Genomic DNA, 56898 nt, shown 5'->3' on the forward strand with positions numbered 1-56898 from the left:
CGTCGGAGTACGCCGCCCCGGGACGGGCCGGCGCGAACGGGTTCGCGTCCGCCGGGGGCAGGAACGTGCGGTTCATCCGGTGGGTCGCCATCGGCACCCACTCCCCGGTGAGCACGTCCAGGCGCATGAGCGGCGCCGTCACCGGCCGGGCCACCCCGTCCGCGCCCACCACGTCCGCGAACCGGTCCGGCAACGGCCGCGGATCATCCAACCGCCGCGTCGCCCCACCCGACACAAACGGCTCCGAGTCATCGAAATAGATCAGCTCACGCCCATCCGCCAGGCGCGTGACCGTCTTGCGCACCGCCGGCCCGGTCATCGGACGTCCCCGGAGCCCCGAGAGTCCCCGGCGACCTCGAGCGCGATGCCGTGCTCCCGGGCGGCGGCCCGCGTGGCCGCGTCGGGCTCGCGGTCGGTCACGAGGACGGCGATCTCCTGGAGCGGGCAGAAGGCCCGCAGCCCCAGGACACCCCACTTGGAGGAGTCGATGACGGCGACGGGGGTGCGGGCGCTGGCCACCATCGCCGCGTTCGTGGCCGCCTCGGACAGGTTGGGGGTCATCAGCCCGATCTCCGGGTCGAAGCCGTGGGCGCCGAGGAAGGCCCACTCCACCCGCACGGTGCGCAGGACGTCGACGGCGACCGGGCCGACGAGGGCGTCCGACCGCGTGCGCTCGCCGCCGGTGAGGATGGTGGTGGGCGCCGGCCTGGACTGCCCGCGCGCCCGCTCCGCGGCCTCGTGCAGCACCTGGGCGGCGGGCAGGGAGTTGGTGATGACGGTCAGCGTGCCGAGGTGCGGCAGCTCGACCAGGGCGCGGGCGACCGCGAGGGCCGTCGTGCCGCCGCTGAGCGCCGCGGAGTCCCCCGGGCGGATGTGCGCGGCGGCGAGCGCGCCGATCGCCGCCTTCTCCGCCGTGCGGCGACCGGCCTTGGCCTGGAACAGCGGCTCCTGCGCCGCGCCGGCCGCGGCGACGGCCCCGCCGTGCACGCGGTCCACGAGCCCGCGCGCGACCAGGTCGGTGATGTCGCGGCGCACGGTCATCTCCGACACGCCCAGCGCGTCCACGACCTCGGCCACGCGCACCCCGCCCGTGCTGGCGACCCGGCCGAGCACGTACTCCTGGCGCTGGCGAGCGAGCAGGGGGACGGCGACGTCGTCGTGGGGCACGTCGCCATCCTGGCATTCCGAACAGAAACGAACAAGGCCAAACAAGACGACGACCCGTGCCGGTCGAGGGCGAAGGTCGTGCGCACCTGTCAGGATGGTCCGGTGCCCTGCCCGCCGCTCACCGAGACCGTCCACCGTCGCGCGCCCGGCGCCGAGGGGGTGGTCGGAACCCATGTATCTACCCGAACGCGTCGGTGACCAGGTCCGCATCGGCGTCGCGCTCCAGGTCCCGGCGCCCTACGCGACGCTGATCCAGGCGACCCGCGCGCGGCTGGGCGACCCGATGGCCAAGGTCGTCCCGCCGCACGTGACGCTCCTGCCGCCCACCGTCGTCGAGCCGGACCGCCTCGGGGACGTCGCGGCGCACCTCGCCGAGGTGGCCGCCGGGCATCCCGCCTTCGTGATGTCCCTGGAGGGCACCGGCTCCTTCCGTCCGGTCAGCCCGGTCGTCTTCGTCAAGGTCGTCCAGGGCGGGGACAGCTGCGCCGTGCTGGAGCAGGCCGTGCGCACCGGCGTGCTCGCCCAGGACCTGCGCTTCCCGTACCACCCGCACGTCACCATCGCGCACGAGCTCGACGACGCCACGCTCGACGTCGCGGAGGAGGCGATGGCCGACTTCCGGGCGACGTACGCCGCGGGCAGCATGCGGCTGTACGAGCACGGTGACGACGGCATGTGGCGCACGATCGCGCGCATGCCGCTGACGGGCCCCGTGCCGGCGCACCGGTAGGAGCATGCCGCCGGCACGCCGGAGTGGGTCCCCGCCGCTACCGTGAGCAGCATGGCGAAGACAGGCGCCGTCGACGACGCCGCGGGAGCCCGGGACGCCCCGGTAGCCGCTGACGGTGCGGCGCTCCCCGGCGGGGCGGGGGCCCCGGGCAGGGCGGCAGCCCGCGGCGGGGCAGGGGCACATGACGCTGCAGAAGCGCGCGACGCCTCAGCACGTCGTGAGGACGCCGGAGCTCGCGACGCCGCGGCACGCCGTGACGACGCCGGAGCCCGCGACGATGCGGGAGCTCGCGCCACCGGCGGCGTCGTGGCCCGCGCCAGGCGCGCCTTCACCCGCCTGCAGGACACCCGGGCCGGGCGGGCCGTCGCCCGGTACGTGATCGCCCAGGGCGGCCTGCTGGCCGGGGGCATCAGCTACGCCGCCCTGTTCTCCATCTTCGCCGGCCTGGCGATCGCCTACACGATCTTCATGGCCGTGCTGGGCGACAACGCCCTGCTGCGCGCCAGGGTCCTCGCGGCGGTCGAGGCGTTCATCCCGGGCGTCATCGACAACGGCTCCGGCAACGGGCTGGTCAGGCCCGAGGACCTGGTGCTCGACACGGCGCTCACCCCCGCCAGCGTCATCGCGGCGCTCGTGCTGCTCTGGTCCGCGCTGCGGGTCATGAACGCGCTCAAGGGCTCGATCCGCGCCATGTTCGGCATCGTCGCGCCGCCCGAGCACGTCGTCCTCGCCAAGGTGCGCGACCTCGCGGGCTTCGTCGGCCTGGCGCTCGGCGTGCTCGTCACGGCGGCGCTGACCCTGGTGGCCGGCGCCGTCGGCGGGGCCGTTCTGGGCGCCCTCGGCGTCCACGGCGGGCCGGGCCGCGTCGCCGTGACGGCGCTGGGCCTTCTCGTGGCCCTCGTGGTCGACACGGCGGTCTTCCTCCTGCTCTTCCGGGTCACCGCCGGCGTGCGGCCGCCGCGGAGGGAGCTCGTCGAGGGCGCGCTGCTGGGGGCGGTGGCCTCCGGTGCGCTCCGGCTGCTCGGCGCCAGCCTGGTGGGGTCTCTGGGGCGCAACCCGCTCCTCGCCTCCTTCGCGGCGGTCGTCTCCCTGCTGCTGTGGGTCAACATCCTGGCTCGCATCACCCTCGTCGCGGCCGCCTGGACCGCCAACCCGCCGGCCCCCCGCAAGGCCGAGGCGCCCGAGGAGGTGCACCTGGACGAGCAGCCGAACTACGTCACCGAGTCCGAGCCCGACACCAAGGAGTGGCCGTACCAGCCGGTGACCGGGACGGTCGTCCCCGACGAGACGCTGCGCCCGGGGTACGTGCCGCCGCAGCCCGAGCGACCGGGCCGCGAGGGCCCGCTCGGCGCGTGGCGGCGCGCGCGGATCGGGCGGCTCGAGCGCCGGGTGGCCCGGGCGCGGGAGCGGTACGCGGCCGCCGGGCGCCAGGCGCCCGGCAACGGGCGCCGACCGGGCTGACCGATTCCCGACGACGCCCGGCCGGACGGCCCTAGGGTGGCTCGCATGCCAGACGACGTCCTTCTTCCCGCTCCAGGCGGCCCCGAGCTGTACGCGATCATCCCGGCCGGTGGGGCCGGGACTCGGCTGTGGCCCCTCTCGCGGCGCAGCGCGCCGAAGTTCCTCCTCGACCTGACCGGCGCCGGGCGCACCCTCCTGCAGCAGACCGTCGACCGGCTGCGCCCCCTCACCGGCGACGGCGGCGTCACCGTCGTCACCGGCGCCGCCCACGCGAGCGCGGTCCGCGCCCAGCTCGGCCCCGGCGGCGCCGACGTGCTGGAGGAGCCCGCCCCGCGCGACTCCATGGCCGCGATCGGCCTGGCCGCCGCCCTGCTCGCGCGCCGGCACGGCGACGTCGTGGTCGGCTCCTTCGCCGCCGACCACGTGATCCAGGACGCCCCGGCATTCGAGCGCGCGGTCCGCGAGGCCGTCGCCGTCGCCCGGTCCGGCTTCGTGGCGACCATCGGCATCGAGGCCGACGAGCCCTCCACCGCCTTCGGGTACATCCACGCCGGCGATCTCGTGGCGGCCCCCGGGGCGACGACGGCGCGGCACGTGCGCGGCTTCACCGAGAAGCCCGACGCCGCCACCGCCGCCGCGTACCTCGCCACGGGCGAGTACCGCTGGAACGCCGGCATGTTCGTCGTCCGCGCGGAGGTCCTCCTGGAGCATCTCGCCGCCCAGCGCCCGGCCCTGCACGCCGGACTGGTCGAGATCGCCGACGCGTGGGACACCGACGCGCGCGACGCCGTGCTGGGCCGGGTGTGGCCCGGCCTGGAGAAGATCGCCATCGACCACGCCATCGCCGAGCCCGTCGCCGCCCAGGGCGGCGTCGTCGTCGTGCCCGCCGCCATGGGCTGGGACGACGTCGGCGACTTCGCCAGCCTGGCCCGTCTCGTGCCGCCCGCCGACGGCGGGGACGGCGTCCGCGTCCTGGGCGACCCCGCCCGGGTGCTGACCGTCGGGTCCGACGGCTCCCTGGTGGCGCCGGGCGCCGGCCGCGCGGTCGCCGTGCTGGGGATCCCGGGCGCCGTCGTCGTCGACACGCCGGACGGGCTGCTCGTGACCACGCTGGCCCACGCCCAGCAGGTCAAGGCCGTGGTCGACGGGCTCGGCCGCGCCGGGCTCGACCAGCTCCTGTGACGGCGGCCGCCGGCGAGATGTCCGCGGGGTGAGCGTGGGGTGAACACGCGGACGTGTCCGACCCCCGCGCGCGGGGTTAAGGTCGAGCCTGTGCAGTCCCCTCCGGTCTCTACCGAGCCCGACGTCGCCCGGCGCATCACCGAGCTCGTCGCGTCGATCGAGCCCGAGCTCGTCGAGGTCCGCCGCCGGCTGCACGCCCACCCCGAGCCCGCCCGCATGGAGCACGGCGCCACGGAGTTCCTCGCGCAGCGGCTGCGCCGCGCGGGCCTCGAGCCGCGGCTGCTCGAAGGCACCGGCCTCGCCGTCAACATCGGCGCGGACCCCCGCTCGCGGGGCAGGCGCCGCATCGCGCTGCGGGCCGATCTCGACGCGCTGCCCCTCACGGAGACCTCCGGCCTGCGGTTCTCCTCCACGCGCGAGGGCCTCGCGCACGCCTGCGGCCACGACATCCACACGGCGGCCCTCCTCGGCGCGGCCCTCACCCTCAAGGCCCTCGACGACGCCGGAGAGCTGCCCTCCGGCGTGCGCTGCATCTTCCAGCCGGCCGAGGAGGTCCAGCCCGGCGGCGCGGAGGCGGTCATCACGCAGGGGGCGCTGGACGGCGTGGAGCAGATCTACGCGCTGCACTGCGACCCCAAGGTGGACGTCGGCCAGCTGGGCTCGCGCATCGGGGCCATCACGGCGGCCTCCGACAACGTCACCGTCACCGTCTCCTCCAGCGGCGGGCACACCTCCCGCCCGCACCTGACCGGCGACGTCGTCTTCGCCCTCGGCCAGCTCATCACCCAGCTGCCGGCCGTGCTCGGGCGGCGGCTCGACCCGCGGGCCGGCGTCAACCTCACCTGGGGCGCCGTCCACGCCGGCCGCGCCACCAACGCCATCCCGTCGTCGGGGACCCTGGCGGGCACCCTGCGCTGCCTCGACGGCCGCGTGTGGCAGCGGGCGGCGAAGATCGTCCAGGACTCGGTCGAGCAGATCCTGGCGCCGTACGGCGTCGACGTGTCCCTGAGCTACGTGCGCGGGGTCCCGCCGGTCGTCAACGAGGAACGGGCCGTGCGCACCATCGACGCCGCGATCAAGGACATCATCGGCCCCGACGCCGTGATCCTCACCGACCAGTCCCTGGGCGGGGAGGACTTCGCCTGGTACCTCACGAAGGTGCCGGGCGCCCTGGTGCGGCTCGGCACCCGGACGCCCGGGGGCCCCTCGTACGACCTGCACCGCGGGGACATCGTCTTCGACGAGCGCTCCATCGGTATCGGCGCGCGGGTGCTGGCGCGCACCGCCGTCCTCGCGGGCAACGGCAAGGCGATCACCACCCAGGAGGGGGAGGCGGCCACGTTCCGGCTGCCGCCGATCGGTAACGGGTTGATCCCGCCCCCGCTCCCCGCCCCCTGAGGGCGCGACGGCGCCGAAAGAGCCCGCCACCCAAAACCGGACTTATCAGGTCCGGACGTCGCGGACGTGTACCAGATGGGGATCAAATCGGTAACGCTTTCCGCGGCCGTCTCACGGTGTGGCCTCGGGCGCTCCGGCGGGCCGCTAGGGTCGGACGTGATATCCGACACCGGACCCCGTGGCGCGGTGCTCTGAGAGCACACCCCGCACCGCAGGCCGCCGGCCACACACATGCAGGAGAAACGCGTGAAGAAGAGCATCTACGCGACGGCGCTCGCGGCCTCGGCCGTCCTGGCGCTCGCCGCCTGTGGCGCCGCACCCGAGGACACGAAGACCTCCGGGTCGGCAGCGTCCGGCAGCGCGTCGGCCGACTTCAAGGCCTGCATGGTCTCCGACGCCGGCGGCTTCGACGACAAGTCCTTCAACCAGTCCGGCGCCGAGGGCCTGGACGCGGCGGTCAAGGAGCTCGGCATCCAGGAGGCGAAGGCCCAGTCGCAGTCCGACGCCGACTTCGCCCCGAACGTCGACTCCATGGTCCAGCAGGGCTGCAACCTCACCATCGGCGTCGGCTTCCTCCTCGAGGACGCCATCCAGGCCGCCGCCGACGCCAACCCGGACGCGAACTTCGCGCTCATCGACTCCGCGTTCAGCGGGCCGGACTTCAAGCCGGTCGAGCTCAAGAACGCCAAGCCGATCCTCTTCAACACGGCCGAGGCGTCCTACCTCGCGGGCTACCTCGCCGCGGGCATGAGCCAGACCGGCACCGTCGCGACCTTCGGCGGCATGCAGATCCCGTCGGTCAGCATCTTCATGGACGGCTTCGCGGACGGCGTCGCCAAGTACAACGAGGACAACGGCGGCGACGTCCAGCTCCTCGGCTGGGACAAGGCGGCCCAGAACGGCTCCTTCTCGGGCGACTTCGACAACCAGGCGCAGGGCCAGACCCTCACCGAGGGGTTCATCGCCCAGGGCGCCGACATCATCATGCCGGTGGCCGGCCCCGTGGGCCTGGGCGCCGCGGCCGCGGCCGAGTCCGCCAACAAGGGCGGCGGCGACGTCAAGATCGTCGGCGTGGACAAGGACTGGTACGAGTCCAACCCGGAGTTCGGCAGCCTGTACCTCACCTCGGTCGTCAAGGAGATCGGCCAGGCCGTCACCGACACGGTCACGGAGGCGGCGGACGGCAAGTTCTCCGCGGAGCCCTACGTCGGCACGCTCGACAACAAGGGCGTGGGCCTGGCCCCGTTCCACGATTTCGACGCCAAGGTCCCCCAGGAGCTCAAGGACAAGGTGACCGAGCTTCAGAAGCAGATCGTCTCCGGCGACATCAAGGTCGAGACGCCCAACGCTCCCTGACCCGGCGCCGGCACCGTGACGGCCCGGCCCCGGGCCGGGCCGTCACGGTGACCGCTGCAGTACTGTCCCCACAGCAAGACGCACCACCCGACCCGCGCGCGTCCCGCGCGCTCGCACCAGGGAGATCGCACCCGTGAAGCTGGAACTGAGGGGGATCACCAAGGTCTTCGGGTCCCTGGTGGCCAACGACCACATCGATCTCGTGGTCGAGCCCGGCGAGATCCACGCCCTCCTGGGGGAGAACGGCGCCGGCAAGTCCACGCTGATGAACACCCTTTACGGGCTGTACACCCCGGACGACGGCCAGATCCTCATCGATGACGCCCCGGTGACGTTCGGCGGCCCGGGCGACGCCGTCGCGGCGGGCATCGGCATGGTCCACCAGCACTTCATGCTCATCCCCGTCTTCACCGTCGCCGAGTCCGTGGTCCTGGGCTACGAGCCCACCGGCGCCGCCGGCCTCATCGACGTCGCGGAGGCGCGCCGGCGCGTCAGGGAGATCTCCGACCGGTTCGGCTTCGACGTCGACCCGGACGCGCGCATCGAGGACCTCCCGGTCGGGGCCCAGCAGCGGGTGGAGATCATCAAGGCGCTCTCCCGCGACGCGACGGTCCTCATCCTGGACGAGCCCACCGCCGTGCTCACCCCGCAGGAGACCGACGAGCTCATCACGATCATGCGCCAGCTCAAGGCCAACGGGACCTCCATCGTCTTCATCACCCACAAGCTGCGCGAGGTCCGGGCGGTCGCCGACAAGATCACCGTGATCCGGCGCGGCAAGGTCGTGGGCGAGGCCAGCCCCACCTCCACCGAGACCGAGCTCGCGTCCATGATGGTCGGGCGCTCCGTCAGCCTCGGGGTGGAGAAGGCGCCCGCGGAGGTGGGCGACGAGACCTTCAAGGTCACGGACCTGACCGTGCTCGACGAGGCCGGCAAGACCGCCGTCGACCACCTCACCTTCTCGGTGCGCCGCGGCGAGATCCTCGCCATCGCCGGCGTCCAGGGCAACGGCCAGACCGAGCTCACCGAGTCCATCCTCGGCCTGACCGAGCCGGTGTCCGGCTCCATCACCCTGGACGGCAACGAGCTGGTGGGCCGGCAGGTCAAGGACCGGCTGGGCGCGGGGGTGGGGTACGTGCCCGAGGACCGCTCCACCGACGGCATCATCGCGAGCTTCTCCGTGGCCGAGAACCTCGTCCTCGACCTCTACGACGCCGAGCCCTTCGCGTCCGGCGTCGCCATGAGCCCGGCCGTGGTCCGGCGCAGCGCCGAGGAGCGCGTCAAGGAGTTCGACATCCGGCTCACCTCGGTCGACGACCCGATCTCCACGCTCTCGGGCGGCAACCAGCAGAAGGTCGTCATCGCCCGCGAGATGTCCCGCCCCCTGCGGCTCCTCGTCGCGTCCCAGCCCACGCGCGGCCTCGACGTCGGGTCCATCGAGTTCATGCACAACCGCATCGTCACCGAGCGGGACACCGGCACCCCCGTGGTGATCGTCTCCACCGAGCTGGACGAGGTCCTCGCCCTCGCCGACCGCATCGCGGTGATGTACCGCGGGCGCATGGTCGGCATCGTCGACGCCGGCACCGACCGGGACGTCCTCGGGCTGATGATGGCCGGCGTCCCGCTGGAGGAGGCCCAGACCCAGGCGGCCGAGCACCGCACGGCGCTCGCGGCCGCAGACCAGGAAGGATCGTAAGTGAGCGACGCCGAGGAGAACGACACCCTGAGGGGCCGGGCGCACCCCGGCGACCTCGTCGCGGAGTCCGCCGAGGTCGAGGTCGCGCGCCGCCAGGAGGCGCCCCAGCCCACGCGGTCCGCCCTGTTCCTGCGCGACCTGCTCTCGAGCAGCTGGCTCGTGTCGGTGCTCGCCGTCGTCGTGGCCCTGGTGATCGGCGGCGTGCTCATCGCCCTGGCCGACCCCGACGTCCAGGCCACCGCCGCGTACCTGTTCGCCCGCCCCTCGGACTTCCTCGGCGCCGTGTGGAACGCCGTGTCGAGCGCGTACGTGGCCCTGTTCCGCGGCGCGATCTTCGACTTCCAGGCCGCGAGCGTCGCCCGGGCGATCCGCCCGCTGACCGAGACCCTCGTGTTCTCCGTGCCGCTCGTCCTGGCCGGCCTGGGGATCGCCGTCGGCTTCCGCGCGGGCCTGTTCAACATCGGCGGCCAGGGGCAGATCATCCTCGGCGGCATCTTCGCCGCGTTCATCGGCTTCGCCTTCGACCTGCCGGTCGTCCTGCACGTCGTCCTCGCGGTGATCGGCGCCGCGCTCGGCGGGGCGATCTGGGCGGGGATCGCCGGCGTGCTGAAGGCCCGGACCGGGGCCAACGAGGTGATCGTCACGATCATGCTCAACAACATCGCGGTGTACCTCATCGCGTACCTGCTGCAGACGCAGGCGTTCAAGCTTCCCGGGTCGCCCTTCCCGAAGTCCCCGCCGATCCCGGCCGACTCGGCCGCCTACCCGCTCCTGCTCGGCGGCAGCTTCCGCCTGCACGCCGGGTTCCTCGTCGCCATCGCCGCGACCGTGTTCGTGTGGTGGCTGCTCGAGCGCTCGACGTTCGGCTTCGAGCTGCGGGCCGCGGGCGCGAACCCGTCGGCCGCCCGCACCGCCGGCATCTCCGTGAACAAGGTGACCGTCATGACGATGGTGGTCGCGGGTGCGCTGTGTGGGCTCGCCGGCTCCGCGCAGGTCCTCGGCACCGAGAAGGTCCTCACGGGTGGCGTGGCGGCCAGCTACGGCTTCGACGCCATCACGGTCGCCCTGCTCGGGCGGTCGCGGCCGCTCGGCACGTTCCTCGCCGGACTGCTCTTCGGGGCGCTGAAGGCCGGCGGGTTCCTCATGCAGTCGACCACCTCGACCCCCATCGACATCATCCTGGTGGTGCAGTCGATCATCGTGCTCCTGATCGCGGCGCCCCCGCTGGTCCGCGCGATCTTCCGGCTGCCCACTCCCGGGACGCGCCGGCGCAGGTCGGTCGCCCCGGCCGTGAAGGAGGCTGCGGCATGAGCGTCGCGACCACGACCACCGCCCGCCCCCGCGAGGTGGCCGAGACCGTCCTGCGGCCGATCAGCTGGCGCTGGCCCGTCATCTACGGCGTGCTCGCCCTGGCGGCGCTCGTATTCTTCACCATCCTGCCCTCGGGCGGGGACACGGCGTTCCAGCTCTCCCGGGCCAGCGACCTCGTCGCGATCCCGAACTTCTCGCTGCCCTCCACGGCCACGAACTGGGTGCTCGGCGTCCTCATGCTCGGGCTGGCCGGGCTGGTCACCTGGGCGACGGCGAGGCGCCGCCGCATCGGCGTGTGGGTGCCGATCGTCTTCGGCATCGCCTTCGTGCTGGCCTTCCTCACCTGGGTCGGCGCCGGCCGATCCACCGTCATCCCCATCACGACGCTGCTCCAGGGGGCGCTCGCCCTGTCCGTCCCGCTCGTCTTCGGCGCCATGTGCGGCATCCTCTGCGAGCGCTCGGGCATCGTGAACATCGCCATCGAGGGCCAGCTCCTCGGCGGCGCGTTCCTCGCCGCCGTCGTCGGCTCCCTCACGTCCAGCGCCTACCTCGGCATGATCGCCGCCCCGATCGCCGGCGCGCTGGTGGGGGTGCTGCTCGTCTTCTTCGCGGTGCGGTACTGGGTGGACCAGATCATCATCGGCGTCGTCCTCAACGTCCTCGTCGTGGGCCTGACGAGCTTCTTCTACTCCACGGTCCTGACCGAGAACGCCGAGCTGCTCAACGCCCGCCAGCGGCTGCCCACGCTGCCGATCCCGGTGCTCTCGGAGATCCCGGTGATCGGGCCGGTGCTGTTCAACCAGACCCTGCTCGTCTACCTGATGTACGCCGTCGTCGTGCTGCTCCAGATCTTCCTGTTCCGCAGCCGCTGGGGCCTGCGTGTGCGCGCCGTGGGCGAGCACCCCAAGGCCGCGGACACGGTGGGCATCAAGGTCAACCGCACCCGCGTGCGCAACACGATCCTCGGCGGCGCCGTGGCGGGCCTGGGCGGCGCGTTCTTCACCGTGGGGTCCGGGCTGGCGTTCGGCAAGGAGATGTCGGCCGGGCAGGGCTACATCGCGCTGGCCGCGATGATCCTGGGCAAGTGGAACCCCACCGGAGCGGTCGCCGCGGCGCTGCTGTTCGGCTTCTCGAAGAACCTCGGCAACGTGCTCTCCACGATCGGTTCTCCGGTGCCGTCGGAGTTCCTGCTGATGCTGCCCTACGTCGTGACGATCTTCGCCGTCGCGGGCCTGGTGGGCCGGGTGCGCGCGCCCGCCGCCGAGAACATCCCGTACATCAAGTGACCCCCACGTCACCCGGCCCGAGGAGGCCCATGCCGTCGATCGACGAGGACACCTGGCTGTCGCTGCGCGCGCTGGCCACCGAGGCCATGGCGCGGGCGTACGCGCCGTACTCGGGGTATCCCGTCGGCGCCGCGGCGCTGGTCGACGACGGTCGCGCGGTCTCGGGGTGCAACGTGGAGAACGCCGCCTTCGGCGTGACGCTGTGCGCGGAGTGCGGGCTCGTCTCCGAGCTCGTGCGCACCGGCGGGGGCCGGCTCGTCGCCTTCACCTGCGTGGACCGCGACGGGAACGTCATCGTCCCGTGCGGGCGGTGCCGCCAGCTCCTGTGGGAGCACGGCGGGCCGACGCTCGCCGTGCGGACGCCCAGCGGCGTGCACCCCATGTCCGACGTCCTGCCCGAGGCCTTCGGCCCGGGCCACCTGGCCCGGGAGGCCTGACCCATGACCGAGTCCTTCGACGCCGTCGACGTCATCCGCACGAAGCGGGACGGCGGTGCCCTCTCGCCGGAGCAGATCGACTGGGTCGTCGATGCCTACACCCGCGGTGTGGTGGCCGAGGAGCAGATGAGCGCCCTGGCCATGGCGATCTTCCTCAACGGCATGGACCGCGGCGAGATCGTGCGGTGGACCCAGGCCATGATCCGCTCCGGCGAGCGGATGGACTTCTCGGCCCTCGCCCGCCCGACGGCGGACAAGCACTCGACCGGGGGCGTGGGGGACAAGATCACCCTCCCGCTGGCGCCGCTCGTGGCCGTTTTCGGCGTCGCCGTGCCGCAGCTCTCCGGCCGTGGGCTCGGCCACACCGGCGGCACGCTGGACAAGCTCGAGTCCGTCCCGGGGTGGCGCGCGGCGCTGAGCAACGCCGAGATCCTCGGCCAGCTCGACGAGGTCGGCGCGGTGATCTGCGCCGCCGGCTCGGGCCTGGCGCCGGCCGACAAGAAGCTCTACGCGCTGCGGGACACCACCGCGACGGTCGAGGCCATCCCGCTCATCGCCAGCTCGATCATGAGCAAGAAGATCGCCGAGGGCACCGACTCGCTCGTCCTGGACGTCAAGGTCGGCTCGGGCGCGTTCATGAAGGACCTGGCCCGCGCCGGCGAGCTCGCCCGCACCATGGTCGCGCTGGGCGCCGACGCCGGCGTGCGCACCGTCGCGCTGCTCACCGACATGTCCACGCCGCTCGGGCTCACCGTCGGCAACGCCCTCGAGGTGCGCGAGTCGGTCGAGGTCCTCGCCGGCGGGGGACCGGGCGACGTCGTCGACCTCACCCTCGCGCTGGCCCGGGAGATGCTCGACGCCGCGGGCCGGCCGGACGCCGACGCGGAGGCCGCGCTGCGGGACGGGCGCGCCATGGACGTCTGGCGCCAGATGATCGCCGCCCAGGGCGGGGACCCCGACGCCGACCTGCCGGTGGCCCGCCACCAGGAGCAGGTGCTGGCGGAGTCCGACGGCGTGCTGACCGGGCTGGACGCCTACGCGGTCGGCGTGGCCTCGTGGCGGCTGGGGGCCGGTCGCGCCCGCAAGGAGGACCCGGTGCAGGCGGTCGCCGGCATCGAGCTGCATGCCAAGCCGGGGGACCGGGTGCGCCGCGGCGAGCCCCTGATGACCCTGCACACCGACACGCCCGAACGCTTCGCCCGCGCCAAGGAGGCGCTCGACGGCGGCGTCGTGGTCGACGCCCAGGCGGAGGGCTCGGCGCCGGGGCGGCGCGGGATCGTGCTCGACCGGGTCGCCGGCTGACCGCGGTGACGGCATCCTGGGGCGGGTGACCACCCCGCCTCCCCAGCCCCCGCCCCGAGGGGGCGGAACCCACCGGGGCTGGCGCCGGCTGTCGCTGGGCGCCGTCCTGGGCGCCCTCGCCCGCCCGCTCGTCCCGCCGCAGTCCGTCCGGGCCGGCTCCGCCGCGACCCCGGCGGGCCACGCGGCAACCCTGGCCGGCCCCGCGGCGAACCCGGCGCGCCTCGCGGGGACCGCCGGGGGCGCCACGGCGCCGCACATCCCGCCGGAGCGGGCGCGCGGCGTGCCCGTCACGCTCGGGGGCGCGCCGGCCCGTCAACGGGACGCCACCACGTGCGGCCCCGCCGTCCTCCTCATGCTCGCCGCCACCGGCGACCCCGTCCTCGCCACCTGGCTGGAGGAGGGCGCGCTCCCGGCGGGCCTGCCCCCGCACCGCGTCCCGCCCGAGATCCCACCGGCCCTCGTCGGCGCCGAGAGCGCGGCGGCCGACCGCCTCGACGCGGCGCAGCAGCACCTGCAGGCCCGCACGTGCGCGCGCGGCCTCGGGCCCGTGCCGTGGCCCCGCCGCCTGGGCACCCCGCCGTGGACGGCCGCGCGCGAGGCCCGCTTCCCCGGCGTGCGCTACCGCTCGGTCCCGCTCGACGACGCCTCGCCCGCCGCCGCGACCCTGCTGGCCCGCGTGCACGCCGCGACCGCCGCGGGCGTGCCCGTCCCGCTGTACGCGGGCGGCGACCTGGGCCGGGGCCTGGCCACCGCCGTGCCCCGCCACGTGGTCCTGGCGGTGCCGCCCCCGCCCGGCGGGGCCCACCGCGGCACGGACCCCGCCGGTCCGCCGGTGCTGCACCTGTACGACCCGGCGAGCGCGCGCGTCTACGCCGTCCCGCTCGCCGCGCTGCTCGGCCGGCGCGAGCCGCTGCCGGCCCTGGGGGGCTGGACCCACGTCTGCTGGGTGCTCCTGCCGACGGGGTGGCCGCCGGCCGCGGGCGCCGCCTGAGGGGCGCGCCGGTCTTGCGCCCCGCACGGGCGGGAGGCACGCTGGCGGTCAAGCAGCCCGACCGCCGAGGAGGAGCCATGAGCACGCAGCGCCCGGATCCCGCCGCAGCGGAGACGGCAGTCGAGCTCGACCCCGCCATCCTGGGGGAGGAGCACGTGATCGACGACGACGTCGCGGCCGAGCCCGAGGAGTACGAGCCCGAGCTCGAGCTGGCGGAGCCGACGCGCGAGGCCAGCCCGGCCGACGTCGCCGAGCAGCTGGCCGAGGTCACGGGCGACGAGGACGACGAGGTCGTCGCGGTGGACGACGAGGAGCTCTGACCTCCCGGGCCCTTCGCCGGGCCAGGCCCCGGCCCCCGCGTACTACGGTGGTGTGCCGGGCCCGGACGGGCCCGCGAGCGGCGCCGGGGTCGTGCCTCGCGCCGCCATCGATCTGGAGGAAGAGGACCCATGAGCCCCACCCGTTCCGAGGTCGCCCGCATGGTCGACCACACGCTGCTCAAGCCGGAGTCCACCGCGGCCGACGTCGCCGCACTGGTCGCCGAGGCGCGGGAGCTGGGGGCCTACTCGGTGTGCGTCTCCCCGAACCAGCTGCCGCTGACCGACACCGGTGACGTGCTCGTGGCGACCGTGTGCGGGTTCCCCTCCGGCGCGCACCACGCCGACGTCAAGGCCGCCGAGGCGGCCCGCTCCGCGGCCGACGGGGCCGACGAGGTCGACATGGTCATCAACCTCGCCCTCGCGACGACCGGGCAGTACGACGCCGTGCACGACGAGATCGCCGCCGTGCGCGCCGCCGCGCCCGCCCCGGTGGTCCTCAAGGTCATCATCGAGTCCGCGGTCCTGAGCGACGAGCAGATCGTGGCCGTGTGCCAGGCGGCCGAGGCCGCCGGCGCGGACTTCGTCAAGACGTCCACCGGGTTCCACCCCGCCGGCGGGGCGAGCGCCCACGCCGTGGAGCTCATGGCCAGGACCGTGGGCGGGCGCCTGGGCGTGAAGGCGTCCGGCGGGATCCGCACCACCGAGGCCGCGCTGGAGATGATCGGGGCGGGCGCCACCCGGCTCGGGCTGTCCGGCACCGCCGCGGTCCTGGGTGGGCTCAGCGACTGACCTGCCGGCGGCCGGCCGGCCGGCGGCGGGCCTGCCGCCGGCGGGCCCACCTGCCCGCGGCCGGCGGGCGTCAGAGCCCGACGGCGGCCGCCACGTCCGAGCGCAGGCGCGCCAGCCGGTCCGCCGCGGCGGACCGGGTGGCGGCGACGTCGCCCGGGTCGGCCACCGGGACGACGACCTCCAGGTACGCCTTGAGCTTGGGCTCGGTCCCGGAGGGCCGGACGATCACCCGGTCCCCGGCCGCGGTCAGGTACACGAGCGCGTTGGTGGCCGGCAGCTCGTCCGAGCCCTCCGCGAGGTCGGACGCCGTCACCACGGGCGAGCCGGCCAGGCTCGCGGGGGCGGCCGCCCGCAGGCGCTCCATGGCGGCGGTGATGAGGTCGGGGTCCTCCACCCGCACCGACAGCTGGCTGGTGGCGTGCAGCCCGTGGCGGACGGCGAGGGCGTCGAGCGCGTCGATGACGCTCATGTTGGCGTCGCGCAGCTGGGCCACGAGGTAGGCGAGGCGCACCGAGGCGGAGATGCCGTCCTTGTCCCGGACCGCGGCCGGGTCGACGCAGTAGCCGATGGCCTCCTCGTAGCCGAAGACGAGGCCCTCGGTGCGGGCGATCCACTTGAAGCCGGTCAGTGTGGTGCGGTGCTCGAGGCCGTGCGAGCGGGCGATCTTGGCGAGCAGGCGGGAGGAGACCACCGAGCTCGCGAGCACGCCGCGGTCGGCCATCGCGGCGGCGGCGCCGGTCTGGTCGCCCAGCAGGGAGCCGATCTCGTCGCCGGTGAGCTGGCGCCACCCGCCGGCGGCGGCCGGGTCGGGCACGGCCATCGAGCACCGGTCGGCGTCCGGGTCGTTGGCGAGGACGACGTCCGCGCCGAGCCTGCGCGCGAGGGTGATCGCGAGGTCGAGCGCGCCCGGCTCCTCCGGGTTGGGGAACGCGACGGTGGGGAAGTCGGGGTCCGGCTCCGCCTGCTCAGGGACGACGTGCACGGTGGTGAAGCCGGTGCGCCGCAGGGCCTCGACCGCCGTGGCGCCGCCCACCCCGTGCATGGGGGTGTAGACGATCCGCAGGTTGCGGCTGTGCTGGGCGGGGATCAGGGACGCGACGCGGCGGAGGTAGGCCTCGCGGACCTCCTCGCCGAGCACCTCCCAGCCGTCGGCGGCGAGCGGGACCTGCGCGGCCGGGCCCACCGCGGCGATCTGCGCACCGATCTGCGCGTCGAAGGGCGGCACGATCTGGGCGCCCTGCCCCCCGCCGGCGACGACGCGGCCGCCGAGGTAGACCTTGTAGCCGTTGTCCCGGGGCGGGTTGTGGGACGCGGTGACCATGACGCCGGCGTCGGTGGCGAGGTGACGCACCGCGAAGGCGAGGACCGGGGTGGGCAGCGGCGCGGGCAGCAGGCGCGCGCGGCCACCGGCGGCGGTGACGACCGCGGCGGTGTCCCGGGCGAACTGGGCGGAGCCGTGGCGGGCGTCGTAGCCGATCGCCACCGTGAACCCGGGGCCGACCTGGTCGGTGAGGAACGCGCAGAGACCCGCCGCCGCGCGGATGACGACCGCCCGGTTCATGCGGTGCGGCCCCGCCCCGAGCTCGCCGCGCAGGCCCGCGGTGCCGAACTCGAGCGGACCGGCGAAGCGGTCGTCGAGGTCGGCCTGGGCGGCGGCGCGCGCCGCGGCGCCGTTCGCCGCGCGGTCGCCGGCCGCCCCACTGTCGCCGGCCGCCCGTGCGAGCAGCGCCGCCAGCTCGGCCCGCGCGGCGGGGTCGGGGTCGGCGTCGATCCAGGCGCGGACCGTGTCGGCGGTGACGTTCATGCTGTTCTCCTCATGGCCCCGGGCCGGTGAGTGCGGGCTGCTCAGAGCAGGTGGACGATGTCGGCGAGGAGGCGCGAGATGCGCGGGCCGGCCAGCCGGCCCGCCTCGAGCACCTCCTCGTGGGCGAGGGGAACCGGGGAGATCCCGGCCGCGGGGTTGGTCACCAGGGAGATCCCGAGGACCTCGAGGCCGGCGTGCCGGGCCGCGATGGCCTCCAGGGCGGTGGACATGCCCACGAGGTGCCCCCCGATCCGGCGGGCCATCTGCACCTCCGCGGGCGTCTCGTAGTGCGGCCCCGGGAACTGCACGTACACGCCCTCGGGCAGGGACGGGTCGACCTGGCGCGCGACGTCGCGCAGCCGGGAGGAGTACAGGTCCGTCAGGTCCACGAACGTGGCGCCCTCCAGCGGGGAGACGGCCGTGAGGTTGATGTGGTCGCTGATGAGCACGGGGGTGCCGGCGGGCCACCCCTCCTCGAGGCCGCCGCAGCCGTTGGTGAGCACGACGGTGCGGGCCCCGGCCGCGGCGGCGACGCGCACGCCGTGGGCCACCCGGCGCACACCGCGCCCCTCGTAGTAGTGCGTGCGGGCCCCGATGACCAGCGCGTGCTTGTCCGTGCCCTCGACCCGCACGGACGTGAGCGTGCCGCCGTGCCCGACGGCGGCCGGTGCGGAGAAGCCCGGCAGGTCCGTCGCCGGGATCTCCGCGACCGTCTCGCCCAGCAGCGCGGCCGCGCCGCCCCAGCCGGAGCCGAGCACCAGCGCGACGTCGTGGCGCTCGACCCCGGTGCGGGCGGCGAGCAGGGCGGCCGCCTCGTGTGCGACGGCGGACGGGTCGGTGGCGGGGTCGTCGAGGTCGAGGGCGTCGTGCGGGGTGGCGGTCACGGCCCTGACGCTACCGCTAGTCCGCGCCGTCGACGTCGCGCCGCCGACGCCGGGGTCCGCGCCGGGAGCCGGTCGGGCCCGCGCCGCGGCACCGGACCGCGCGGCGGCCCGCAGTTGGGCACAATGGCACTCCGTGAGCACCTCTACGACTCCCGTCCCCCCGCCCGCCACCGAGGTGACCGGCGTCGCGGCCGCCACGCCCCAGGACGGCCGCCGCCGCGCGCCGGAGGTCGGCGCCGGCGCGTCGCCCGTCCGCGAGGGCTCCCGCGTCGTCATCATCGGCGGCGGGCCCGGCGGGTACGAGGCCGCCCTCGTCGGCCGCCAGCTCGGGGCCGAGGTCCACGTCGTCGAGCGCCAGGGCATGGGCGGCTCCGCCGTCCTGACCGACGTGGTCCCGTCCAAGACGCTCATCGCGACCGCCGAGTGGCTCACCGTCACGGAGCAGGCCGGCGAGCTGGGGATCGGCGCCGACGGCGGCCCCGACGGTGACCCGGGCGCGCTGCGCGCCGACATGGACGTCGTCGACCGGCGCGTCATGATGCTGGCGCGGAAGCAGTCGAAGGACATCCGCACCCGCCTGGAGCGCGAGGGCATCGAGATCTTGCCCGGGACCGGGCGGCTCGCGGCGGACATCAGCCCGCGCGGCGGCCGCCTCGTCCACGTCGACGGCGCCGACGGCACGAGCTCCGTGCTCGAGGCCGACATCATCCTGGTCGCGACGGGAGCCACGCCCCGGGTCCTGCCGACGGCGCAGCCCGACGGCGAGCGCATCCTGACCTGGGCGCAGATGTACAACCTCACCGAGATCCCAGAGCACCTCGTCGTGATCGGCTCCGGTGTCACGGGGGCCGAGTTCGCCGGCGCGTACAACGCCCTGGGCGCCCAGGTCACGCTGGTCTCCAGCCGCGACCGGGTGCTGCCGGGCGAGGACGAGAACGCCGCCGAGCTCATCGAGGGCGTCTTCCGCCGCCGCGGCATGCAGGTGCTCTCCCGCTCCCGGGCCGCGGGCGTGCGCCGGGCCGGCGACGGCATCGAGGTCACGCTCGAGGACGGGCGCGTGGTGGCCGGCTCCCACTGCCTCGTGGCGGTCGGCGGCGTCCCGGCGACGTCGGGGATGGGGCTCGAGGAGGCCGGCGTCCACGTCAAGCCCTCCGGGCACATCGAGGTCGACCGCGTCTCGCGCACCCGCGCCCCCCGCGTGTACGCCGCGGGGGACTGCACCGGCGTCCTGCCCCTCGCCTCCGTCGCGGCGATGCAGGGCCGCATCGCCATGTGGCACTCGCTCGGCGACGCCGTCGCGCCGCTGGACCTGCACACGGTGGCGGCGAACATCTTCACCGCCCCGGAGATCGCCACGATCGGCGTGACCCAGAAGGACATCGAGTCCGGCGCGGTCGACGGGGCCATCACCCGCCTGCCGCTGACCCGGAACCCGCGGGCGAAGATGCTCGGCGTCAAGGAGGGCTTCATCAAGCTCTTCTCCGACCGGTCCACCGGCACGGTGATCGGCGGCGTCATCGTCGCCCCGCGCGCGAGCGAGCTGATCTACCCCATCACCATCGCCGTGGCGCAGCGACTGACCGTGGACCAGCTGGCGAACGTCTTCACGATCTATCCCTCGCTCACCGGGTCGATCGCCGAGGCGGCCCGGACCCTGCACCGGGCCTGAGGGCCGCGCCCGGGGGCGCCCGGCGGGGCCGCGCCGGCTGACGCTAGGGTCGGGGGCATGACCGAGACGTCAGTGCCGCCGAGGCCGCCGCGCTCCTCCCTGCCCGACCTGACCGGCGCGGACGTCGTGGACCTGACGGCCGCGCTGTGCGACATCCCGTCCGTCTCCGGGGACGAGGGGCCCCTCGCCGACGCCATCGAGGCGGCGCTGGCCGGGCTGGCGCACCTGGAGGTGCTGCGCGACGGTGACGCCGTCGTCGCCCGCACCAACCTGGGGCGCGAGCGGCGGGTGGTCATCGCCGGGCACATCGACACCGTGCCGATCAAGGACAACGTGCCCACCTGGCGCCGCGAGGGCCCCGACGGCACCGAGGAGCTGTGGGGCCGCGGGACGGTGGACATGAAGGGCGGCGTCGCCGTGGCCCTCCATCTCGCGGCGGCCCTGGACGACCCGCTCTGGGACGTCACCTGGGTCTTCTACGACCACGAGGAGGTCACCTCGGACCTCAACGGGTTGGGACGGCTCGTGCGGGTCCACCCCGACTGGGTGACCGGCGACCTCGCCGTCCTGGGCGAGCCCACCGCCGGGGGGATCGAGGGCGGCTGCAACGGCACGCTGCGCGCCGAGGTGCGCACGCACGGGCGCACGGCCCACTCCGCGCGCGGCTGGCGCGGGGTCAACGCCGTCCACGCCGCCGGGGAGATCCTCGCCCGCCTCGGCGCCTACACCGCCGCCGACGTCGACGTCGACGGGCTGGTCTACCGCGAGGGCCTCAACGCGGTGGGCATCCGCGGCGGCATCGCCACGAACATGATCCCCGACGAGTGCGTCGTCACCGTGAACTACCGCTTCGCCCCCTCGCGCACCACCGCCGAGGCCGAGGCGCACGTGCGGGAGGTCTTCGACGGCTTCGACGTGCGGATCACCGACCTCGCCGGCGGGGCCCGGCCCGGCCTCGACGACGCGCTCGTCGCCGGCTTCGTCGCGGCGGTCACCGCGGTCACCGGCGGGGCGCCGGGCCCCAAGTACGGCTGGACCGACGTGGCGCGCTTCGCCGAGCTGGGGATCCCCGCCGTGAACTTCGGGCCCGGTGACCCGATGCTGGCCCACGCCGACGACGAGCGCTGCGCCGCCGACCAGATCCGGACGTGCGCGGACGCCCTGCGTGGCTGGCTCGCCCCGGCAGGTTAGGGCGAGGAAGATGTCCATATGACACGCGAGGTTCACAACAACCGCGAGCGGAACGGGTACCGCCGCGGCCCCGTGCTGCTGCGCGGCGACCAGATCCCCCAGGAGACGACGGACGCCCGGCTGCTCGCGCCCGAGCAGGACACGAGCTGGCTCCACCAGGACCCGTGGCGGGTGCTGCGCATCCAGGCCGAGTTCGTCGAGGGCTTCGGGGCGCTGGCCGAGGTGGGACCGGCGATCTCCGTCTTCGGCTCGGCGCGCATCAGCCCCGGCACCGCGGAGTACGCCCTCGCCGAGGAGGTCGGGGCCCGGCTCGTGGCCGCCGGCTTCGCCGTCGTCACGGGCGGCGGCCCGGGGATCATGGAGGCCGCGAACAAGGGCGCCGCGGAGGCGGGCGGCCTGTCCGTCGGGCTCGGCATCGAGCTGCCCTTCGAGCAGGGCATGAACGCCTGGGTCGACCTCGGCGTGAACTTCCGCTACTTCTTCGCCCGCAAGATGATGTTCGTCAAGTACTCCCAGGGGTTCGTCGTGCTGCCGGGGGGCTTCGGCACCATGGACGAGCTCTTCGAGGCGCTCACCCTGGTCCAGACGCAGAAGGTCTCCTCCTTCCCCATCGTGCTGGTGGGGAAGGAGTTCTGGGGCGGCCTGGTCAGCTGGATCAAGACCAGCATGCTCGAGCACGGCGCCATCAACCCCGCGGACGTCGAGCTCCTGCCCGTGGTGGACACCGCCGAGGAGGCGGTGAACCTGGTGCGCTCCCGCGTCGAGGTGCTCGCGAAGGAGCGTCGCGCGCAGGCCGCCGCCGCAGCCGAGGCCGGCGGCGCGCCGGAGTGACTAGACTCGTCACCAGCGACTATCCGTCCGAAGGCGGATCCGCGTAGCTCGCGGGTGGTCGAAGATCTACGGAATGAGGGGTGCACCACATGGCCGCGATGAAGCCGAGGACCGGAGACGGGCCGCTCGAGGTGACCAAGGAGGGTAGGGGCATCGTCATGCGCGTCCCGCTCGAGGGTGGGGGTCGACTGGTCGTCGAGCTCACCCCGGCCGAGGCAGGCGAGCTGAGCCAGGCGCTCAGCGCCGTGGCCAGCTGAGCACGAGCAACTGAAGGAACGGCCGGTCAGCCTCGCTGGCCGGCCGTTCCTCCGTCCGGCGCCCGCGCGGCGCCGCCCTGCACCCGGCGCCGCCGGGCGCCGCCCGCCACGTCCCACCGGGGGTCTTCGCCTTGCCCGTCTCAGCCGTGCTGCCCGAGATCGTCCTGCTGGACGAGCGCCTCACGCCCCCCGGCGACGGCGGCAGGTGGCCGACGTTCGCGCCGCAGGTGCTCGCCGTGCCGGTCGCGCCCGCGCCCGAGGGGGAGGACGAGGTCCAGCCCCGGGGCGGGGTCGCGGACACCGCGGCGCTCTACGGCATCGACCTCATGCACGAGGCGGAGCGGCAGGAGCTCACCGGCCGGGCCGGCGGGAGCGCGGTGGTCCACCTGCCCCGCGTGCTGCCCGGCGCCGCGCAGGTGCCGTGGGCCGCGCTGCCCCCGACCCTCGTGCTGCTCGGCATCGGCGACGGCGGTCCCCGCGCGCTGCGCCAGGCCGGCCTGGCCCTGGGGCGCGCCACGGCCGGGCTGGGCACCGCGATGATGGTGGGGGAGCGACTGGCCCCGGCGGTGCTCCGGGCCCTGGCCGAGGGGTTCCTCCTGTCCGGCTATCGCATGCCCCGCACCGGCCGCACCCCGGCGCCCGGGAAGCCGGCGCCCGAGCGGCTCGTGATCCTGTGCGCCGCCGGGGACGCCGCCGCGTCCGCCGTCGCCGCCGCCCGCGCCGGGGTGCGGGCCACGCTCCTCACCCGGGTCCTGGCCGCCACGCCGTCGAGCACCAAGAACCCCGCCTGGGTCGCCGAGCAGGCCGGGGAGCTGGTCGCCGCGGCCGCCCCGGCCGCGGGCACGCTGAGCGTGGACGTGCACGACGAGGCCTGGCTGCGCCGGCAGGGCATGGAGGGCATCCTCGCCGTCGGCGGCGGGTCGGCGACCCCGCCGCGCCTGGTCACCGTCGCGTGGACGCCGGCCCGCGCCACCGCCGCGACCCGCACGGTCGCCCTCGTCGGCAAGGGCATCACCTTCGACACCGGCGGCATCTCCCTCAAGCCCCGCGCGGCCATGATCCCGATGAAGACCGACATGGCGGGCTCGGCCACCGTGCTCGCGACCGTCCTGGCGGCCGCCGAGCTCGGCCTGTCGCACCGGGTCGTCGCGGTCCTGCCCCTCGCCGAGAACGCGATGGGCGGCCGCTCGTACCGGCCCGGCGACGTCGTGCGCACGTTCGACGGCACCACCGTCGAGATCTCCAACACCGACGCCGAGGGCCGCGTGGTCCTCGCCGACGCCCTGGGCTGGGCCGTCGCCGCCCTCGGGCCGGACGTGGTCATCGACGTCGCCACGCTCACCGGCGCCGCCACCATGGGGCTCGGCCGGACCCGCGCCGCCCTCTTCGCCACCGACGACGACCTGGCCGCGGCCCTGCTCGCCGCGGGCGAGGACGCCGACGAGCGGGCCTGGCGCATGCCGCTGGTGGACGAGTACCGGGCGGCGCTGCACTCCGACATCGCCGACGTCGCCCACACGAGCACGGACAGCCGCGTGGGCGCCGGCGCGATCACCGCGGCCCTGTTCCTCCAGCGTTTCGTCGGCCAGGTGCCCTGGGCGCACCTGGACATCGCCGGCGCCGGGCGCACCGGCGGCAAGCAGGGCGAGCTGGCGGCCGGGTCGCCCACCGGTTACGGGGCCCGCCTGCTCCTGCGCTACCTCGAGACGCTGCCCTGAGGGTCAGCGCCGGACGGCGACGAGCAGGCCGTCACCCGTCGGCAGCAGCGCGCTGACCAGGCGGTCGTCGTCGCGCACCCGCTTGCCGAGCTCGCGGGCCGCGACGGTCGCGTCGTCCCGGCGGGCGGGGTCCGCGACCCGGTCGTGCCACAGCGCGGCGTTCACCGCGAGGATCCCGCCGGGCCGCAGCAGGCTCACGGCCTGGTCGACGTCCTCGTGCGCCTCGGCGGGGTCGCCGTCGACGAGCACGAGGTCGTAGGCGGCGTCCGCGAGGCGCGGCAGCACGTCGAGCGCGTGACCCGCGATCAGCCGCGTCCGCGCGGGCCGCACCCCCGCCGCCGCGAACGCCGCCCTTGCGGCGTGCTGGTGCTCGGACTCGACGTCGATCGTGGTGAGGACCCCGCCGGGGGCCATGCCGCCCAGGAGCCACAGGCCGCTCACCCCGGTGCCCGTGCCGATCTCCGCGACCGAACGCGCGCGGCTCGCGGCGGCCAGCACGCGCAGCGCCGCACCGGTCCCCGGCGGGACGGGGACGACACCGAGCTCCTCCGCCCGCAGCCGGGCATCGGTGGTGGCGGCGTCCTCGGCGACGAACTCTTCGGTGTAGGCCCAGGAGAGGGCCTTGTCGGCAGTGATGGTTGTCCTCCGGACTGTGTGGGCGGCGTCGGCCGCCGGGTGAGACGGCCAGCAGCCGCGGGGCGGGACTGACCTGATGCTACCGGGGCACGGAGCCTTCCCAGGCGGCGTACAGGTTCGGTCCCTAGGATGGTCTTCCATCCATACCGCACGGGAACGGGACATGCTCGACAACGACCGCTCGACCAGCCCGACGGGGCCCACGGTCACGCCCGAGGACGTCTGGTCGCCGCCGTCGTGGGAGCAGATCGTCGCCGAGCACTCGCCGCGGGTGTACCGGCTCGCCTACCGCCTCACCGGCAACAAGGCCGACGCCGAGGACCTCACCCAGGAGACGTTCGTGCGGGTGTTCCGCTCGCTGCACTCGTACAAGCCCGGCAACTTCGAGGGCTGGCTCCACCGCATCACGACGAACCTCTTCCTCGACCAGGCCCGCCGCCGCTCCCGCCTGCGGCTGGACCCCATCGGCGAGGCGACCGAGCGCCTGCCCGCCGCCCGGGACACCGAGGAGCCCGAGCGCGGCTTCGAGCACGCCCACCTCGACCTCGACGTCCAGGCGGCGCTGGACGCCCTGCCGCCCCGGTACCGCGCCGCCGTCGTGCTGTGCGACATCGAGGGCCTCTCCTACGAGGAGATCGCGGCGACGCTCGACATCAAGATGGGCACGGTCAGGTCCCGCATCCACCGCGCCCGCGCGATGCTGCGCGACCAGCTCGGGCACCGCCGTCCCGCGGGCGCGGCGGCGGCCACCGCACGCCCGGCGGCCGTGCGCCCGGCTCGCCGCCCGGCGCCGGCGGGCGGTCCCGGCAGGTCTACCCCCGCGCTGCCCGGAGCCGCGGGATGAGCCACCTCGGCGACGACGTCAGCGCGCTGGTCGACGGCCAGCTCCCGCCCGAGCGGGCGGAGGAGGCGCTCGCGCACCTCGTCACCTGCGAGGAGTGCGCCGCGGAGGTGGCGAACGAGCGGGCCTACCGCCAGCGCCTGTCCCAGGCCTGGGACGTCGCCCCGAGCGTGGAGCTGACGAACCGGCTCATGCGCATGGCCCAGGAGCCGGCGCTGCCCCCGCACGGCGGCCACGGACCCGCCCGGGGGTTCTCGCACGGGCGCGCGAGGGGCTTCGCGCACGGGCGCGCCCGGCGCCGCCTTGTGGCGCGCACGAGCGTCGCGGTCGCCGGGGCGGCCGGCGTGGTGGGCGCACTCGTCGTCGTCGGGACGCTGGTCGAGCGCACGGGCGACCCGTCGGCCATGCTCGCCCAGGCGTCCGGGGCGGGGGAGGGGCGCACCGAGCTGGTGGTCTCGGCCGACACCCTCGGGCGTGACGTCTCCGAGGGCGCCCTCTCGCCCCGCACCACCGACGCGGCCCTGGCCTGGCTGGAGGCCAACGGCTGGAGCGCGCCCGCGGCGCTGCCCACGGATCTCCACATCAACCACGTCGGCACCGTCCACACCCCGGAGGGGGAGGAGCTGCTCGGGATGGAGATGGTCGGCGACGGCCACCAGATCCGGGTCGTGGAGCAGCGGGGCGTGCTCGAGGCCGCCTCGGTGGCGGCGCTGCCCACCGTCGACGCCGGCGACTTCGACCTCTACGAGCTGCCCGGGCCCGGCACCGCCGTCGTGCTGCAGGCCCACGACGTCACGGTCCTCGTGAGCTCGCCCGCCGAGGACGACCTCGTCCTGCGGGTGGCCGAGACCTTCCCCGGCACGCCGCCCGGCTCGGGGGTCGGTGACCGCCTGGACCGGGGCTGGCAGACTCTGCTCGGCTGGACGGACCTGATCGTCCAGGCGCCGTGAGGCCCCGCGGGAGCCGCCCGACCAGGACCACCACCATGCCGCAGGGAGCCTCATGAGCCACGACGACGCCGATCCGGCGCGGCAGCCGCACCCCGAGCGGCGGGGCGGCGCGCCCGGTGCCCGCGAGCCGGCTGCCCCGGTTGCGCCGGCTGCCCCGGTTGCGCCCGCTGCCCCCGGTGCCCCCGCCGCCCCGCGCCAGGCCGCGAACGCCGGCCCCTGGCGGCGGCCCGCGTACGAGTACCCGCCGCCGCCCGCGCCCCGGCCGGAGGGGTTCCACCAGGTCGGCGGCACGAGCAGCGCCCGCGCGACGCCGGAGCCGGCCGGTGCCGGCGACCCCGCGCGGCGTCGCCTCTGGGGCGCCCGCGGACGTGGGGCGGAGGACCGGACGGTGCCGGACGCGCCGGCGTTCCCGCCGCCGTTCCTCCCGCCGACGCCCGCCGGGGCGCCGTACCCGTCGTACCCGCCCGCGGCCTCCTACCCCGCCGGGGACACCCAGACCCTGCCGGCCGGGCCGTACCGTGCGCCGGATCGCCTCGGCCCGTCCGAGCCGCACAATGGCCAGGCCGAGCCGCACCGAGGACTGTCCGAGACCTACGGGGGGCCGTCCGAGACTCACGGGCGGCCGTCTGGTAACGATCAGCCGCCCCAGGCCCAGCGCGCGCCGTCCGGGTACCCCGGTCAGTTCGCCTACCCGGGGTCGTCCGAGAGCTACCCGGGCGGGGCGCCCGGTCCCGACCAGCCCGCGCACGCGCGACCCGGTCCCGACCAGCCCGCGCGACCCGGCCCCGGCTTCGCGCTCCCGTGGGCGCAGGCCGCGCAGGCACCGGAGTCCGGCCCTGCCCCGACCGGGTCACTGTCCGGCACCCAGGACCGGCCCGGTTTCGACCTCTTTGCCGCCGCACCCGAGCCGCGGACGCCGCGCCGCGTGTTCGGGGCCGGCGTCGTCGTGCTGCTGATGCTCGTGTCCCTGCTCGTGGGGCTCCTCCTCGGCGGCGTCGGCGCGCGGTCCTTGTTCGGCATCGGAGGCAGTGCGGCGACCCTCCCCACGTCGACGGGCGCCGACCCCGACCGTGACCCCGACTCCGTGGCCGGCATCGCCGAGCGGGTGCTGCCCTCCACCGTCTACATCGAGGCCCGGGGCTCCGGCCAGGGCAGCTCGGGCACGGGCATGGTGCTGCGCGAGGACGGGTACATCGTCACCAACAACCACGTCATCGACCTCGCCGTCGACGGCGGCCAGGTCACGGTGGGCTTCCCGGACGGCAGCAAGGAGAAGGCCGAGATCGTCGGCCGCACCGCCGACTACGACGTCGCCGTGCTCAAGGTCGACCGCCGGGGCCTCGAACCGCTGGTCCTCGCGGACTCCGACTCCGTCGTGGTCGGCGACCCCGTGGTCGCCGTCGGCGCGCCCCTCGGGCTGCAGGGCACCGTGACAACGGGTGTCGTCAGCGCCCTCAACCGCCCGGTCACCGCCGGCGGGGCCAACACGACGACGTTCATCAACGCCATCCAGACCGACGCCGCCATCAACCCCGGCAACTCCGGGGGACCGCTCGTGGACGCCGCCGGCCAGGTCGTGGGGATCAACACCGCGATCGCGCAGGCCTCCGGCGCCGGCCAGGCCACCGGCAGCATCGGGCTGGGCTTCGCCATCCCCGCCAACCAGGTGCGCCGCACCGCCGAGCAGCTGATCGCCGACGGGCGCGCCACCTACCCCGTCATCGGGGTGGCGCTGGACCAGCGCTACACCGGCGAGGGCGTCCAGGTGCTCACCGGCAGCCAGGACGGGACCGACGCCGTCACCCCGGGCGGCCCCGGGGACCTGGCGGGCATCCGCCCGGGCGACGTGATCCTCAGCATCGACGGCCGGCCGGTGACCGTGCCGGACGAGCTCATCGTGGCCGTGCGCTCCCGTGCCCCCGGCGACACGGTCACGCTGGTCGTGCGCCGCGGGAGCGACGAGCTGACGTTGTCCGTGGTCCTCGGGGAGGCGGAGTCACGCTGACGGGGTGCGTCGTCGTGACGCCGTCAGGGCGCCTATCCTGAGGCGGTGATGGGTATCTCCGGTGGCGAGGCGATCGTCCTGCTGATCCTCGCCTTCCTCCTCATCGGGCCCGAGCGGCTGCCGGCCGTGGCGCAGCAGCTCGGCCGGCTCACGCGGGAGCTCAAGGCCCTCGCGACCGGGGCCAAGGAACGGGTCCGCGAGGAGCTCGGCCCGGAGTTCGACGACCTCGCCGCCTTCGACCCGCGCCAGTACGACCCCCGCCGCATCGTGCGGGAGGCGCTCCAGGACGACACGCCGGCACACCCAGCCGCACGTCCCCCCGCCGCCCGGCGCCGGCCCCCGGCAGGTGCGACGGCCGCCGCCGGCGCGGTGGGCGTGGCGGCCGTGGCACAGCCCGCCGTCGCGACCCCCGCCCCGGCGCCCGTCGAGGGAGCGCCCGCGCCGGCGACGCCCAGCCCGGCAGCCTCAACGGCGACCCCGGCGGTCGCGGCGGCCACCCCGGCGGTTGCCCCGGCGACCCCGGTGGTCGCGGCACCCACCCGGTCCGCGGCCGTTGCGCCAGCCGCGCCGGCCGCCGGCGGGCCCGACGGCGCGACGCCGGCCGGTGCCGCGGCCCCGGACGTGTACGTCGTCCCCTTCGACGACGAGGCCACCTGACCTCCACCCGGGTGCTCCGCCCTCGGCGGGCACGTCGCGCGACCGGACCGTAGCGTGGTCGCATGAGCGAGCAGAACGCCGGCGCCGACGACGGCCGCCAGGACGCGATCAAGGACCCCGAGGACTGGACCACCGGTGACGAGCCCGCCACCGGCGCGCAGCTGAGCTATCTGGGGACCCTGGCCCGTGAGGCGGGGCGCGACGTGCCGGAGGGACTCACCAAGGCGCAGGCCTCTACCCTGATCGACGAGCTGCGTCAGCAGAGCGACCGGGTCTCCGGAGACTAGGGCACCCCGAGGGACCCGGTCTCGCGAGACCGGGCCGCCTCGGCGGAACGACCCGGTGCCGGGAGACCGGGCGGCCTCAGCGCCCGAGCGGGCTGATGCCCAGGGACCGGCCCGCCAGCCCGCGCGCGCGGTGCGAGAGGGAGCGGGCGAGGCCGCGCAGCGCGTCCTTCGCGGGGCTCGAGCCCTCGCGCAGCACCAGCGGCACGCCGTCGTCGCCCGCCTCCCGCAGCCCCATCTCGATGGGCACCTGGGCGAGCAGCGGCACCTGGTATCCCAGCGCCGTGGACAGCTCGGCGCCCACGCGCTCGCCGCCCCCGGAGCCGAACAGCTCCACGCGGGCACCGTCCGGCTGCTCGAGCCAGGACATGTTCTCCACGACGCCGACGACGTGCTGGTGCGTCTGCTCGGCGATGATCCCGGCGCGCTGGGCCACCTCAGCGGCGGCGACCTGCGGGGTGGTGACCACGAGGATCTCGGAGTTCGGCAGCATCTGCGCCACCGAGATCGCGATGTCACCGGTCCCCGGCGGGAGGTCGAGGAGGAGCACGTCGAGGTCTCCCCAGAACACGTCCGCGAGGAACTGCTGGAGCGCGCGGTGCAGCATCGGGCCTCGCCAGACCACCGGGCGGCCGTCCTGGGTGAACATCCCGATGGAGATGCACTTCACGTCATGCGCGACCGGCGGCAGGATCATGTCGTCGACCTTGGTCGGCGGGTAGGTCACGCCGAGCATGCGGGGGATGGAGAAGCCGTAGATGTCGGCGTCGACCACGCCGACCTTGAGGCCGTCGGCGGCCATCGCGGCGGCGAGGTTGGCGGTGACGGAGGACTTGCCCACCCCGCCCTTGCCGGACGTCACCGCGTACACGCGGGTCAGGGAGCCCGGCTGCGCGAAGGGGATGACCGGCTCGGCGGCGCCGCCGCGCAGCATGCTGCGCAGCTCCTTGCGCTGCTCGTCGCTCATCACTCCCATGTCCACGCGGACGCTGGAGACGCCGTCGATGGCCCCCACGACGTTGGTGACGTCCCGGGTGATGGTCTCGCGCAGCGGGCAGCCCGCCGTCGTCAGGTCGATGCCGACCACGACGAGGCCGTCGTCGGCGACCTCGACCGAGCGGACCATGTTCAGCTCGGTGATGGGACGGCGGATCTCGGGATCGATGACGTTGCCGAGCTCGGCCTGGACGACCTCGACGGTGGGAGCGCTCATGCCTCCATGGTAGGCGGCTCGGCGAGCGCCCCGTCCCGCTGACCGCGCTGGTGACGCTGATGGCGTTCCTGCATGGCCGCGAGCTCGCGCTCGAGGTCGCGGATGCGCTCGTCGCGCTCCTCGACGATGTCCTCGATCACGCCGCGCAGCTCGGAGCGGACGAAGTCACGCGTCGCGACCTCGCCCAGCGCGATGCGCACCGCCGCCATCTCGCGGGCCAGGTACTCCGTGTCGGCGAGGTTCCGCTCCGCGCGCTGGCGGTCCTGCTCGGCGCTGACGCGGTCGCGGTCGGTCTGGCGGTTCTGCGCCAGCAGGATCAGCGGGGACGAGTAGGAGGCCTGCAGCGAGAGCATCAGCGTCAGCGCCGTGAACCCCAGGGCGGCGGAGTCGAACTGCAGGTTCGACGGGCCGAACGTGTTCCACAGCAGCCACGCCGCGCAGAACACGGTGAGGTAGAGGAGGAACCGCGGCGTCCCCATGAACCGGGCGATGCCCTCGGACGCGCGGCCGAAAACCTCCGGGTCGACCCGGTGACGCATGAACCAGCGGCGGCGCGCCTCCAGCGGGGTGTCGAGACGCTCAGCCATGCGCGCTCCTCGTCATGGTCTCGTCGGTGACGGCGTCGTCGGCGTCGCGCCAGTCGTCCGGCAGGAGGTGGTCGAGCACGTCGTCCACCGAGACGGCGCCGAGGAGCCGGCGCGCGTCGTCGACCACCGGCAGCGCCGTGAGGTTGTAGGTGGCCAGCAGGCGGGTGACCTTGCCGATGTCGTCCTCGGGCGCCAGCGCGTCGACGTCCTTGTCCAGCAGCCCGCCGAGCAGCTCGTGCGGCGGCTCGCGCAGGGCCTCCTGGAGGTGGACGACGCCGAGGAACCGGCCGGTCGGCGTCTCCAGCGGCGGTCGCACCACGAACACCATGGCGGCCAGGGCCGGGGTGACGTCGTGGCGACGGGCGTGGGCCAGGGCGGTGGCCACGGTCGCCTCGGGGGGAAGCACGATCGGCTCCGTCGTCATCAGGCCACCGGCGGTGTGCTCCTCGTAGGCCAGCAGGCGGCGCACGTCCTCAGCCTCCTCCGGCTCCATGCGGTCGAGGAGCTCGCGGGCGCGCTCGGTCGGCAGCTCGGAGACGAGGTCGGCGGCGTCGTCGGGCTGCATGACGTCCAGGACGTCGGCGGCGCGCTCGAGGTCCAGGCCGGAGACGATCTGGACGCGGTCGTCCTCGCCGAGCTCCTCGAGGACGTCCGCGAGCCGCTCGTCGTCGAGCTCGCTGGCGACCTCCAGGCGCCGGGTGTCCGGCAGGTCGCGGAGCACGTCGGCGATATCGGCCGGCTTGAGGTTCTCCAGGGTCGCGAGCAGCGCGGTGGCCCCCTGCTGGGCGGGGCTCGCGCCGAGCCCGGTGACGTCGTCGACGGCGACGACGACGGCCTCGCCGCGGCGCAGCCCGAGACCGCCGCGACCCTGGCGGCGCACGAACAGCCGGGTGACGTACCAGTCTCCGTTGCGCTGCTGCTCCAGGGCCAGGTCCTCGACGATGCCGACGCCGGAGCCGTCCCGGAAGGTGACCTGGCGGTCGAGGAGCTCGGCGACGGCGAGTGTCTCCGTGGCCCGGCGGGCGAAGCGGCGGATGTTGAGCAGGCCCGTCGTGATCACGGCGCCCGCGTCGATGCTCGTGACGCGGGTGAGCGGGAGGAAGACCCGGCGCTTGCCGGAGACCTCGACGACGAGCCCCACGGCGCGTGGGACGCCCTTGGGGCGGATCAGCACGACGACGTCGTGCACGCGGCCCACCTGGTCACCCAGGGGGTCGAAGACGGCGGTGCCCGCCAGCTTCGCGACGTACACGCGGCTGGGCGCGCTGCTCCTGCTCGTCGTGGTGCTCACGGCGCCAAGCCTAGGCCAGCCGGACGACACGGAACCGCTCCCACCTGCGGCCCGACCCCTCGGCAGCGGCCGCTGCGGACGTGGACCGTCTGGCACCGGCGCGCCAAGGGGAGGAAGATCGGGACCATGGCACAGACGCGCAGGCAGAACGACCCGAGGATCCCGACGCTTCCCACGGGCGACGAGATCGCCTCGTACGGCAGCTACCTCGAGGCGCAGCAGGCCGTGGACCACCTCTCCGACCAGGCCTTCGACGTGCGGAAGGTGACGATCGTCGGCACCGACCTGCGGATGGTCGAGCGCATCACCGGGCGGCTGACCTACGCCAGGGTCGCCGGCGCGGGGGCCATGAGCGGCGCCTGGTTCGGCCTGATGATCTCGCTGCTGTTCTACCTGTTCAGCCCGGGGAGCGCCTTCCCCATCCCCGCCGGCATCCTGATCGGCGCCGCGTTCGGGATCCTCTTCGCCGTCGTCTCCTACGCCTTCACGGGCGGCAAGCGCGACTTCACCTCCGCGAGCCAGGTGGTCGCCTCGCGCTACTCCGTGCTGTGCGCCAGCGAGCAGGCGGGCGAGGCCCGCCAGCTGCTCATGGCCGCCGGGCGCGGCGCCACCCGGCCCGTCGCGCCGCGGCAGAACACCGCGTCGCCGTCGAGCCCGCCGAACCAGAACCCGTACGCGGCCCCGACGGGCTACGTGGCCCCGCCGGTGAGCCCGGCCCGGCCCGCCGCGACCGACGCGGCCGACGTGCCGCCGAGCCAGTTCGGCTCGGGCGCTAACGAGCGGCCGCGTTACGGCGTGCGCCTGGACGACCTCCAGGACGGCGCCGGCGGGACCCCGGGGCAGGCGGCTCCGCAGCAGGGCGAGGAGCCCGGCGGCCCGCAGGACGAGGCCGGGCAGGAGCACCGCTGAGGTGCGCATCCCGGTCGGCCTCTCGACGTCATCGGTGTATCCCGGGGGCGTCGAGCAGACGTTCACCCTCGCGCGGGACCTCGGCTACGACGGCGTGGAAGTCATGGTCTTCCGTGACCCCGTCAGCCAGGAGATCGACGGGCTGAAGCGGCTCACCGAGGAGTTCGGGCTGCCGATCCTGGCGATTCACGCCCCCACGCTGCTGCTCACCCAGGGGGTGTGGGGCCGGGACCCGTGGGACAAGATCGACCGGTCCACCGAGATGGCGCACGAGGTCGGCGCGAACGTCGTCGTCATCCACCCTCCGTTCCGGTGGCAGCGCACGTACGCCGAGCATTTCGTCGGCGCCATCGCGGAGCGCGAGCGTCTCGACGGGATGCGCATGGCCGTGGAGAACATGTTCCCGTGGCGGGCACGCACGTCCCGCCGCGAACGGACCATGCAGGCCTACCTGCCCGGCTGGGACCCGCTGGAGCACGACTACGGCTCCGTGACCCTCGACCTGTCCCACACCGCCACGGCGGGCCTGGACCGTGACGCCGCGCTCGCCATGGCGGACGAGCTCGGCCCCCGGCTCGCGCACCTGCACCTGGCGGACGGCATCGACAACTTCAAGGACGACCACCTGGTGCCCGGCCGCGGCGACCAGCCCTGCGCCGAGGTGCTGCAGATGCTCGCCGCCGAGGGCTACGGCGGGTCCGTGGTGGTGGAGGTGAACACGCGCAAGATGTCCGAGGTCGGGCGCCGCTCCGCCCTGGCCGACTCCCTCGCGTTCGCGCGCGAGCACCTGGGCGCCGGGTCGCTGCGCCCGGTGCCGGACGCGGACGTGCCCGAAGACAGCTGACGGCGCGGTCCCTCGCCCCCACCGAGGCGCTCCGGAGGGCATCGCCACCGGGGCGCTCCGGAGTACATCCCTCGGCGTATGGCCGAGGGATGTACTCCGGAGCGGGCCGGGGTCAGCCGCGCAGCTCGGCCATCCAGGCCTCGACCGCGTCGGGCGTCCGAGGGAGGGCGGCGGAGAGGTTCTCCACCGTGCCGTCCTCGCGCACGAGGATGTCGTCCTCGATGCGCACCGCGATGCCGCGCAGCTCCGCGGGGACCTTGAGGTCGTCCTCGCGGAAGTACAGGCCCGGCTCGATCGTGAAGATCATGCCCGGCTTGAGCTCTGCGTCGAGGTACATCTCCCGGCTGGCCTGCGCGCAGTCGTGCACGTCCAGGCCGAGGTGGTGGCTGGTGCCGTGGACCATCCAGCGGCGGTGGTACTGCCCCTCGGGGGAGAGCGACTCCTCGGCCGTGCCGGGCAGCATGCCCCACTCGGCCAGCCGGGTCGCGAGGACCTCCATGGCGGCGGCGTGGAGGTCCTTGAACCGGACGCCGGGCTGGCCGGCGCGGGCGAAGGTGGCGTCGGCGGCCTCGAGGACGGCCTCGTAGACCTTGCGCTGAGCGGCGGTGAAGACGCCGTCGACCGGCAGCGTGCGGGTCACGTCGGCCGTGTAGAGGGAGTCGACCTCGACGCCGGCGTCGATGAGCACGAGCTGGCCGGGGCGGACGGCGCCGTCGTTGTTGATCCAGTGCAGGGTGTTGCCGTGGTTGCCGGCGGCCGCGATGGTCTCGTAGCCCAGGCCGTTGCCCTCCGCGCGCGCGCGGGCGCCGAAGACGCCCTCGATCACGCGCTCCCCGCGGGGGTGGTCGACGGCGCGCGGCAGGTTCCGCACGACGTCCTCGAAGCCCTTGGCCGTGGCGGCGACGGCCTCGCGGACCTGGCCCACCTCGTAGTCGTCCTTGTACAGGCGCAGCTCGGACAGCGCCTCGGCGAGGTCCGCGTCGGTCTCGGCGGCGGCCGCGGTGAGACCGGACTGCTCCCGCACGGCGGCCACCTGCGCCTCGACCGCGACGTCGGACTGCGGGACGACGCGCAGCTGCACCTGCCCGGCGCCGACGTCCTTGGCGAGGGCGTCGCCGAAGGAGTCGATGTGCTCGGCGCGCAGGCCGGTGTGGGCGGAGATCTCCTCCAGCGAGGGACGCACCCCGACCCACAGCTCGCCGTAGCGGGAGTCCGCGTAGAACTCCTCCGTGTCCTGGCCGGCGCGCGGGCGGAAGTAGAGGACCGCCTCGTGGGTGGGGGAGTCGTCCCCAGGTGCACCAGGCGTGACGGGGTGGAGCACCAGCACGGCGTCGGGCTCCTGGTCCGTGCCGAGACCGGTGAGGTGCGCGAACGCGGAGTGGGGACGGAAGCGGTAGTCGTCGTCGTTGCTGCGGACCTTCAGCTCGCCCGCGGGGATGACGAGGCGCTCGCCCGGGAACAGCCGGCCCAGCGCGGCGCGGCGCTGCGCGGCGTAGTCCGCGGCGGCGGCCCGCTCGGGGAGCCCGTCGGGCCGGGGGCCCCAGCCCTCGGCGATGAACTCACGGAAGGCCTGGCTCGTGGGGCGCTGGGAGCGGTTGTTCCCGCGTTCGCTCAGGGGCTGCTCGGTGGGGGATGTCTGCGGTTCGCTCATTGACCCATGATCCCACCGCGACCCCAACCCGGCGCCGGCGCCCAGCGAGAGCGTGGCGCACGGCACACGCCGTGGGTCCACGGGCGGCCGGTGGGGCGCGGTGCAGGCCGTAACCTGGCCCCTGTGTCAGCAGATGAGACGGTGCGCATCGACCCGCACGCCCACTCGGCCGTCTCGGACGGCACCGACAGCCCCGCCGACCTCATGCGCGCCGCGGCGGCCGCCGGGCTGGACGTCGTCGGGCTGACGGACCACGACACGGTGCGCGGCTGGGCGGAGGCCGAGGCCGCGGTCGCGGCCACGGGCGTGGCGCTGCTGCGCGGCGCCGAGCTCTCGTGCCAGGCGCGGGGCATCACCGTGCACCTCCTCAGCTACCTGCACGACCCGGCCGACGCCGACCTGGCTCGTGAGATGGAGCGCGCCCGCACCTCGCGGGACGTCCGCGCCCGGGAGATGGTCGAGCGCCTCGGGGCGGACTACCCGATCACCTGGGAGATGGTCGAGGACCAGCTGGCGGAGGGGGCCACCGTCGGCCGGCCCCACATCGCCGACGCCCTCGTGGCGGCCGGCGTCATGCCGGACCGCGGCACCTCCTTCGACACGGTCCTGTCCGTGCGCGGCCCCTACTACGTGCCCTACCGCTCCCCGGACGCGGTCGTGGCGGTGGAGATGGTCCGCGCCGCCGGCGGCGTGCCCGTCATGGCCCACCCGCGCGCCAGCGTGCGCGGGCGGGTGGTCGCGGACGCCGTCGTCGCCCAGATGGCCGAGGCCGGGCTCGCCGCCCTCGAGATCGACCACCGGGACCACACCGACGGGGCGATGCGTGAGCTCGCCGGCTTGGCCGCCCGCCTCGGCCTGGCCAGGACCGGCTCGAGCGACTACCACGGTGACGGGAAGCCCAACGTGCTGGGCGAGCACACCACCGCCCCGCCGGTCCTGGAGATGATCGAGGACCAGGGCTTCCTTCCCGTGGTGCGCCCGTGAGTGCAGTCGTCGACCTGACGCTGCTCTCGACGACGTTCGCGACACTGTTCGTCATCATGGACCCGCCCGGGACCGTGCCGGTGTTCCTGGCGCTCACGTCGACGATGACGGCGAAGGAGCGGCGCGCCGCGGCGCGTCAGGCGACCGTCGTCTCCTTCGGCGTGATCCTGGTCTTCACGCTGTTCGGCCGCTACATCATCGAGTTCCTGCACATCTCCATCCCGGCGCTGCAGCTCTCCGGCGGCCTGCTGCTGCTGCTGGTGGCGATGGAGCTGCTGACCGGCAAGGCCGAGGACCCGCAGCCCTCCTCGGGGGGCGTCAACGTGGCCCTCGTGCCGCTGGGCACGCCCCTGCTGGCGGGCCCCGGCGCCATCGTGGCCGCGATGCTCGCCGTGCAGGAGTCCGACGGGTCCGTGGCCGGGTGGGTGGCGATCGGCGTGGCGCTGGTGGCCATCCACGTGGTGATCTGGGCGGTGATGCGGTTCGCCGGCGTCATCCACCGGATCCTCGGCGAGGGCGGGACGACCCTGATCACGCGCCTGGCGGGCCTGCTGCTGGCGGCCATCGCGGTCCAACTCATGGTCGACGCCGTCTTCGTGTTCATCCACCAGCAGTTCTGACCACCGCGTGCGGGCGGCCGCCCGCACGGGCGCCCTCCCGCGCAGGTGCCGAGTGCTGCTCGGCACTCCGAGTGCGGCACGTGGGCGCTGTAGCGGTCGGCGCGTCCTGTAGCACTTGCGAAAAAGCCCAGTGCCAGGGTCCAGACAGACGGACCCGGCAGCGCGCTGCCGGGTCCGTCCCCATTCCTGTGTGCCGTTGGCGGGTGGCCGCCGGTCATGCCTGCGTGCCCTCCGCGGACTGGCCGCCGGTCATGCCTGCGTGCCCTCCGCGGACTGGCCGCCGATCAGGCCTGCGTGCCCTCCGCGGACTTCCCGCCGCGGGTGCGGCGGCGGCTGCGGCTGCGCTTGGGACGCTCGCCCTCCACGTCGTGGTGCGGGTGGGCGCCGTCGTGCGCGGCCTCGCGCGGGCGGCCGGCCTCGCGGGAGCGGCCGGCGTCGCGGGACCGGCCGGCGTCCCGGCCCCCACGCCCACGGCCGGAGTCCCGTCCGCCGTCGTGGCCGCCGGCGTGACGCTTGCCGGTCTCGCCGAGGTCCTCGAGCTCCTCGGCGTCCAGCCCGGCGCGGGTGCGAGCGCCGCGGGGGAGGCGGCCGGTGGTGCCCTCCGGGATGCTCAGGTCCGCGTACAGGTGCGGGGAGGTGTGGTACGTCTCCACCGGGTCGTCGGCGCCGAGGTTCAGCTGCCTGTTGATCAGCGACCAGCGCGGCATGTCGTCCCAGTCGACGAACGTGACCGCGGTGCCGGTGTTGCCCGCGCGGCCGGTGCGGCCGATGCGGTGCAGGTAGATCTTCTCGTCCTCGGGGCACTGGTAGTTGACCACGTGCGTGACGTCGTCGACGTCGATGCCGCGCGCGGCGACGTCGGTGGCCACGAGCACGTCGACCTTGCCGGCGCGGAAGGCGCGCAGCGCCTGCTCGCGGGCGCCCTGGCCGAGGTCGCCGTGGATGGCGGCGGAGGCGAACCCGCGCTCGGCGAGGTCCTCGGCCACGCGCGCGGCCGTGCGCTTGGTGCGGGTGAACACGATGGTCAGCCCGCGGCCCTCCGCCTGGAGGATGCGGGCGAGCATCTCGACCTTGTTCAGGGCGTGGGCGCGGTAGACCACCTGGCGGGTGTTCTTGACCGTGGCGCCCTGGTCGTCGGGGTCCTGCGCGCGGATGTGCGTGGGGCGGGACATGTAGCGGCGGGCCATCGCGACGACGGCACCGGGCATGGTGGCCGAGAACAGCATCGTGTGGCGGGTGGCGGGGGTGCGCGAGAGCAGGGTCTCGACGTCGGGCAGGAACCCCAGGTCGAGCATCTCGTCGGCCTCGTCGAGCACGACGGTGCGGACGTGGCCGAGGTCGAGGATCTGCTGCTTGAGCAGGTCGATCATGCGGCCCGGCGTGCCGACCACGACCTCGACGCCCTTGTTCAGGGCGGCGATCTGCGGCTCGTAGGCGCGGCCGCCGTAGACCTGCACGACGCGGACGCTGCGCTTGCGCGCGGCGGTCGCGAGGTCGTCGGCGACCTGCTTCGCGAGCTCGCGGGTGGGGACGATGACCAGGGCCTGCGGCTTCCCGGAGGCGTCGAGGTCCTCCCAGCCGTCCTCGCCGGGGGCGACGAGGTGCTGGAGGAGGGGGATGCCGAACCCGAGCGTCTTGCCGGTGCCGGTCTTGGCCTGGCCGATGATGTCGCCGCGGTTCAGCGCCACCGGCAGGGTGAGCGCCTGGATGGCGAAGGGGTGGGTGATGCCGACGTCGCGGAGCGCCTCGACGATGGCGTCCTGGACGCCGAAGTCCGCGAAGGTCTGCTCTTCGAGCTTGACGGTGCTGCCGTCGTCGGTGATGTCCGGGGTGACCTCGTCGATCACGGGGGCAGGACCCTCGACGGCGTCGAGGACGCCGGAGGTGGTGAGCTGTGTCAAAGTGTGCCTTGTCGTCTCAGTGGTGGCGCGCGCGCCAGCCGGCATCGAGAGGCCGTGGCGCAGGGGTCGAACCACCTGCTCGTGGCAGCCGATCGTGATCATTTCGCGCCGCGTCAGCGGCTCAGGCTCAGGTGTGTACGAGACGACCGGGCAACCGTGTACCTGTCAAGGGTAGCGCGCCGGCCCCTCGCGCGGGACCCGGCCGCTACGTGGGCACGGTCACGCCGGGTGGCGGCGCCCCGCGGGCCGGCGTGACCGCGCAGGGGCGGCGCGAGCGCCTAACCTGGGCCTATGCCGGACCCTGCCGAGAACGCCGCCGTCGTCGACCTGCTGGGGCTGCACTCCTTCATCCAGCTCGCGGCCTTCACGCGCTTCACCAAGGACGCCCAGCACGCCCCCGACCTGCCCGGGCAGGTGACGCTCTCGCGGATGGCCGCCGGCGAGCTGGCGCACCTCGACCAGCTCGAGCGCCTCGTGACCGACCTGGGCGGGGACTTCTACACGAGCATGGGCTCGTACGCCGCTCTGCTGGGCGACTTCGACCAGCGCACCGCGCCGGGCAGCTGGTGGGAGCGCCTCATGCGGACGTACGTGGCGTTCGGGGTGCTCGCCGACCTGCAGCGGGCGCTCTCCACCCGCCTCGACGCCACCACCGGCGCGGCGGTCGAGGCGACCCTGGCGGACAGCGGCCACGGCGACTTCGTGGTCGCCGCGCTCGAGCCCGTCATCGCCGCCGAGCCGCAGCTGGCCGCCCGGCTCGCCCTGTGGGGCCGCCGGGTCGGCGGCGAGGCGCTCGGCATCGCCCAGCACGCGCTGGCCGAGCACCCGCTCCTGCTGGCCCACCTCGACGACGACGCCGCGGCGGGCGGGGGCGCGGCCTGGGTGCGCAACAAGCTCTCCACCGGGCACGCGCGCCGGATGGACCGCCTCGGGCTGACGGCCTGAGGCGGTCCATCCCGGGGACAGCCTCAGGCCGCGTCCCCGATCGCCGCTCGGGGTCAGACCAGGCCGAAGCCCACCCGGCGCTGCTCGGCCGGGCCCAGCTCGACGTAGCCGAGGGCGCCGGCCGGGACCACCACGTGGCGCCCCTTGTCGTCCTCCAGCACCAGCGAGGCGGAGTCGGTGAGCGCCTTGTCCACGGCGGCGAGCACCTCGTCGGGGCTCTGCGTCGACTCCAGGGTGATCTCGCGCTGAACGTTCCGGACGCCGATGGTGATCTCCACAGTTTCTCCTTCTGTACGCGGTGCCGGGCTCACCCGGCCGGCACGGGACGCGGTGCCGTGCGGCATGCGATGTGCTGCAGCCCATCGTAGGTCGTGGGGCCGCCGGGCCGCGGCCGGGACGCCCGGGCGCGGCGCGCAGCCTGTGCGCCCCGCGCCTGTGCCGCGCGCCTGTGCACGCCGCGGGTCCGCCGTCGGGCGGCCCGGGCGCCCGGTGGCAGGATGGGGGTCGTGCCCATCCTCCGCCGTCGCGCCCTGACGACGGTCCTGGCCGCCATCCTCGGCGTGGGCGTGCTGAGCGGTGGGACGACGCCGGCGCTCCTCGAGGACGGGGGCGCCACCACCGCCGTGCAGCGACCGGACGCGCCCGGGTCCCCCGCCGGTGACCGCGGCGCCGACGGCGAACCCGCCGTCGGCGCGACGGACCACCCGACCGGCCGCCCGGCGAAGGCCGAGGTGACGTGGTCACCCCCGAGCGCGGAGGCCGTCCTGCGTGCCCAGCGCGCCCGCGCGGGGCTGACCGCGGCGCAGATCCCCGCCAGCGCCTCCGGGCAGCTCGTCACCGTCCCCGGCGCGGCCGGCCCGCCCCGCGCGGCGGGCCGCGTCGTGACGGTGCGCGTCGAGGTCGAGGCCGGTCTGCCCGCCAACGGGTCCGCCTTCGCCGACCATGTGATGACCATCCTCAACGACCCGCGGGGCTGGGGGCGCGACGGCTCCGTCGTCTTCGCCCGCACGGACGGGGCCGCCGACGTGGGGGTGGTGCTCGCGTCCGCCACGCTGACGGACGCGCTGTGCGCCCCGCTGCGCACCCTGGGCCGGGTCTCGTGCGCGAGCGACGGGCTGGCCGTGCTCAACGTCGAGCGGTGGTCCGCGGGCGCTGAGCCGTTCCTCGCCGCTGGCGGCACGGTCCCGGCGTACCGGGAGTACCTCGTGAACCATGAGGTCGGTCACCTGCTCGGCCACACCCACGTCACCTGCCCCGGCCCCGGCCAGCCGGCGCCCGTGATGCTCCAGCAAAGTCTCGACCTGGGCGGATGCCAGCCCGCGGGCTGGCCTTTTCCGTGATGTCAGTGGGGTGTGATGACATCGGGGCATGGATTCCCCGGCCGTCGCGCCCCGCCGCACGTCGTTGCGGCTGAGCCTGCCCGTCCCGGCCGACCCAGCTCCCGTCCTCGACGCAGACCAGGCGAGCGCCGTGGCGTGGCCCGTCCGATCGGGGCATCTGCTGGTCGTCGGGGCGCCGGGCACGGGCAAGACCACGACGGCGATCGAGTCCTTCCTCGCGCGTGCCGCCGCGGCGCCGCAGATGCCCGTGGTCCGGGACGTGGCGGGGGAGCAGGGCGCCCTGATGCTCGTGCCGACGCGCCGCGGTGCCGCCCGCGTGCGTGACGTCGTCGCCGCCCGTATGGGCGCCACGACCACCCAGGTCATGGTGCGCACGCCCGCGTCGTTCGCGTACTCGGTGCTGCGGCTGCGGGCGGCGCTGCTGCAGGAGCCGCCGCCGACGCTGATCACCGGCCCGGAGCAGGACCAGACGCTCGCCGAGCTGCTGGCCGGCCACCGGGCGGGGCTCGGCGCCCCCGTGCGCTGGCCCGCGAGCATCGGCCCCGAGGCGCTGGCGCTGGGCGCCTTCCGCGACGAGCTGCGCGACCTGTTCATGCGCGCCGCCGAGCTCGGCCTGGGCCCCGCTGACCTCGCGGACCGCGGGGAGCGGTTCGGCCGCGGCGAGTGGGTCGCCGCCGCCGCGTTGCTGCAGGAGTACCAGGAGATCACCGCCCTGGGTGAGATGACCCCGGACCGCGGCGCCCGGCTCGACTCCTCGCGCATCGTGGACGAGGCCACGGCCGCTCTGCGCGCCTGGGAGCGGGAGGTCCCCGGCCACCCGCGACCCCGCTGGTCGGTCGTCGTCGTGGACGACCACCAGGACTCCACCCTCGCCACCGCCCGGCTCCTGCAGGTCCTGGCCGAGGACGGCGCCCAGCTGTTGCTGCACGGCGATCCCGACGTCGGCGTCCAGGGCTTCCGCGGCGGTACGCCCGCCCTGGTCGGGCTCGCCGAGACGAGGGACCAGCTCGGTGGCTTCGGCGCGACCCGTATCGAGCTGCGCACGGTGCACCGCGGCGACGGCGTGCTGCGCCGGGCCTCGGCCACCGTCACCCGCATGATCACCACCGCGGGCACCGCCGCCCACCGCAAGGCCGCGGCCGCCGCGCCGAGCCGGCCGGCCGCGACCGGGGCGCCGCGCGGCGTCGAGGTGGCCATGCTGCGCTCGCGCGCGCAGGAGGCGGCGTTCGTCGCGCGGTGCCTGCGGGAGGAGCGCCTCCACCACCGCACGCCCTGGTCCGAGATGGCGGTGATCGTGCGCTCGTCGGGTGACCTGACCGGCTTCCAGCGCATGCTGCGGAGCTGGGGCGTGCCCTCCGGCGGGAGCGCCGCACCCGGCGTGCTGCGGGAGGAGCCGGCCGTGCGTCCCCTCCTGCTCGCCCTGCGCGCCGCGCTGGCGCGGTCCGTGAGCGGCGAGCAGGTCGTCGAGCTGCTCACCTCGCCCGTCGGGGCGCTGGACGCCGTCTCGCTCCGGGCGCTGCGGCGCACCCTGCGCGGGCGCGAGCGCGCCCAGGACGGCGGCCGCGGCATCGACGAGCTCCTCGTCGAGGCCGTCGCCGGCACGGACCACGCCGAGGCCCTGCCCTCGCAGGTGCGCCGCGGGCCGTTGCGTGTCGCCAGGGTGCTCGCGGCCGCCCGCGACGCCCTCGACAGGCCGGGCGCCACGGCCGAGACCGTGCTGTGGGCGCTGTGGGACGCGAGCGGACTGGCCGACCCCTGGCGCGAGCGCGCACTGGCCGGCGGCGCGGGATCCGAGCGTGCGGACGCCGACCTCGACGCCGTCATGGCGCTCTTCCGCGCGGCCGAGCAGTACACCGACCGCACCGTCGGCGGCGGCCCCGCGGGGTTCCTCGACCACCTCAGCTCGCAGGACCTCCCGGCGGACTCGCTCGCCGCCCAGGGGGTGCGCGCCGAGACCGTGCAGGTGCTGACCCCGGCGGCCGCCGCGGGGGAGGAGTGGCAGGTGGTGGTGGTCGCGGGCCTGCAGGAGGACGTCTGGCCGGACCTGCGGCTGCGCGATTCCCTCCTGGGCGCCGGCGCCCTGGCCGACGTCGAGGCCGGCCGCTCCCCGGACGGGCGCCGCGCCTACGGCCCCGCCCGCCGCGAGGTCCTCGACGACGAGCTGCGCATGCTCGCCGTGGCGGTCTCCCGCCCCACCCGCAGGCTCCTGGTCACCGCCGTCCTCGACGAGGACCAGCGCCCGTCCTCCTTCTTCGACCTGCTCGCCCCCGACGGCGAGCCCGAGGACCTGCTGCGGACCGCCCCGCCGGCCCTGGACCTGCGCGGGCTCGTCGCGGAGCTGCGGTGCGCCGTCGAGGCGGACCCGGCCGCCCAGCCCCACGGCGGCGCCCGCCGCGAGGTGGCGGCCGCGCTGCTGGCGCACCTGGCCGACCAGGGGGTGCCGGGCGCCGACCCCGCCGGCTGGGCGGGGCTCGCCCCCGTGACCAGCGACGTGCCGCTGCGCCCGGCGGACGCGCCCGTCCCGGTGAGCCCGTCCAGCGTGGAGCAGGCCACGGCATGCTCGCTGCGCTGGGCGCTCGAGCAGGCGGGCGGCCGCGGCGAGCGGAGCATGGACCAGTCCGTCGGCTCCCTCGTGCACGAGATCGCGGCCGAGCACCCGCACGGCAGCGCCGAGCAGATGCGCGCCGCGCTCGAGGCCCGGTGGCCCGAGCTCGGCCTGGGTGACGGCTGGGTCGGTCGGCGCCAGCGCCAGCTGGCCGAGGGGATGGTCGACCGCCTCGCCGCCTACGTCGCGGCCGTGCCCGGCGAGGTCGACGTCGAGAGGGAGTTCACCGCCGACGTCGGGCGCGCCCACCTGACCGGGCGGATGGACCGGGTCGAGCACCTCGGGGACGGGCGGGTCCGCGTGGTCGACCTCAAGACCTCGGCGAACCCGGTCAGCGCCGCCAAGGCCGAGGAACACGCCCAGCTCGGCGCGTACCAGGTGGCCGTGGACAACGGCGCCTTCGGGGAGGCCACCTCCGCCGGCGCGCGGCTGGTCTACCTCGGCACCGGCAAGGGCGCGGCGCTGCGGCCCCAGCCCGCGCTCACCGAGGCCGAGGACCCGCAGTGGGCGGCGCGCCTGGTCACCGAGGCCGCCGAGGCCATGTCGGGCGCCACGTTCGTCGCCCGCCTCAACGACCAGTGCAACCACTGCCCGGTGCGCACCTCCTGCCCACTGCAGGACACCGGAGAACGGGTGACCCGATGAGCCAGAGCACGCAGACCCTGCCCGACGAGCGGGTGCGCTACAGCGCCGCCGACATCTCCGAGGCGCTCGGCCTGTACACCCCGACCGACGAGCAGCGGGCGATGATCGAGGCGCCGCTCGAGCCGTTGCTCGTGGTGGCGGGCGCCGGCTCCGGCAAGACGGAGACCATGTCCGCCCGCGTCGTCTACCTCGTGGCCAACGGCCTGGTCGACGCCGAGCAGGTGCTCGGCCTGACGTTCACCCGCAAGGCCGCGGCCGAGCTGGCCCAGCGGGTGCGCCTGCGCCTGCGGGCCCTGCGCGCCGCCGGTCTCGTGGGCGCCGCGGGGCCCGACCCAGCCGTCGGGGCGCCCGCGGCCGGCGCGCCTGCCGACGCGGCGCGCGGCCTGGACGTGGACCGCCCGCACATCGCCACCTACAACTCCTTCGCCGGCAACATCGCCCGCGACCACGCGCTGCGGGTCGGGGCCGACCCGGACGCCCGCCTCATCACGGAGGCCGCCGCCTGGCAGCTCGCCGACGACCTCGTGCAGGGCTGGTCGGAGGACCTCGGGACGGACCGGTCGCCGGGGACGGTGACCAACGCGGTGCTCGCCCTGGCGGGCTCCCTCGGCGAGCACCTCCTCGCGCCGGGCGAGGCCCGGGAGCTCCTCGCGGACCTGCTGCGCGACCTGCTCGAGAAGGAGCCGGAGGGCCGCACCAAGAAGCCGATGGCCGAGGTGGCCAGGGTCGCCCGCAGCGTCCAGGAACGCATCGCCCTGATGGACCTCGTCACCGCCTACGCCGGGCGCAAGCGCGAGCACGGGCTCATGGACTTCTCCGACCAGGTGGCCCTGGCCGCGCGGATCGCCACCGACGTGCCGGACGTGGGCCAGCAGCTGCGCGAGCAGTACCGCGTCGTCCTCCTCGACGAGTACCAGGACACGTCCGTCGCCCAGCTGCGCCTGCTCTCCGCCCTGTTCGGCGACGGGCACCCCGTCACCGCGGTCGGCGACCCCAACCAGGCCATCTACGGCTGGCGCGGCGCGTCCGCCGCGGCGCTGGCGACGTTCCCGGGGACGTTCCCGACCGCCGCCGGTCAGCCCGCACGGACCCTCGCCCTGAGCACGTCGTGGCGCAACGACCAGGCGATCCTCGACGCCGCCAACACCGTCTCGACACCGCTGCGGGCCGGCCGGTCGGAGGGGCCGACGGTCGAGGTCCCGGTGCTCCTGCCCCGCCCGGGTGCCGGGCCCGGGCGGGTGCTCGGCGGCTACGCCCTGAGCCAGGCCGACGAGGCCCGGCAGGTCGCCGCGTTCTTCGCGAGCAGCTGGGACCCCCGGTCCAAGCAGACCGCCGCGGTCCTGTGCCGCAAGCGGTCCCAGTTCGCGGAGATGGTCGCCGCCCTGCGCGAAGCCGGCGTGCCGGCGCGCGTGCTCGGGCTCGGCGGCCTGCTCGCCACGCCGGAGGTCGTGGACCTGCGCGCGACGCTGCAGGCCGCCCACGACGCCGGCCGCGGGGACGCCCTCATGCGCCTCCTGACGAACCTGCGCCTCGGCGCCGCCGATCTGCACGCCCTGCAGGACTGGGCCCGCGAGCTCGCCCGCACCGCCGCGCACGCCCTCACCGAGGACCCGGAACGGCGCCTCGACCCGCGTGAGGAGTCCAGCCTCATCGAGGCCGTGGACCACCCGCCGGCCGTCGGCTGGACGAGCCGGCGGGGGCACACGTTCTCCGCGGCCGCGGCGGACCGCGTCCGGCGGCTGAGCAGCACCCTGCGCCAGCTCCGGTCGCTGTCCTACCTGCCGCTGCCCGAGCTGGTCCTGGCCACCGAGCAGATGCTGAGCCTCGACATCGAGGTCGCCACCCGCGCCGGCCGCGGCGGCGGTGGCGCCCGGGCCGCGCTCGACGCCTTCGCCGAGGTCGCCGCGACCTTCTCGGCCGACGTCGAGGCCCCCACCCTCGGCGCGTTCCTCGCCTGGCTGGACGCCGCCGAGGAACGCGAGCGCGGCCTCGACGCCGCGGAGCCCGCCGGCGACGAGCCGGACTCCTCGGTGGTCCAGATCCTCACCGTCCACGCTGCCAAGGGCCTGGAGTGGGACGTCGTCGCCGTCCCCGGGATGGTCGAGAGCCAGTTCCCGGGCTACGACGGCAAGCCCGCCGCCGACGGCTCGGTCAGCGACTCGGGCTGGCTCACGGACGTGCGGGAGCTGCCCTACCCGCTGCGCGGCGACGCCGAGTCGCTGCCCGTCCTCGACCTGCTCGACGCCGTCACCCACAAGGACGTCGACGAGGCACGCAAGCAGTTCCGCGCCGACGCCGGCGCGCACAAGGTGGCTGAGGAGCGCCGGCTCGCCTACGTCGCCCTCACCCGCGCGCGCAGCACCCTGCTGCTGACCGGGTCGTGGTTCCGCACCGGCAAGATGCCGCTGCCGCCCTCGCGGTTCCTCGCCGAGCCGCTCCGTGCCGGACTGGTCACCGACATGCCCGTCGCCGACCCGCCGGGCACCATCTCGGCCGAGGCTGGCGCCGCCGCGACGGGCCCGGAGCCGTCCGGGGCCGTGCCGAGGCCCAACACGGCCCCGGCGTGGACACCCCAGCCCGAGGACGGCACGGACAACCCCGCGCTCGAGCAGGAGGTCACCGCGCTCTGGCCCCAGGACCCCCTCGGCGTGCGGCGGGGCCCGCTCGAGGCGGCGGCCGCGCTGGTGCGCGAGCAGGCTGCGCTCCAGCGCCGGGAGCCCCTGCTCCTCGCGGCTGCGGGGCCGGACCGGGGCCCGGGCGGGGGCGAGGCGGCCCGGTGGCTCGAGGATGCGCGCCTGCTGCTGGCGGAGCGGGACACCGAGCGCGAGCGGGAGCAGGAGGTCCCGCTCGCCGGACACCTGTCCGCCTCGGCCGTGGTGAACCTGGTGGCCGACCCGCACGCGTTCGCCCGCAACCGGCGCCGGCCCGTCCCGACGGAGCCGACCGTGGTCTCGCGTCGCGGCACCCGCTTCCACGCGTGGGTGGAGCACTTCTACGGCCAGGGCGCCCTGCTCGACATCGAGGACGTCGCCGGCAGCGGCGAGGACCTCGGCGACGTCCCGGACCTGACCGACGCCGACCTCGTCGCGTTCCAGCGCACGTTCAGCGCCTCGGCCTGGGCGCAGCGGGTGCCGGTCGCCGTCGAGGTCGACCTGGAGACGCCGGTGGCCGGCACGATCGTGCGGTGCCGCATCGACGCCGTGTTCGACGGTCCCGGCGGGGTCGAGGTGGTCGACTGGAAGACGGGCCGGCCGCCGCGCAGCCCCGAGGAGCTGGCCGAGCGGGAGATGCAGCTGGCGCTCTACCGGCTGGCGTGGTCCCGGGCGACGGGCACACCCCTGGACGAGGTGGGGGCCGCGTTCTACTACGTCTCGCACGACGTGACCGTGCGCGCCGGCGCCCTGAGCGAGGAGGAGATCGCCGCGCGCATGGCGGGCGCGATCGAGGCGGGGCAGGCGCCGCGTCCGTAGCCGTGCCGGCGTGGATCAGCGGCGCGTGTCGCCGGCGGCCTCCGAGGGGGTGCCGCCCGCCTGGCCCTCGTCGTCCTCGACCAGGAAGTCGGGCAGGTTGCCGCCGAGCTGGAGCTCTTCCGTGGCCGCCGACTCCGCGGTCCGGGGGGCGTCGGTGGGCTGCGCGTCGGTGGGCGGTGCGTCGGGCGCCGAGGCGCCCGCCCGCCCGGGGGCCGTCGCCTCGGTGCCCGTGGCAGCCGCGTCCGAGGGCGCGGCGTCCGAGCCGCCGTCCGCCGCCAGCGCCTCCGCGAGGTCCCCGCCGAGCTGGAGCTCCTCGGTCACCGCCGCGGGGTCGGTGGACACACCGCCGGCCACCTCGGCGTCCTCGTCCTCGTCATCGTCGGGGCCCGTCCAGATCTCGTCCTCGATCTCGATCTGCACGGCGCCGCTGTCGTCCCAGAACGCGGTGGCCTCCAGCGGGGCCTCGATCCCGTCGGCCTCCTCGGGGATCACCCAGTCCTGGCGGTCGTCGCGGACCACCACGGGCTCGCGCGCGCCGATCGGGGGCGCGTCCTCGACGTCCTCGGCGAGGGTGCGGAGCATGATCGCGGCGTCGTCGACGATCTCCTGCTCGCCCGTGCGCACGCCGTGGAGCAGCCAGCGGGCGAGGGCGAGCTCGGAGACGAGCAGCGCGCGGTCGAGCAGGGACGTGTCGCCGCCCTCGGTGCGGGCGAGCGAGTACGCCTCCTCGATCGCGTCGAGCGCGTCCTCGGGGGCCGCGGCAAGGAGCCAGGCGAGGTCCTCGGCGGGGTCGCCGACGTGGGCGTCAGCCAGGCTGAGCATGGCCGTGACCCGTCCGCCGTTGACGAGCACGTGCTCGGGCGTGAGGTCGCCGTGCACGGGCGTGGCCCGGAAACGCCACAGGCCCACGTCTTCGAGGGCGTGCTCCCAGCGGTTGAGCAGCACCGAGGGCACGTGCCCCGTCCGGGCGGCCTCGTCGACCTCGGCGAGGCAGCGCTTGCGATACGACTCGGCGTCGTAGACCGGCAGGCCGGAGTCGGCGATCACGGCGGCGTCCAGCTCGTGGAAGGCGGCGATCGCGCGGCCGAGCTCCGCGGCGAGCCCCGGGCCGGCGGCGAGCCGGTCCAGGTTGAGGGGGCGCCCGACCAGCTCGCGGTAGACCATGGCGCGGCCGCCCTCGGGCAGGGTGGCGAACCCGGCGGGACGCGGGACGTCGAAGGGCAGCTCGCCGGCGTCGATGACGGCGGCGAGGTTGGCCAGCAGCGCGACCTCGCCCTCCAGCGCCGCCCCGGCGGCGGGGTGCAGCGGGGCGCGGATCACCCAGTGGCGGCCCCCGGCGTCGAGCAGGCCGGTGGTCTGGAAGTCGGTCGTCGCGCGTTGGGGCGGCCGCGTGGCCACCACGTCGAGGCCGGGCACGGCCGTGGTGGCGAGGGCGGCGAGGGCGAGAGCTGAGCGGACCACATCGCAACCGTAGGCGGCGCGGCCCCGCCGTGTCGGCTGCACGCGCCGTCCAATGTGCGCTCCGCCACGCGGGGCCCCCTCGAGCGAGGCTGCGGTGATCCCTGCGCGCCCCGCTCGCCGGTGGGCGCACGCGTCGCGCGGCCCGGGCGCCGCGCGCCTGCGCCGGTCGGACCTCTCGCGGAGCGCGCCGTCACCGGCACGCTTGGCCGGGCCCGGGCCCGGCCGCGTCCGGGGCCTTTCTTAGGGCCGGGGCGGGCGCATCTCCGGCGGCATGAACCGGGTGTCGTCGCCCGGCGAGGTGGGGTCGTCGTCGGTGTCGTCGTCCCCGTCGGAGAGCACGATCTCGGCGTCCGGCTCGTTCATCACGGCCCGGTAGTGCACTCCGGTGAGCCAGGCCCCGAGGTGTGCCTTGTCGGCGCGGAGCTGGACGGGCAGCGTCACCGTGGGGCCGCCGGTGATGCCGTCGTTGGCGGGGGCCAGCGCGCGCTGCACGGCGCCGTACTGCGCCTTGACCTGCGGCGCCCCGTCCGGCGTCATGCGCAGCAGGATCATCGTCTGCCGCTGGAGGGCCCCGATCTCCACGGCCGCCACCTGCTGCCACGGCACGGCCAGGCCCGAGGTGAAGCGCACCTCCGTCGCGGTCACGACGACGTCCCGCGGCTTGACCAGCTGGACGATCATGACGGGGATCCCGATGACGCCGAAGAATCCCACGGCGAGCACGGCCACGAACAGGGACTCCCGGGCCAGCGCAACCCCGACGGCGGTGAACGCCAGGCACCCGAGCAGCGCGAGCACGTTGTGCCTGCGGCTGGTGCTCAGCCGCACCTGCCCCGTGGTGCGGAGCTCGGACTCCCAGATCTCAATATCGGACATGTTGCCTCCGTCGGGTTCGGGGGAGACGGTATCGCCTCCCGCCGGCCCTCCTACGACGCGGCCGGGACCCCACCCAGCACGATGCGCCCCGCGACTAGCCAGTACGTCGTCATGCCGAGGGCCAGTAGCACCAGCGTGAGGGCCCGCCGACGACTCGCCTGCCGCAGGCCGATGAGGGCGACGGACCACAGGCCGAGCCAGGCGAGCAGGCCGAGGACGCCGGCGCCGATGGCGTCCATGACGGCGTCGGCCATGACCATCGACCCCAGGTACCCGGCGGCCTGCTCGCGGTCGAGACCGGCGTCGTGCTGGCCGGGCATCATGAGGAAGGCGGGCAGCGCGAGCACGGCGGCCGGCACCCACCGGCCGACCAGCACCCACCTGTCTCTGGCGCTTCCGAGGCCCTCGGTCTGCCTCGCGAGCGCCGCCCCTGGGCGCGTGTCCCGGAAGAGCCGCCAGGTCACGTAGGCCGGCGGAACGGCGTACGCCGCCATCACGAGAACGGCGACCGTCCGTGGGTTGCCGTCGGCGGCGGCGGCGACGGCGGCGAAGAAGGCCGCGTGCACGCCCCTGGTGACCAGTCCGATCGCGAACAGCCCCGCCGCCAGGAGCGCCAGCACCCGGAGCAGGTTCCACGCCCAGCCCCAGGGGCCGCCGGGCTTTCTTACGGGCACCCTCGTGCCGGACGACTGCCGCACTCGCCCACCATCCCTCCGCGGGCAGCGGCCGTGTGCCGCGCCCGAGCCGCGATGCTCTCACGCGGCGGGACGCGCGTGACGCGTGCGCGGCCCACGCTCCGCGCGGTCGAGCGACGTGGCGCGGAAGTGATGCGGAAGTGACGCGGGAAGGCCCGGATCCCCTGCGAAGGGGGATCCAGGCCTTCCCGCGCCATTGGCTCAGGGCGACGCGAAGCTTTTGGCTCAGGGCGACAAGAACGGGGCCTCTGCGCCCAGGCCGATGGGACTACGCCTCGGAGGGGACGAGCTCGCCGCCGGCCCGGGCGGGACTCCCCTCGCGCCGGGTGCCCCGGCCCGGCAGGGCCCCCCGCGTCAGGACGACGGACAGGGCCGTGAGCAGCGCGAGGCCGGCCAGCGCCGCCAGGCCGGCGGTCGCCGTCGTCGCCCAGGTGCCGTGGAGCAGGAAGAGCGCCGAGACCGTGCAGGTCGGCACGCCCAGGAGGACCAGGAACCAGCCGGTGAACCGGCCGAGGTCGAAGGACCCCAGCCGGGTGCGGCCGAGGCCGAGCAGGACGAAGAAGAGGGTCCACATGATCGCCCACGTTCCCCAGATGACCGCGAAGACCGGGTCGGTCCGGGCGGTGGTGACCGCGTAGAACAGGGCGATGGCGGCCACGAACGCGCTGTACCAGCCGAAGCCCTGGGGCTCGATCTCGAAGATGTTCAGCAGCCCGAACCAGAGGTACGTGATCCCGAACAGGAGGCTGGGCCAGGTGGCGTTGACCACGGCCGGGTCGGTGCCGTGCTGGACCAGGATGATCGTCGGGAAGACCACCTGGACGGTGCCGACGAACAGGTTGAGGGGCGCGGCGCTGCGCGGGGGCACGAGGCCGAGGCTGGACAGCCCGTTGACGAGCAGCACCACGCCGACGAGGAGGAGGCCGACGGTGCCCATCAGCGGGCCACCAGGTCGATGAAGTCCCGGGAGGAGATCACCGGCGCGAAGAAGCTGTTGATGCGCTCGAAGGTCGAGCGCTCAGTGCTGGGGTGGTTGGTGCCCGTCGCGTCCCCGATGACGATCGGCAGGTAGCCGTTGTCACGTGCCGCGCGGGCGTTGCCCTCGATGCACCAGTCGGTGTGGATGCCGGTGATGACGACGGTCTCGACCTTCTTGCGGGCGAGCTCGAGTGGGAGGTCCGTCCCGGTGAACGCCGTCTGCAGGGCCTTCTCATAGAGCTCGTTGTCACCCGGCTCGACGAGCTCCTGGAGGTCGGAGACGAGGGCGTCGTCCCATGCGATCTGCTCGGGGGTGGCGTCGATCGCGCCGGTCCACGCCTGGTACTGCGCGCGGTCGAACTCCGACTGCGGGTAGGTGTCCCGGAAGACGGTGTAGCCGATCCAGTTGAAGGACACGAAGTTCGAGGCGGTGCGCGCGGCCCGGACGCTCGCGACGGTCGCCTCCAGGGAGCCGCGGAACGCGTGGCCCTCGGCGTACTGCACGCCACCGGGCCGGTAGAGGGAGTTCGACTGGCTGACGGAGAGGAACGCGGCGGGGCGCGAGAGGATCTCGCGCAGGTCGAGCGACTTCCACTGCTCGGCGAGCGGCGGGATCGAGTCGACGTTGCTGGGCGGGAAGCCGAGGGCGGCAGGGTCGAGCGGCACGGGCTCGAGCGGGGTGACGCGGGGGGCGATGTCGATGGACATGGAGGTCTCCCTGAAGGGGTGGGCATGACACGAGGTGGAGGTCAGGCGGCGCGCTGCCGAGAAGGCTGGCGGCGCCGCGGGCTGACGAACGGGGCCGTGTAGCCGGCCGTCGCCCGGTGCGTGTCAGCGCACCTGGGACGGGCGCAGACGAACCGTGGCGGCGGCCGGGGGCATTCGCTCTGCCGCGCCGGTCAGGTAGGTCGTCATGCGCAGGAACGTAGTCACGTCGCTGCGAGCGCCCCGGCACGGTGACGGAAATCTCAGTCCATGAGACCGACGATGGATCCCGGGCAGGAGGGTTTCGAGGGGAGAGACCAGCGGTGTCACCGCCCTGGGCGTGCGCGCGGCAGCCCCAGAACGGGGGCTGGTCTGATCCGCCGGGGGGCGCGCACGCTGGCACGGAGCCGCCCCCCCCAACCGTTCGCCGCAGATTGAAGATGATCGGCATGAAGGCCCTCGGACCGCTGCGACCCGCTCGTCGCCTCGCCGCCGTCGGCGCTGGCGCGCTCGCCATGGCCTCGTTGGGCTTCGTGGGGCTGCCCGCGGACGCCGCATCGACGACGCCCGGTGACTTCAGCTCTGTGGTTGCGCCCAACCCGCTCGCGTACACCGTCGACGACTGCACGGTCGAGGTCGGGATCGTGTACGACTGGACGCCCGCGCCCGACTATCACCACATCGGCGGGGTCCGCGTGAACTGTGCGACCACCCACAGCGTCATCGACGCGACGGTCGCGTTGTACTACCAGGACCCCTCGACCTCCCAGTGGGTCCAGTACGGCGACGGCAGCTACGGGGTCCGCTACGACTCCGCCGGCACCGGCTACGCCATCCCCGACAGCATCCTGCGGACCACGCCGTACTGCGTCGGCGAGCTCAGGGGGAACTACTGGATGGTCGGGGCGACGGTTCGGACCGAGCGCACCGGCGGCACCGTCTACAGCCACGCATTCACGGACCCCGGCGCGGGCTGTTGACCTACGCCCCACCCCGGAGCGCGCCGGTCCGGGCCGAGGACGTGTGTAGCCGGTGACGGGAGCGGGACAAGGACTCTCTCGACCTCACGACTCAGGGCGTCCTGCGGCCCGCCCCGCAGACGGGCCGCCGCCAGCGGATCGCCTAGGACGCCTTGCGGGGAGCGCGGCCACGTGGTCCGTTGTCCACAGGCGCGTCAAAGTTCCCCCACGGACGGCTCCCCTCCAATAGGTTCTGCACTCACGCCGATCATCCGGCCGGAACTGTGCTCCAACGTTGGGGGTGGTGGTCGGTGGACGAAGGAGCGGCGCTCCTCGAGTCCGAGGTGCGCGAGCTGGTGCGCCGTCGCGGCCTCGACCCGGCCCGTGACGCCGACGGCGTGCGCACGCTCGTCGCCGCCGCGCTCGCGGACTACGACGACCGGTCGCTCGCCGGGCTCGTGCCGCCGCTGGCGGATCCCGGCGCGGCCGCCAAGCAGGTCGTCGACGCGGTCGCGGGCCTCGGCCCGCTCCAGCAGTACCTCGACGACCCGGACATCGAGGAGGTGTGGATCAACGAGCCGGGGAAGGTGTTCGTCGCCCGGTCGGGGCGCCCGGAGCTGACCACGACCATCCTCGACGACGCGCAGGTCCGTGACCTGGTCGAGCGGATGCTGCGGGCGTCCGGACGCCGCCTCGACCTGTCGACCCCGTTCGTCGACGCCTCCCTCGGCAGCGGCGAGCGCGTCCACGTCGTCATTCCCGACATCACCCGGTCGGCCTGGGCGGTGAACATCCGCAAGCACGTGACACGGGCGCAGCGCCTGACCGACCTCGTCGCCCTCGGCTCGCTGACGCCACGGGCGGCCGCCTTCCTCGACGCCGCCGTCGTCGCGGGGCTCAACATCCTCGTCTCGGGCGCCACCCAGGCCGGCAAGACCACGATGGTCGGCGCCCTGGCGGGCGCCATCCCGGCCGGCCAGCGCGTCATCACCGCCGAGGAGGTCTTCGAGCTGCGGCTGGGCAACAGGGATACGGTCGCGATGCAGACGCGCCAGCCCAACCTGGAGGGCACCGGCGAGGTGCCGCTCCGGCGCCTGGTCAAGGAGTCCCTGCGGATGCGCCCGGACCGCATCATCATCGGTGAGGTGCGGGAAGCCGAGGCGTTCGACATGCTCGTCGCCCTGAACGCGGGCATCCCCGGGATGTGCACCCTGCACGCCAACTCCGCGCGGGAGGCCGTCACCAAGCTGTGCACCCTGCCGCTGCTGGCGGGGGAGAACGTCAGCGCGGCGTTCGTGGTCCCCACGGTCGCGGCCTCCATCGACCTCGTCGTCCACCTCGAGCTGGACCACCGCGGGCGCCGCACGGTGCGCGAGGTCGTCTCGGTCACCGGCCGGGTCGAGGACGGAGTCGTCGAGACCGCCGAGATCTTCGTGCGCCGCGAGGGCGCGCTGGTGCGCGCGGGGGGCTACCCCGGCCGGGACGACCGGTTCGAGCGCGCCGGCTTCGACGTCGCCGCCCTGCTCGCCGACGAGGACGGGCGGTAGCCGTGGGCGTCGTCGCGGGCCTGCTGCTCGGCACCGGGCTGCTCTCGGTCTGGTTCTCCTTCTTCGATCGTGCCGCGCCGGCGCCACGGTCACGCCCGACGTGGGCCGAGCGGACCCAGGACCTCCTCGTGCAGGCGGGCGCGCCGACGGTCGGCCCCACGTCCCTCGTGGCCACCTCGGTCGCGCTCGGCCTCCTGACCCTGGTGCTCGCCACCGCCCTGACGGCCTCGCCACCGATCGCGCTGTGCTTCGCCGCGATCGTCCTCGCGGGGCCCTACGCACTGGTCCGCTCCAGGGCGCGACGGCGCCGGACCGAGCTTCGGGCGGTGTGGCCCGAGGTCCTGGACGACCTCGTCTCCGGCGTGCGGGCGGGGCTCTCCCTGCCCGAGGCGCTGATCGCGCTCGCCGACCGGGGACCCGAGGAGGTCCGTGCGGAGTTCAGGAGGTTCGCCGAGGACTACCGCGCCACCGGCCGGTTCGTCGACGCGCTGGAGGCGCTCAAGGCACGCCTCGCGGACCCCGTGGCGGACCGCATCGTCGAGGCCCTCCGGCTGACGCGGGAGGTGGGCGGCACCGACCTGGGCCGGCTGCTGCGCACCCTCGCCCAGATGCTGCGCGACGACCTGCGCACGCGCGGCGAGCTCGAGGCCCGCCAGTCCTGGACGGTGAACGGCGCCCGGATGGCCGTCGCCGCGCCGTGGGTCGTGCTCGTGCTCCTGTCCACCCGCCCCGAGACGGCGCAGGCGTACAACTCGGCCGCCGGCGTCGCCATCCTCGCGGCGGGGGCCGGCTGCTCGGTCCTGGCCTACGTGCTGATGGTGCGCATCGGGCGCCTGCCCGAGGAAGCGCGCGTGCTGCGGTGACGCCGACCGCGCTGGGTGCCGCCGTCGGCCTGGCCGGTGGCCTGGGCCTGTGCCTGGTGATCTGGCGCCTCGCGGCCCGGCGGATCACCCTCGACGACCGGATCGGGCCGTACCTGCGCGAACGTCCGCGCACCTCCCGGCTCCTCGCCGAGGGCCGCAGCCACACGCCGTTCCCCACGCTGGAACGGCTCGTCGCGCCCTGGATGCACGACGCGGGCCGGCTGCTCGAGCGTCTGGGATCCTCCTCAAGCAGCATCCGACGGCGTCTGCAGCTCGCCGGCGGGACGACGAGCCACGACCAGTTCCGCATGGAGCAGATGCTCTGGGGCGCGCTCGGCCTCGCCGCCGGGCTCTTCGCCGCCCTCACCATCGGCCTGGTCCGCGGCACGTCGTTCGTCCCGCTGCTGCTCGGCGTCGCGCTGTGCGCCGTGGGTGGCGCCGTCGCGCGCGACCAGCACCTCACCCGGACGGTGCGGCGTCGCCAGGAGCGGATGAAGGCCGAGCTGCCCGACCTCGCCGAGCTCCTCGCCCTCGCCGTCGGCGCCGGCGAGGGCGCGGTGGGCGCCCTGGAGCGCGTGGTGCGCACGACCCGCGGCGCGCTCGCCGAGGAGGTGCGTCGCACGCTCGCGGAGGCGCGGTCCGGCGTCCCGCTG

General features: G+C 75.0%; 50 protein-coding genes and 1 pseudogene (1 of these 51 only partly in view). 35 read left to right on the forward strand and 16 right to left on the reverse strand.

Features of this window, described 5'->3' with window-relative positions; all coding sequences use genetic code 11:
• Positions 1 to 319, reverse strand: a pseudogene (locus EJK16_RS14090) (galactose-1-phosphate uridylyltransferase); the annotation flags it as partial.
• Positions 316 to 1167, reverse strand: coding sequence for a DeoR/GlpR family DNA-binding transcription regulator (locus EJK16_RS14095; protein ID WP_205739778.1), 852 nt, complete (start codon positions 1165 to 1167; stop codon positions 316 to 318). The gene EJK16_RS14095 and the pseudogene EJK16_RS14090, both read right to left, overlap by 4 nt.
• Positions 1168 to 1339: 172 nt before the next feature.
• Here EJK16_RS14095 and EJK16_RS14100 point away from each other — a divergent pair, with 172 nt between their 5' ends.
• The 13 genes from EJK16_RS14100 (at position 1340) to deoC (ending at position 15429) form a co-directional block, all read left to right on the forward strand.
• A complete protein-coding gene (locus EJK16_RS14100) occupies positions 1340 to 1897 on the forward strand; it encodes a 2'-5' RNA ligase family protein (RefSeq protein ID WP_127130417.1) in 558 nt (185 codons plus the stop codon).
• Between the two features lie 51 nt (positions 1898 to 1948).
• Positions 1949 to 3358: a YihY/virulence factor BrkB family protein gene (locus tag EJK16_RS14105; RefSeq protein WP_127130419.1), complete on the forward strand. Its 1410-nt coding sequence runs from the start codon at positions 1949 to 1951 to the stop codon at positions 3356 to 3358.
• Positions 3359 to 3403: 45 nt separating this feature from the next.
• Positions 3404 to 4540, forward strand: a complete 1137-nt coding sequence (locus EJK16_RS14110) for a mannose-1-phosphate guanylyltransferase (RefSeq protein WP_127130421.1) — start codon at positions 3404 to 3406, stop codon at positions 4538 to 4540.
• A 90-nt stretch (positions 4541 to 4630) separates the two neighbouring features.
• The gene (locus tag EJK16_RS14115; protein ID WP_127130424.1) at positions 4631 to 5938 is read left to right on the forward strand and encodes an amidohydrolase; all 1308 of its coding nucleotides are present in this window, start codon (positions 4631 to 4633) and stop codon (positions 5936 to 5938) included.
• Positions 5939 to 6184: 246 nt separating this feature from the next.
• A complete protein-coding gene (locus EJK16_RS14120) occupies positions 6185 to 7294 on the forward strand; it encodes a BMP family protein (RefSeq protein WP_240646075.1) in 1110 nt (369 codons plus the stop codon).
• 133 nt (positions 7295 to 7427) lie between these two features.
• Positions 7428 to 8993 (forward strand): ABC transporter ATP-binding protein, encoded by a 1566-nt coding sequence (locus EJK16_RS14125; RefSeq protein ID WP_127130427.1) that lies wholly within the window; start codon positions 7428 to 7430, stop codon positions 8991 to 8993.
• Complete coding sequence (locus EJK16_RS14130; protein ID WP_370276048.1) at positions 8994 to 10304, forward strand: ABC transporter permease; 1311 nt, start codon at positions 8994 to 8996, stop codon at positions 10302 to 10304. It begins immediately after the preceding gene.
• Complete coding sequence (locus EJK16_RS14135) at positions 10301 to 11590, forward strand: ABC transporter permease (RefSeq protein WP_127130429.1); 1290 nt, start codon at positions 10301 to 10303, stop codon at positions 11588 to 11590. Before EJK16_RS14130 ends, EJK16_RS14135 begins: the two co-directional genes overlap by 4 nt.
• Positions 11591 to 11619: 29 nt before the next feature.
• Complete coding sequence (locus tag EJK16_RS14140; RefSeq protein ID WP_127130431.1) at positions 11620 to 12027, forward strand: cytidine deaminase; 408 nt, start codon at positions 11620 to 11622, stop codon at positions 12025 to 12027.
• A 3-nt stretch (positions 12028 to 12030) separates the two neighbouring features.
• Positions 12031 to 13329: a thymidine phosphorylase gene (locus EJK16_RS14145; RefSeq protein WP_127130433.1), complete on the forward strand. Its 1299-nt coding sequence runs from the start codon at positions 12031 to 12033 to the stop codon at positions 13327 to 13329.
• Positions 13330 to 13354: 25 nt separating this feature from the next.
• Complete coding sequence (locus EJK16_RS14150) at positions 13355 to 14320, forward strand: hypothetical protein (RefSeq protein ID WP_127130436.1); 966 nt, start codon at positions 13355 to 13357, stop codon at positions 14318 to 14320.
• A gap of 77 nt (positions 14321 to 14397) precedes the next feature.
• Positions 14398 to 14640: a hypothetical protein gene (locus tag EJK16_RS19655; protein ID WP_164737355.1), complete on the forward strand. Its 243-nt coding sequence runs from the start codon at positions 14398 to 14400 to the stop codon at positions 14638 to 14640.
• 129 nt (positions 14641 to 14769) lie between these two features.
• On the forward strand, positions 14770 to 15429 hold the full coding sequence (deoC, locus tag EJK16_RS14160) for a deoxyribose-phosphate aldolase (RefSeq protein ID WP_127130438.1): 660 nt from the start codon (positions 14770 to 14772) through the stop codon (positions 15427 to 15429).
• A gap of 70 nt (positions 15430 to 15499) precedes the next feature.
• Here deoC and EJK16_RS14165 read toward each other — a convergent pair whose 3' ends face one another.
• Both EJK16_RS14165 and EJK16_RS14170 read right to left on the reverse strand, forming a co-directional pair.
• Positions 15500 to 17233, reverse strand: coding sequence for a phospho-sugar mutase (locus EJK16_RS14165; protein ID WP_127130440.1), 1734 nt, complete (start codon positions 17231 to 17233; stop codon positions 15500 to 15502).
• Between the two features lie 41 nt (positions 17234 to 17274).
• The gene (locus EJK16_RS14170; RefSeq protein WP_127130442.1) at positions 17275 to 18117 is read right to left on the reverse strand and encodes a purine-nucleoside phosphorylase; all 843 of its coding nucleotides are present in this window, start codon (positions 18115 to 18117) and stop codon (positions 17275 to 17277) included.
• Positions 18118 to 18250: 133 nt separating this feature from the next.
• Between EJK16_RS14170 and EJK16_RS14175 the strand changes: the two genes are divergently transcribed.
• The 5 genes from EJK16_RS14175 (at position 18251) to EJK16_RS14195 (ending at position 23783) form a co-directional block, all read left to right on the forward strand.
• Positions 18251 to 19786, forward strand: coding sequence for an NAD(P)H-quinone dehydrogenase (locus EJK16_RS14175; RefSeq protein ID WP_370276050.1), 1536 nt, complete (start codon positions 18251 to 18253; stop codon positions 19784 to 19786).
• A 57-nt stretch (positions 19787 to 19843) separates the two neighbouring features.
• A complete protein-coding gene (dapE, locus tag EJK16_RS14180; protein ID WP_127130444.1) occupies positions 19844 to 20977 on the forward strand; it encodes a succinyl-diaminopimelate desuccinylase in 1134 nt (377 codons plus the stop codon).
• Between the two features lie 18 nt (positions 20978 to 20995).
• Positions 20996 to 21808 carry a TIGR00730 family Rossman fold protein gene (locus EJK16_RS14185; RefSeq protein ID WP_127130446.1) on the forward strand — a complete coding sequence of 271 codons (813 nt, stop codon included), beginning with the start codon at positions 20996 to 20998 and terminating at the stop codon, positions 21806 to 21808.
• Positions 21809 to 21897: 89 nt separating this feature from the next.
• Positions 21898 to 22065, forward strand: coding sequence for a DUF3117 domain-containing protein (locus EJK16_RS14190; RefSeq protein ID WP_127130448.1), 168 nt, complete (start codon positions 21898 to 21900; stop codon positions 22063 to 22065).
• Positions 22066 to 22196: 131 nt separating this feature from the next.
• On the forward strand, positions 22197 to 23783 hold the full coding sequence (locus EJK16_RS14195; RefSeq protein ID WP_127130450.1) for a M17 family metallopeptidase: 1587 nt from the start codon (positions 22197 to 22199) through the stop codon (positions 23781 to 23783).
• Between the two features lie 3 nt (positions 23784 to 23786).
• Here the strand turns inward: EJK16_RS14195 and EJK16_RS14200 are convergent, their stop codons facing one another.
• On the reverse strand, positions 23787 to 24419 hold the full coding sequence (locus EJK16_RS14200) for an O-methyltransferase (protein WP_127130873.1): 633 nt from the start codon (positions 24417 to 24419) through the stop codon (positions 23787 to 23789).
• Between the two features lie 163 nt (positions 24420 to 24582).
• Here EJK16_RS14200 and sigE point away from each other — a divergent pair, with 163 nt between their 5' ends.
• The 5 genes from sigE to EJK16_RS14225 all read left to right on the forward strand — a co-directional run bounded on the left by sigE (position 24583) and on the right by EJK16_RS14225 (position 29159).
• Complete coding sequence (sigE, locus tag EJK16_RS14205; RefSeq protein ID WP_127130452.1) at positions 24583 to 25263, forward strand: RNA polymerase sigma factor SigE; 681 nt, start codon at positions 24583 to 24585, stop codon at positions 25261 to 25263.
• A complete protein-coding gene (locus tag EJK16_RS14210) occupies positions 25260 to 26210 on the forward strand; it encodes an anti-sigma factor (RefSeq protein ID WP_127130454.1) in 951 nt (316 codons plus the stop codon). The genes sigE and EJK16_RS14210 overlap by 4 nt, the downstream gene beginning before the upstream one ends.
• Before the next feature lie 52 nt (positions 26211 to 26262).
• Complete coding sequence (locus tag EJK16_RS20305) at positions 26263 to 28215, forward strand: S1C family serine protease (protein WP_240646076.1); 1953 nt, start codon at positions 26263 to 26265, stop codon at positions 28213 to 28215.
• A gap of 48 nt (positions 28216 to 28263) precedes the next feature.
• Positions 28264 to 28872 (forward strand): twin-arginine translocase TatA/TatE family subunit, encoded by a 609-nt coding sequence (locus EJK16_RS19900; protein ID WP_240646077.1) that lies wholly within the window; start codon positions 28264 to 28266, stop codon positions 28870 to 28872.
• A 62-nt stretch (positions 28873 to 28934) separates the two neighbouring features.
• Positions 28935 to 29159, forward strand: a complete 225-nt coding sequence (locus tag EJK16_RS14225) for a DUF3072 domain-containing protein (protein WP_127130456.1) — start codon at positions 28935 to 28937, stop codon at positions 29157 to 29159.
• Between the two features lie 76 nt (positions 29160 to 29235).
• Here the strand turns inward: EJK16_RS14225 and EJK16_RS14230 are convergent, their stop codons facing one another.
• From EJK16_RS14230 to EJK16_RS14240, 3 genes are read right to left on the reverse strand one after another with little or no spacing between them, the layout of a single operon-like run.
• Complete coding sequence (locus EJK16_RS14230) at positions 29236 to 30369, reverse strand: P-loop NTPase (RefSeq protein ID WP_127130458.1); 1134 nt, start codon at positions 30367 to 30369, stop codon at positions 29236 to 29238.
• Positions 30366 to 30956, reverse strand: coding sequence for a DUF1003 domain-containing protein (locus EJK16_RS14235; RefSeq protein WP_127130460.1), 591 nt, complete (start codon positions 30954 to 30956; stop codon positions 30366 to 30368). Before EJK16_RS14235 ends, EJK16_RS14230 begins: the two co-directional genes overlap by 4 nt.
• Positions 30949 to 32247, reverse strand: coding sequence for a magnesium transporter MgtE N-terminal domain-containing protein (locus tag EJK16_RS14240; protein WP_127130462.1), 1299 nt, complete (start codon positions 32245 to 32247; stop codon positions 30949 to 30951). The genes EJK16_RS14235 and EJK16_RS14240 overlap by 8 nt, the downstream gene beginning before the upstream one ends.
• Positions 32248 to 32373: 126 nt before the next feature.
• Between EJK16_RS14240 and EJK16_RS19905 the strand changes: the two genes are divergently transcribed.
• Together EJK16_RS19905 and EJK16_RS14250 are read left to right on the forward strand one after the other, a co-directional pair.
• Positions 32374 to 33156 (forward strand): general stress protein, encoded by a 783-nt coding sequence (locus EJK16_RS19905; protein ID WP_205739781.1) that lies wholly within the window; start codon positions 32374 to 32376, stop codon positions 33154 to 33156.
• A 1-nt stretch (position 33157) separates the two neighbouring features.
• Positions 33158 to 34000, forward strand: a complete 843-nt coding sequence (locus EJK16_RS14250) for a sugar phosphate isomerase/epimerase (protein WP_127130464.1) — start codon at positions 33158 to 33160, stop codon at positions 33998 to 34000.
• A 112-nt stretch (positions 34001 to 34112) separates the two neighbouring features.
• On the opposite strand, the gene EJK16_RS14255 is transcribed toward EJK16_RS14250, so the two are convergent.
• The gene (locus EJK16_RS14255; protein WP_127130466.1) at positions 34113 to 35651 is read right to left on the reverse strand and encodes an aminopeptidase P family protein; all 1539 of its coding nucleotides are present in this window, start codon (positions 35649 to 35651) and stop codon (positions 34113 to 34115) included.
• Positions 35652 to 35792: 141 nt separating this feature from the next.
• Between EJK16_RS14255 and EJK16_RS14260 the strand changes: the two genes are divergently transcribed.
• Both EJK16_RS14260 and EJK16_RS14265 read left to right on the forward strand, forming a co-directional pair.
• Complete coding sequence (locus EJK16_RS14260; RefSeq protein WP_127130877.1) at positions 35793 to 36635, forward strand: PHP domain-containing protein; 843 nt, start codon at positions 35793 to 35795, stop codon at positions 36633 to 36635.
• Positions 36632 to 37255 carry a MarC family protein gene (locus EJK16_RS14265; protein ID WP_127130467.1) on the forward strand — a complete coding sequence of 208 codons (624 nt, stop codon included), beginning with the start codon at positions 36632 to 36634 and terminating at the stop codon, positions 37253 to 37255. Before EJK16_RS14260 ends, EJK16_RS14265 begins: the two co-directional genes overlap by 4 nt.
• A 284-nt stretch (positions 37256 to 37539) precedes the next feature.
• Here EJK16_RS14265 and EJK16_RS14270 read toward each other — a convergent pair whose 3' ends face one another.
• Entirely contained in the window at positions 37540 to 39201 is a 1662-nt protein-coding gene (locus tag EJK16_RS14270) for a DEAD/DEAH box helicase (RefSeq protein ID WP_127130879.1), read from the reverse strand.
• A gap of 246 nt (positions 39202 to 39447) precedes the next feature.
• On the opposite strand from EJK16_RS14270, the gene EJK16_RS14275 reads away from it, so the two are divergent.
• Positions 39448 to 40101, forward strand: coding sequence for a ferritin-like fold-containing protein (locus EJK16_RS14275; protein WP_127130469.1), 654 nt, complete (start codon positions 39448 to 39450; stop codon positions 40099 to 40101).
• Positions 40102 to 40154: 53 nt separating this feature from the next.
• Here the strand turns inward: EJK16_RS14275 and EJK16_RS14280 are convergent, their stop codons facing one another.
• Positions 40155 to 40379, reverse strand: a complete 225-nt coding sequence (locus EJK16_RS14280) for a DUF3107 domain-containing protein (protein ID WP_127130471.1) — start codon at positions 40377 to 40379, stop codon at positions 40155 to 40157.
• A 219-nt stretch (positions 40380 to 40598) separates the two neighbouring features.
• On the opposite strand from EJK16_RS14280, the gene EJK16_RS14285 reads away from it, so the two are divergent.
• Genes EJK16_RS14285 through EJK16_RS14295 form a run of 3 tightly spaced genes read left to right on the forward strand, consistent with a single transcriptional unit; the run spans position 40599 to position 48161 of the window.
• Positions 40599 to 41441 (forward strand): DUF3152 domain-containing protein, encoded by an 843-nt coding sequence (locus EJK16_RS14285; protein WP_127130473.1) that lies wholly within the window; start codon positions 40599 to 40601, stop codon positions 41439 to 41441.
• Between the two features lie 28 nt (positions 41442 to 41469).
• The gene (locus EJK16_RS14290; protein WP_127130475.1) at positions 41470 to 44691 is read left to right on the forward strand and encodes an ATP-dependent DNA helicase; all 3222 of its coding nucleotides are present in this window, start codon (positions 41470 to 41472) and stop codon (positions 44689 to 44691) included.
• Complete coding sequence (locus EJK16_RS14295) at positions 44688 to 48161, forward strand: ATP-dependent DNA helicase (protein ID WP_127130477.1); 3474 nt, start codon at positions 44688 to 44690, stop codon at positions 48159 to 48161. Before EJK16_RS14290 ends, EJK16_RS14295 begins: the two co-directional genes overlap by 4 nt.
• Before the next feature lie 15 nt (positions 48162 to 48176).
• Here the strand turns inward: EJK16_RS14295 and EJK16_RS19910 are convergent, their stop codons facing one another.
• From EJK16_RS19910 to EJK16_RS14325, 5 genes are all read right to left on the reverse strand, one after another.
• Entirely contained in the window at positions 48177 to 49622 is a 1446-nt protein-coding gene (locus EJK16_RS19910; RefSeq protein WP_205739782.1) for a phosphotransferase, read from the reverse strand.
• Positions 49623 to 49862: 240 nt separating this feature from the next.
• Positions 49863 to 50498 carry a hypothetical protein gene (locus tag EJK16_RS14310; RefSeq protein WP_127130479.1) on the reverse strand — a complete coding sequence of 212 codons (636 nt, stop codon included), beginning with the start codon at positions 50496 to 50498 and terminating at the stop codon, positions 49863 to 49865.
• A gap of 50 nt (positions 50499 to 50548) precedes the next feature.
• Positions 50549 to 51196, reverse strand: a complete 648-nt coding sequence (locus tag EJK16_RS14315; protein WP_127130481.1) for a hypothetical protein — start codon at positions 51194 to 51196, stop codon at positions 50549 to 50551.
• 265 nt (positions 51197 to 51461) lie between these two features.
• Positions 51462 to 52130: an AmiS/UreI family transporter gene (locus tag EJK16_RS14320; protein WP_127130483.1), complete on the reverse strand. Its 669-nt coding sequence runs from the start codon at positions 52128 to 52130 to the stop codon at positions 51462 to 51464.
• On the reverse strand, positions 52130 to 52879 hold the full coding sequence (locus EJK16_RS14325) for a cysteine hydrolase (RefSeq protein ID WP_164737357.1): 750 nt from the start codon (positions 52877 to 52879) through the stop codon (positions 52130 to 52132). Before EJK16_RS14325 ends, EJK16_RS14320 begins: the two co-directional genes overlap by 1 nt.
• Positions 52880 to 53325: 446 nt before the next feature.
• Here EJK16_RS14325 and EJK16_RS14330 point away from each other — a divergent pair, with 446 nt between their 5' ends.
• The 4 genes from EJK16_RS14330 to EJK16_RS14345 form a co-directional block, all read left to right on the forward strand.
• Entirely contained in the window at positions 53326 to 53856 is a 531-nt protein-coding gene (locus EJK16_RS14330) for a hypothetical protein (protein WP_127130485.1), read from the forward strand.
• A gap of 290 nt (positions 53857 to 54146) precedes the next feature.
• Positions 54147 to 55382, forward strand: coding sequence for a CpaF family protein (locus EJK16_RS14335; protein ID WP_127130487.1), 1236 nt, complete (start codon positions 54147 to 54149; stop codon positions 55380 to 55382).
• A 2-nt stretch (positions 55383 to 55384) separates the two neighbouring features.
• Positions 55385 to 56245, forward strand: a complete 861-nt coding sequence (locus tag EJK16_RS14340) for a type II secretion system F family protein (RefSeq protein WP_127130489.1) — start codon at positions 55385 to 55387, stop codon at positions 56243 to 56245.
• On the forward strand, positions 56242 to 56898 hold the 5' portion of the coding sequence (locus EJK16_RS14345; protein WP_127130491.1) for a type II secretion system F family protein. 276 nt of this gene lie beyond the right edge of the window; only the first 657 of its 933 coding nucleotides appear in the window; the start codon lies at positions 56242 to 56244; its stop codon lies off the right edge, out of view. Before EJK16_RS14340 ends, EJK16_RS14345 begins: the two co-directional genes overlap by 4 nt.

This window comes from Georgenia sp. SYP-B2076 (genome assembly GCF_003991205.1).
GTDB lineage: Bacteria > Actinomycetota > Actinomycetes > Actinomycetales > Actinomycetaceae > Georgenia.

Excerpts from the sequence above, each read along its gene's own strand:
- EJK16_RS14100 (WP_127130417.1), top strand. The coding sequence starts at position 1,340 with ATGTATCTACCCGAACGCGTCGGTGACCAGGTCCGCATCGGCGTCGCG.
- EJK16_RS14105 (WP_127130419.1), top strand. The coding sequence starts at position 1,949 with ATGGCGAAGACAGGCGCCGTCGACGACGCCGCGGGAGCCCGGGACGCC.
- EJK16_RS14110 (WP_127130421.1), top strand. The coding sequence starts at position 3,404 with ATGCCAGACGACGTCCTTCTTCCCGCTCCAGGCGGCCCCGAGCTGTAC.
- EJK16_RS14135 (WP_127130429.1), top strand. The coding sequence starts at position 10,301 with ATGAGCGTCGCGACCACGACCACCGCCCGCCCCCGCGAGGTGGCCGAG.
- EJK16_RS14140 (WP_127130431.1), top strand. The coding sequence starts at position 11,620 with ATGCCGTCGATCGACGAGGACACCTGGCTGTCGCTGCGCGCGCTGGCC.
- EJK16_RS14145 (WP_127130433.1), top strand. The coding sequence starts at position 12,031 with ATGACCGAGTCCTTCGACGCCGTCGACGTCATCCGCACGAAGCGGGAC.
- EJK16_RS19655 (WP_164737355.1), top strand. The coding sequence starts at position 14,398 with ATGAGCACGCAGCGCCCGGATCCCGCCGCAGCGGAGACGGCAGTCGAG.
- deoC (WP_127130438.1), top strand. The coding sequence starts at position 14,770 with ATGAGCCCCACCCGTTCCGAGGTCGCCCGCATGGTCGACCACACGCTG.
- EJK16_RS14165 (WP_127130440.1), bottom strand. The coding sequence starts at position 17,233 with ATGAACGTCACCGCCGACACGGTCCGCGCCTGGATCGACGCCGACCCC.
- dapE (WP_127130444.1), top strand. The coding sequence starts at position 19,844 with ATGACCGAGACGTCAGTGCCGCCGAGGCCGCCGCGCTCCTCCCTGCCC.
- EJK16_RS14185 (WP_127130446.1), top strand. The coding sequence starts at position 20,996 with ATGACACGCGAGGTTCACAACAACCGCGAGCGGAACGGGTACCGCCGC.
- EJK16_RS14190 (WP_127130448.1), top strand. The coding sequence starts at position 21,898 with ATGGCCGCGATGAAGCCGAGGACCGGAGACGGGCCGCTCGAGGTGACC.
- sigE (WP_127130452.1), top strand. The coding sequence starts at position 24,583 with ATGCTCGACAACGACCGCTCGACCAGCCCGACGGGGCCCACGGTCACG.
- EJK16_RS14210 (WP_127130454.1), top strand. The coding sequence starts at position 25,260 with ATGAGCCACCTCGGCGACGACGTCAGCGCGCTGGTCGACGGCCAGCTC.
- EJK16_RS20305 (WP_240646076.1), top strand. The coding sequence starts at position 26,263 with ATGAGCCACGACGACGCCGATCCGGCGCGGCAGCCGCACCCCGAGCGG.
- EJK16_RS19900 (WP_240646077.1), top strand. The coding sequence starts at position 28,264 with ATGGGTATCTCCGGTGGCGAGGCGATCGTCCTGCTGATCCTCGCCTTC.
- EJK16_RS14225 (WP_127130456.1), top strand. The coding sequence starts at position 28,935 with ATGAGCGAGCAGAACGCCGGCGCCGACGACGGCCGCCAGGACGCGATC.
- EJK16_RS14230 (WP_127130458.1), bottom strand. The coding sequence starts at position 30,369 with ATGAGCGCTCCCACCGTCGAGGTCGTCCAGGCCGAGCTCGGCAACGTC.
- EJK16_RS14235 (WP_127130460.1), bottom strand. The coding sequence starts at position 30,956 with ATGGCTGAGCGTCTCGACACCCCGCTGGAGGCGCGCCGCCGCTGGTTC.
- EJK16_RS19905 (WP_205739781.1), top strand. The coding sequence starts at position 32,374 with ATGGCACAGACGCGCAGGCAGAACGACCCGAGGATCCCGACGCTTCCC.
- EJK16_RS14255 (WP_127130466.1), bottom strand. The coding sequence starts at position 35,651 with ATGAGCGAACCGCAGACATCCCCCACCGAGCAGCCCCTGAGCGAACGC.
- EJK16_RS14270 (WP_127130879.1), bottom strand. The coding sequence starts at position 39,201 with ATGCCGGCTGGCGCGCGCGCCACCACTGAGACGACAAGGCACACTTTG.
- EJK16_RS14275 (WP_127130469.1), top strand. The coding sequence starts at position 39,448 with ATGCCGGACCCTGCCGAGAACGCCGCCGTCGTCGACCTGCTGGGGCTG.
- EJK16_RS14285 (WP_127130473.1), top strand. The coding sequence starts at position 40,599 with ATGGGGGTCGTGCCCATCCTCCGCCGTCGCGCCCTGACGACGGTCCTG.
- EJK16_RS14290 (WP_127130475.1), top strand. The coding sequence starts at position 41,470 with ATGGATTCCCCGGCCGTCGCGCCCCGCCGCACGTCGTTGCGGCTGAGC.
- EJK16_RS14295 (WP_127130477.1), top strand. The coding sequence starts at position 44,688 with ATGAGCCAGAGCACGCAGACCCTGCCCGACGAGCGGGTGCGCTACAGC.
- EJK16_RS14310 (WP_127130479.1), bottom strand. The coding sequence starts at position 50,498 with ATGTCCGATATTGAGATCTGGGAGTCCGAGCTCCGCACCACGGGGCAG.
- EJK16_RS14320 (WP_127130483.1), bottom strand. The coding sequence starts at position 52,130 with ATGGGCACCGTCGGCCTCCTCCTCGTCGGCGTGGTGCTGCTCGTCAAC.
- EJK16_RS14325 (WP_164737357.1), bottom strand. The coding sequence starts at position 52,879 with ATGTCCATCGACATCGCCCCCCGCGTCACCCCGCTCGAGCCCGTGCCG.
- EJK16_RS14330 (WP_127130485.1), top strand. The coding sequence starts at position 53,326 with ATGAAGGCCCTCGGACCGCTGCGACCCGCTCGTCGCCTCGCCGCCGTC.